This is a genomic window from Robertmurraya mesotrionivorans (genome assembly GCF_050971805.1).
In the GTDB taxonomy this organism is placed as follows: domain Bacteria; phylum Bacillota; class Bacilli; order Bacillales; family Cytobacillaceae; genus Robertmurraya_A.
The window spans coordinates 186,629-244,299 of the sequence record NZ_JBPCCH010000001.1; the positions used below are offsets into that span (position 1 = coordinate 186,629).

51 protein-coding genes, 1 tRNA gene, 1 pseudogene, 1 riboswitch and 2 other annotated features (1 of these 56 cut by a window edge) are annotated in these 57,671 nt (G+C 38.8%); of the genes and pseudogenes, 49 read left to right on the forward strand and 4 right to left on the reverse strand.

Annotated elements, in window-relative coordinates; all coding sequences use genetic code 11:
* A pseudogene (locus tag ACRX5O_RS00935) lies at positions 1-310 on the forward strand (peptidase M28); the annotation flags it as partial.
* A gap of 164 nt (positions 311-474) precedes the next feature.
* Here ACRX5O_RS00935 and sspI read toward each other — a convergent pair.
* Positions 475-681 carry a small acid-soluble spore protein SspI gene (sspI, locus tag ACRX5O_RS00940; RefSeq protein ID WP_160546665.1) on the reverse strand — a complete coding sequence of 69 codons (207 nt, stop codon included), beginning with the start codon at positions 679-681 and terminating at the stop codon, positions 475-477.
* Between the two features lie 116 nt (positions 682-797).
* Between sspI and ACRX5O_RS00945 the strand changes: the two genes are divergently transcribed.
* The 3 genes from ACRX5O_RS00945 (at position 798) to pheT (ending at position 5,382) form a co-directional block, all read left to right on the forward strand.
* Positions 798-1,544, forward strand: a complete 747-nt coding sequence (locus ACRX5O_RS00945; RefSeq protein WP_433904233.1) for a TrmH family RNA methyltransferase — start codon at positions 798-800, stop codon at positions 1,542-1,544.
* Between the two features lie 76 nt (positions 1,545-1,620).
* Positions 1,621-1,867, forward strand: a binding site (T-box leader).
* Between the two features lie 48 nt (positions 1,868-1,915).
* Positions 1,916-2,953 (forward strand): phenylalanine--tRNA ligase subunit alpha, encoded by a 1,038-nt coding sequence (gene pheS, locus ACRX5O_RS00950; RefSeq protein WP_433904234.1) that lies wholly within the window; start codon positions 1,916-1,918, stop codon positions 2,951-2,953.
* 14 nt (positions 2,954-2,967) lie between these two features.
* Positions 2,968-5,382, forward strand: a complete 2,415-nt coding sequence (pheT, locus tag ACRX5O_RS00955) for a phenylalanine--tRNA ligase subunit beta (protein WP_433904235.1) — start codon at positions 2,968-2,970, stop codon at positions 5,380-5,382.
* A 39-nt stretch (positions 5,383-5,421) separates the two neighbouring features.
* Here the strand turns inward: pheT and rnhC are convergent, their stop codons facing one another.
* Positions 5,422-6,357, reverse strand: a complete 936-nt coding sequence (gene rnhC / locus ACRX5O_RS00960) for a ribonuclease HIII (RefSeq protein WP_433904236.1) — start codon at positions 6,355-6,357, stop codon at positions 5,422-5,424.
* Positions 6,358-6,464: 107 nt separating this feature from the next.
* Between rnhC and zapA the strand changes: the two genes are divergently transcribed.
* The 13 genes from zapA (at position 6,465) to ACRX5O_RS01025 (ending at position 21,446) form a co-directional block, all read left to right on the forward strand.
* Positions 6,465-6,734 (forward strand): cell division protein ZapA, encoded by a 270-nt coding sequence (gene zapA / locus ACRX5O_RS00965; protein ID WP_433904237.1) that lies wholly within the window; start codon positions 6,465-6,467, stop codon positions 6,732-6,734.
* Positions 6,735-6,748: 14 nt separating this feature from the next.
* Complete coding sequence (locus ACRX5O_RS00970) at positions 6,749-7,276, forward strand: CvpA family protein (RefSeq protein ID WP_433904238.1); 528 nt, start codon at positions 6,749-6,751, stop codon at positions 7,274-7,276.
* Between the two features lie 187 nt (positions 7,277-7,463).
* Entirely contained in the window at positions 7,464-9,194 is a 1,731-nt protein-coding gene (polX, locus tag ACRX5O_RS00975; RefSeq protein WP_433904239.1) for a DNA polymerase/3'-5' exonuclease PolX, read from the forward strand.
* A 29-nt stretch (positions 9,195-9,223) separates the two neighbouring features.
* Entirely contained in the window at positions 9,224-11,578 is a 2,355-nt protein-coding gene (locus ACRX5O_RS00980) for an endonuclease MutS2 (RefSeq protein ID WP_433904240.1), read from the forward strand.
* A gap of 17 nt (positions 11,579-11,595) precedes the next feature.
* On the forward strand, positions 11,596-12,003 hold the full coding sequence (locus tag ACRX5O_RS00985) for a DUF350 domain-containing protein (RefSeq protein WP_119709329.1): 408 nt from the start codon (positions 11,596-11,598) through the stop codon (positions 12,001-12,003).
* 248 nt (positions 12,004-12,251) lie between these two features.
* Positions 12,252-13,955, forward strand: a complete 1,704-nt coding sequence (locus ACRX5O_RS00990) for a long-chain-fatty-acid--CoA ligase (protein ID WP_119709328.1) — start codon at positions 12,252-12,254, stop codon at positions 13,953-13,955.
* 192 nt (positions 13,956-14,147) lie between these two features.
* A complete protein-coding gene (gene fadR / locus ACRX5O_RS00995; protein WP_391557310.1) occupies positions 14,148-14,732 on the forward strand; it encodes a fatty acid metabolism transcriptional regulator FadR in 585 nt (194 codons plus the stop codon).
* Between the two features lie 30 nt (positions 14,733-14,762).
* Positions 14,763-15,536 (forward strand): enoyl-CoA hydratase, encoded by a 774-nt coding sequence (locus ACRX5O_RS01000; protein ID WP_433904241.1) that lies wholly within the window; start codon positions 14,763-14,765, stop codon positions 15,534-15,536.
* Positions 15,537-15,635: 99 nt separating this feature from the next.
* Positions 15,636-16,409 carry an electron transfer flavoprotein subunit beta/FixA family protein gene (locus ACRX5O_RS01005; RefSeq protein WP_433904242.1) on the forward strand — a complete coding sequence of 258 codons (774 nt, stop codon included), beginning with the start codon at positions 15,636-15,638 and terminating at the stop codon, positions 16,407-16,409.
* A 48-nt stretch (positions 16,410-16,457) separates the two neighbouring features.
* On the forward strand, positions 16,458-17,435 hold the full coding sequence (locus ACRX5O_RS01010; protein WP_433904243.1) for an electron transfer flavoprotein subunit alpha/FixB family protein: 978 nt from the start codon (positions 16,458-16,460) through the stop codon (positions 17,433-17,435).
* A 215-nt stretch (positions 17,436-17,650) separates the two neighbouring features.
* On the forward strand, positions 17,651-17,965 hold the full coding sequence (gene trxA, locus ACRX5O_RS01015; RefSeq protein ID WP_066050262.1) for a thioredoxin: 315 nt from the start codon (positions 17,651-17,653) through the stop codon (positions 17,963-17,965).
* Between the two features lie 118 nt (positions 17,966-18,083).
* A complete protein-coding gene (gene uvrC / locus ACRX5O_RS01020) occupies positions 18,084-19,856 on the forward strand; it encodes an excinuclease ABC subunit UvrC (protein WP_433904244.1) in 1,773 nt (590 codons plus the stop codon).
* Positions 19,857-19,920: 64 nt separating this feature from the next.
* A riboswitch (Lysine riboswitch) is annotated at positions 19,921-20,101 on the forward strand.
* Between the two features lie 115 nt (positions 20,102-20,216).
* On the forward strand, positions 20,217-21,446 hold the full coding sequence (locus ACRX5O_RS01025; RefSeq protein WP_433904245.1) for an aspartate kinase: 1,230 nt from the start codon (positions 20,217-20,219) through the stop codon (positions 21,444-21,446).
* A gap of 68 nt (positions 21,447-21,514) precedes the next feature.
* Here ACRX5O_RS01025 and ACRX5O_RS01030 read toward each other — a convergent pair whose 3' ends face one another.
* On the reverse strand, positions 21,515-21,967 hold the full coding sequence (locus ACRX5O_RS01030) for a YslB family protein (protein WP_433904246.1): 453 nt from the start codon (positions 21,965-21,967) through the stop codon (positions 21,515-21,517).
* Between the two features lie 328 nt (positions 21,968-22,295).
* Between ACRX5O_RS01030 and ACRX5O_RS01035 the strand changes: the two genes are divergently transcribed.
* The 31 genes from ACRX5O_RS01035 to yihA all read left to right on the forward strand — a co-directional run bounded on the left by ACRX5O_RS01035 (position 22,296) and on the right by yihA (position 56,140).
* Positions 22,296-22,904: a succinate dehydrogenase cytochrome b558 subunit gene (locus ACRX5O_RS01035; RefSeq protein ID WP_119709320.1), complete on the forward strand. Its 609-nt coding sequence runs from the start codon at positions 22,296-22,298 to the stop codon at positions 22,902-22,904.
* Between the two features lie 69 nt (positions 22,905-22,973).
* Positions 22,974-24,734: a succinate dehydrogenase flavoprotein subunit gene (gene sdhA, locus ACRX5O_RS01040; protein ID WP_119709319.1), complete on the forward strand. Its 1,761-nt coding sequence runs from the start codon at positions 22,974-22,976 to the stop codon at positions 24,732-24,734.
* A 2-nt stretch (positions 24,735-24,736) separates the two neighbouring features.
* The gene (gene sdhB, locus ACRX5O_RS01045) at positions 24,737-25,498 is read left to right on the forward strand and encodes a succinate dehydrogenase iron-sulfur subunit (RefSeq protein ID WP_119709318.1); all 762 of its coding nucleotides are present in this window, start codon (positions 24,737-24,739) and stop codon (positions 25,496-25,498) included.
* 121 nt (positions 25,499-25,619) lie between these two features.
* Positions 25,620-26,084: an acyl-CoA thioesterase gene (locus tag ACRX5O_RS01050; protein ID WP_433904247.1), complete on the forward strand. Its 465-nt coding sequence runs from the start codon at positions 25,620-25,622 to the stop codon at positions 26,082-26,084.
* A gap of 136 nt (positions 26,085-26,220) precedes the next feature.
* Positions 26,221-26,445: a spore germination transcription factor GerE gene (gerE, locus tag ACRX5O_RS01055; protein WP_009796032.1), complete on the forward strand. Its 225-nt coding sequence runs from the start codon at positions 26,221-26,223 to the stop codon at positions 26,443-26,445.
* Positions 26,446-26,624: 179 nt separating this feature from the next.
* Positions 26,625-27,074, forward strand: coding sequence for a MarR family winged helix-turn-helix transcriptional regulator (locus ACRX5O_RS01060; protein WP_119709316.1), 450 nt, complete (start codon positions 26,625-26,627; stop codon positions 27,072-27,074).
* Positions 27,075-27,084: 10 nt separating this feature from the next.
* Positions 27,085-27,882, forward strand: a complete 798-nt coding sequence (racE, locus tag ACRX5O_RS01065; protein ID WP_433904248.1) for a glutamate racemase — start codon at positions 27,085-27,087, stop codon at positions 27,880-27,882.
* Positions 27,883-27,989: 107 nt separating this feature from the next.
* A complete protein-coding gene (locus tag ACRX5O_RS01070; RefSeq protein WP_433904249.1) occupies positions 27,990-29,060 on the forward strand; it encodes a GerMN domain-containing protein in 1,071 nt (356 codons plus the stop codon).
* A gap of 109 nt (positions 29,061-29,169) precedes the next feature.
* Entirely contained in the window at positions 29,170-29,940 is a 771-nt protein-coding gene (gene rph / locus ACRX5O_RS01075; protein ID WP_433904250.1) for a ribonuclease PH, read from the forward strand.
* On the forward strand, positions 29,937-30,539 hold the full coding sequence (locus tag ACRX5O_RS01080; protein ID WP_433904251.1) for an XTP/dITP diphosphatase: 603 nt from the start codon (positions 29,937-29,939) through the stop codon (positions 30,537-30,539). Before rph ends, ACRX5O_RS01080 begins: the two co-directional genes overlap by 4 nt.
* 4 nt (positions 30,540-30,543) lie before the next feature.
* Positions 30,544-31,059: a metallophosphoesterase gene (locus ACRX5O_RS01085; protein WP_433904252.1), complete on the forward strand. Its 516-nt coding sequence runs from the start codon at positions 30,544-30,546 to the stop codon at positions 31,057-31,059.
* Positions 31,060-31,185: 126 nt separating this feature from the next.
* Positions 31,186-31,262, forward strand: a tRNA-Arg gene (locus ACRX5O_RS01090).
* Between the two features lie 320 nt (positions 31,263-31,582).
* On the forward strand, positions 31,583-32,560 hold the full coding sequence (locus tag ACRX5O_RS01095; protein ID WP_433904253.1) for an ABC transporter ATP-binding protein: 978 nt from the start codon (positions 31,583-31,585) through the stop codon (positions 32,558-32,560).
* Between the two features lie 14 nt (positions 32,561-32,574).
* Positions 32,575-33,585 carry an ABC transporter ATP-binding protein gene (locus ACRX5O_RS01100; RefSeq protein WP_433904254.1) on the forward strand — a complete coding sequence of 337 codons (1,011 nt, stop codon included), beginning with the start codon at positions 32,575-32,577 and terminating at the stop codon, positions 33,583-33,585.
* Between the two features lie 93 nt (positions 33,586-33,678).
* Positions 33,679-35,439 carry a peptide-binding protein gene (locus ACRX5O_RS01105; protein WP_433904255.1) on the forward strand — a complete coding sequence of 587 codons (1,761 nt, stop codon included), beginning with the start codon at positions 33,679-33,681 and terminating at the stop codon, positions 35,437-35,439.
* Between the two features lie 78 nt (positions 35,440-35,517).
* On the forward strand, positions 35,518-36,483 hold the full coding sequence (locus tag ACRX5O_RS01110; protein WP_433904256.1) for an ABC transporter permease: 966 nt from the start codon (positions 35,518-35,520) through the stop codon (positions 36,481-36,483).
* A gap of 10 nt (positions 36,484-36,493) precedes the next feature.
* Entirely contained in the window at positions 36,494-37,411 is a 918-nt protein-coding gene (opp4C, locus tag ACRX5O_RS01115; RefSeq protein WP_433904257.1) for an oligopeptide ABC transporter permease, read from the forward strand.
* A 344-nt stretch (positions 37,412-37,755) separates the two neighbouring features.
* Positions 37,756-38,661: a branched-chain-amino-acid transaminase gene (gene ilvE / locus ACRX5O_RS01120; RefSeq protein ID WP_119709305.1), complete on the forward strand. Its 906-nt coding sequence runs from the start codon at positions 37,756-37,758 to the stop codon at positions 38,659-38,661.
* Between the two features lie 8 nt (positions 38,662-38,669).
* Positions 38,670-38,915, forward strand: a binding site (T-box leader).
* A 98-nt stretch (positions 38,916-39,013) separates the two neighbouring features.
* Positions 39,014-40,729, forward strand: a complete 1,716-nt coding sequence (gene ilvB / locus ACRX5O_RS01125; protein ID WP_433904258.1) for an acetolactate synthase large subunit — start codon at positions 39,014-39,016, stop codon at positions 40,727-40,729.
* The gene (gene ilvN, locus ACRX5O_RS01130; RefSeq protein ID WP_119709303.1) at positions 40,726-41,244 is read left to right on the forward strand and encodes an acetolactate synthase small subunit; all 519 of its coding nucleotides are present in this window, start codon (positions 40,726-40,728) and stop codon (positions 41,242-41,244) included. Before ilvB ends, ilvN begins: the two co-directional genes overlap by 4 nt.
* A gap of 35 nt (positions 41,245-41,279) precedes the next feature.
* Positions 41,280-42,302 (forward strand): ketol-acid reductoisomerase, encoded by a 1,023-nt coding sequence (gene ilvC / locus ACRX5O_RS01135; RefSeq protein WP_433904259.1) that lies wholly within the window; start codon positions 41,280-41,282, stop codon positions 42,300-42,302.
* Entirely contained in the window at positions 42,289-43,812 is a 1,524-nt protein-coding gene (locus ACRX5O_RS01140; protein ID WP_433904260.1) for a 2-isopropylmalate synthase, read from the forward strand. The genes ilvC and ACRX5O_RS01140 overlap by 14 nt, the downstream gene beginning before the upstream one ends.
* 31 nt (positions 43,813-43,843) lie before the next feature.
* Positions 43,844-44,956 (forward strand): 3-isopropylmalate dehydrogenase, encoded by a 1,113-nt coding sequence (gene leuB / locus ACRX5O_RS01145; protein WP_433904261.1) that lies wholly within the window; start codon positions 43,844-43,846, stop codon positions 44,954-44,956.
* Between the two features lie 73 nt (positions 44,957-45,029).
* On the forward strand, positions 45,030-46,442 hold the full coding sequence (leuC, locus tag ACRX5O_RS01150; RefSeq protein ID WP_433904262.1) for a 3-isopropylmalate dehydratase large subunit: 1,413 nt from the start codon (positions 45,030-45,032) through the stop codon (positions 46,440-46,442).
* A 16-nt stretch (positions 46,443-46,458) separates the two neighbouring features.
* Positions 46,459-47,049 (forward strand): 3-isopropylmalate dehydratase small subunit, encoded by a 591-nt coding sequence (gene leuD / locus ACRX5O_RS01155; RefSeq protein WP_433904263.1) that lies wholly within the window; start codon positions 46,459-46,461, stop codon positions 47,047-47,049.
* 96 nt (positions 47,050-47,145) lie between these two features.
* Positions 47,146-48,186 (forward strand): tetratricopeptide repeat protein, encoded by a 1,041-nt coding sequence (locus ACRX5O_RS01160; RefSeq protein ID WP_433904264.1) that lies wholly within the window; start codon positions 47,146-47,148, stop codon positions 48,184-48,186.
* A 135-nt stretch (positions 48,187-48,321) separates the two neighbouring features.
* The gene (tig, locus tag ACRX5O_RS01165; RefSeq protein WP_433904265.1) at positions 48,322-49,605 is read left to right on the forward strand and encodes a trigger factor; all 1,284 of its coding nucleotides are present in this window, start codon (positions 48,322-48,324) and stop codon (positions 49,603-49,605) included.
* Positions 49,606-49,981: 376 nt separating this feature from the next.
* Positions 49,982-51,247 carry an ATP-dependent protease ATP-binding subunit ClpX gene (clpX, locus tag ACRX5O_RS01170; RefSeq protein ID WP_433904266.1) on the forward strand — a complete coding sequence of 422 codons (1,266 nt, stop codon included), beginning with the start codon at positions 49,982-49,984 and terminating at the stop codon, positions 51,245-51,247.
* A 137-nt stretch (positions 51,248-51,384) separates the two neighbouring features.
* Complete coding sequence (lonB, locus tag ACRX5O_RS01175; protein WP_433904267.1) at positions 51,385-53,052, forward strand: ATP-dependent protease LonB; 1,668 nt, start codon at positions 51,385-51,387, stop codon at positions 53,050-53,052.
* A 182-nt stretch (positions 53,053-53,234) separates the two neighbouring features.
* Positions 53,235-55,562 carry an endopeptidase La gene (lon, locus tag ACRX5O_RS01180; protein ID WP_433904268.1) on the forward strand — a complete coding sequence of 776 codons (2,328 nt, stop codon included), beginning with the start codon at positions 53,235-53,237 and terminating at the stop codon, positions 55,560-55,562.
* Positions 55,559-56,140, forward strand: coding sequence for a ribosome biogenesis GTP-binding protein YihA/YsxC (gene yihA, locus ACRX5O_RS01185; protein WP_119709293.1), 582 nt, complete (start codon positions 55,559-55,561; stop codon positions 56,138-56,140). Before lon ends, yihA begins: the two co-directional genes overlap by 4 nt.
* Positions 56,141-56,184: 44 nt before the next feature.
* Here the strand turns inward: yihA and ACRX5O_RS01190 are convergent, their stop codons facing one another.
* Positions 56,185-56,670, reverse strand: coding sequence for a LiaI-LiaF-like domain-containing protein (locus ACRX5O_RS01190; RefSeq protein WP_433904269.1), 486 nt, complete (start codon positions 56,668-56,670; stop codon positions 56,185-56,187).
* Positions 56,671-56,922: 252 nt separating this feature from the next.
* On the opposite strand from ACRX5O_RS01190, the gene hemA reads away from it, so the two are divergent.
* On the forward strand, positions 56,923-57,671 hold the 5' portion of the coding sequence (hemA, locus tag ACRX5O_RS01195) for a glutamyl-tRNA reductase (RefSeq protein WP_433904270.1). Its footprint extends 598 nt past the window's final position; only the first 749 of its 1,347 coding nucleotides appear in the window; the start codon lies at positions 56,923-56,925; its stop codon lies beyond the right edge, outside the window.

Consider the following 57,671-nt stretch of genomic DNA (forward strand, 5'->3'; position numbering starts at 1 on the left):
TCCACAAATCATTCTATATGACGCAAGTATGGTGTCTCACAAAGGATTAAGAGATTTAGTCACTGACACAGCGGATGAACTTGGAATTCCATATCAATTCGATGCTATCGCTGGCGGTGGCACGGATGCGGGGTCCATCCATATTTCTCATAAAGGAGTCCCTTCCTTAGCAATTACGATTGCAACTCGATACATCCATTCACATGCAGCTATGCTACACCGTGATGACTATGAGAACGCAGTAAAACTAATCGTTGAAGTCATCAAACGTCTAGATCGTGAAACAGTAGACCGCATCACACTTGAATAGAGACCAAAGAAAGACAGCATGCTAAGGCATGCTGTCTTTCTTTGGTCAACCGGGGAAAGAGTGTCCACCTCAGGCGGACAAAACCACCCCAACTGTCCACGGACGGTGTCTGTCACCTTCCGTGGACAAATCAAAGAATTTGTCCACGAGCGGTGACAGACACCCTATTTTAGGCCGTTTTCTAATGTTTGTAGCATTTCACTTTTTTCTTGGTCGGATGCATTTTTCCAGATGACTTCAAAAAGTACTCCTAAACCTGGAAGCATTTTTTCTTCGCCGTTTTGAATGGCATCAACGATTGTGTCGCGTAGCTCATCTTGTGTATTTCCTGATACATTATGAATAACTGCATTTCTTAAGTTAAGATTCATTTTTACCCACTCCTTCTTCATTTTCTTTAATATGTTTTCTAATTTTGTTATTATTATGTACTTAAGTTACGCTATAATAAGAAAACCCGAGAAAAAAGGAAAGAAGGGGTTTTACCTTGAAGCATATTCACTCGAGTAGTAACCCAAAGGTGAAGCAATGGAAGAAACTATTAACGAAAAAGGAAAGAGATAAAACAGGCCTATTTATAGTCGAAGGGTTCCATTTAGTGGAGGAAGCGCTAAAAGCAGGTCGTATAGAAGAAATCATTGTACAAGAAAACATGGATCTTCCTTCAAGCTTTGATTACGGAGCAACTCCTGTATCATCTGTCCCTGCTGATATCATTAAGCAATTGGCTGAAACAGATACACCACAAGGCATTTTTGCTGTATGTCATCAAGAAAAGCCATCGAGTACAGAAGGAACATCTTATCTTTTAATTGATGCTGTCCAAGACCCTGGAAATTTAGGAACGATGATTCGTACGGCGGATGCTGCTGGTGTGGACGTTGTGGTAATTGGCAATGGAAGCGTGGATATATATAATTCCAAAGTGCTTAGATCTGCCCAAGGAAGCCATTTTCATCTTCCTGTTATTAAAGGCGATATCTCTACTTGGGCAAGCGATCTTCTTGACCGAGGGATCCCTGTTTATGGAACAGCATTAGAGAATGCCGAACCGTTCCATCAAATACAATCAACTGGATCATACGCTTTAATCGTCGGAAATGAAGGGAACGGAGTAAGTAAAGAGCTATTAAGTAAAACGACAGCTAATCTATACATTCCGATTCATGGAAAAAGTGAGTCATTAAATGTTGCAGTAGCAACAGGAATTTTGTTATATTACTTACGTGCGTAATAAAGGCTTATCCTCAATCAAATTGGGTTTGAAATAAGCAGAAAAGTATAATATAATTAACAGCAAAAATTACATACAAAAAACGATGACGGAGAAAAGTAGTTTACTACCATCTATCTTAGGGAAAAAATGCCTTAGACTGAAAGCATTTTTATAGAAAAAGTAAACGAAGTTCACCTCCCGAGTTGGCATCGGGACCACTTCATTAGAAGTGTAAAGATGCACCGGTTTAAAGCCGTTATCAGCAATGAAGTGAATGTAGGAAGAAGGATGTCCTACATTAATTAAGGGTGGTACCGCGACTATTAAACCTCGTCCCTTTCTAGGGATGGGGTTTTTATTGTGTCTAAAAATCATAAGGAGGTAGTAACATGGAGCAACGCTTGGTAGAGCTTCAGCAAGAAGCGCTTGAAGGAATAAAGAAAGCGACTGATTTAAAGGAAATAAATGATATTCGTGTATCGTATCTAGGGAAAAAAGGTCCGATTACGGAAGTGTTAAAAGGAATGGGGAAACTTTCAGCTGAAGAACGTCCTAAAATGGGAGCTTTAGCAAACGAAGTAAGAGATGCGATTGCCAAAGCAATAGAAGAAAAACAAACGATCTTAGAAGAAGCAGCTGTTGCAAAAAAGCTTGCGTCTGAAACAATTGATGTCACACTCCCTGGACGCCAAGTAAAAACGGGGAATCATCATCCATTAACTAGAATTATTGAGGAAATTGAAGACCTGTTTATTGGAATGGGATACACAATTGCTGAGGGGCCAGAAGTTGAAAGTGACTACTATAATTTTGAGGCCTTAAATTTACCGAAGGGTCATCCAGCACGTGATATGCAGGACTCTTTTTACATTACAGAGGAGCTTCTACTGCGTACTCATACTTCACCAATGCAGGCTAGAACGATGGAAAAACAAAATGGAAAAGGACCTGTAAAAATTATATGCCCGGGTAAAGTGTACCGTCGTGATAATGATGATGCGACTCACTCACATCAGTTCATGCAAATTGAAGGGCTTGTTGTTGACGAAAATATTCAAATGAGTGACCTTAAGGGTACATTAGATGTATTTGCGAAGAAGATGTTTGGAGAAGATCGAGAGATCCGCTTACGTCCTAGCTTCTTCCCGTTTACAGAGCCCTCTGTAGAGATGGATATTTCTTGTAAGATTTGTAGTGGAAAAGGATGTAACGTATGTAAGGGAACCGGTTGGATTGAAGTCCTAGGTGCTGGTATGGTTCATCCGAATGTACTTGAAATGGCTGGTTACGATTCGAAGAAATATACGGGATTTGCGTTTGGAATTGGCTCTGAACGAATCGCAATGCTTAAATACGGCATCGATGATATTCGTCATTACTATACAAATGATGTTCGTTTCTTAAAGCAATTTTCGATACACGAATAGGAGGATAACAAGAGATGTTTGTTTCTTATAAATGGCTTCAAGAGTACGTGGACCTATCAGGTGTCACTGCTACTGAACTAGCGGATAAAATCACAAAAAGCGGGATTGAAGTGGAAGGCGTTGAAATCCTTAATGAAGGCATGAAGGGTCTTGTAGTTGGTCATGTGTTAGAACGTGAGCAGCATCCAAATGCCGATAAGTTAAATAAATGTCTAGTAGATGTTGGAGAAGGAGAGCCAGTTCAAATTATCTGTGGTGCTCCCAATGTCGACAAGGGTCAACATGTAATCGTTGCTAAGGTTGGAGCAGTTCTTCCAGGGAACTTTAAAATTAAGAAAGCAAAGCTGCGTGGTGAAGAGTCACACGGAATGATTTGTTCTTTACAGGAGCTAGGAGTGGAAAGCAAGTTTGTTGCCAAGGAATTCTCTGAAGGGATCTTCGTATTCCCAAATGAGGTAACTGTTGGGGACGACGCGCTGGAGTTATTAAATCGTGACGATCAAATATTAGAACTAGGGTTAACGCCAAATCGAGCAGATTGCTTAAGTATGTTAGGTGTGGCATACGAGGTTGCGGCGATTCTGGGCAGAGAAGTAAAGCTTCCAAAGCCAGAGGTTACATCAACTAGTGAAAAGGCTAGCGATTATATTTCTGTTACGGTGGATGCTCCGGAAGACAATCCATTATACGTCGCAAAGGTAATTAAAAACGTAAAGGTTGGTCCTTCTCCATTATGGATGCAAACACGCCTTATGGCAGCGGGTGTTCGTCCTCACAATAATGTAGTTGATATTACAAATTATATTTTAATGGAATATGGTCAACCGCTTCATGCCTTTGACTATGATCGTTTTGGTTCAAAAGAGATCCTCGTGCGTCGTGCTCATCAAGGTGAAAGCATGACAACACTTGATGATACAAAACGTACATTAACAACAGACCATCTCGTAATTACAAACGGGAAAGAACCAGTTGCATTAGCAGGAGTGATGGGTGGAGCGAATTCTGAGGTAGAAGCAGGGACGACAACCGTATTACTGGAGTCTGCATACTTTGTTGGAGCACCCATTCGTAAAGCTTCCAAGGATCATGGCTTGCGCAGTGAAGCGAGTGCTCGCTATGAAAAAGGTGTGGATCCAAATCGTGTTAGAGCTGCAGCAGAAAGAGCAGCTGAGCTATTAGCACTGTATGCGAACGGAGAAGTATTAGAAGGATCAGTCGAGGCGGATGCTCTAAAAGTAGAACCGGCCGTTGTTTCCATTACGTTAGAAAAAATCAATGGTGTACTTGGTACCGATATTTCTATGGATGAGGTTAAGGACATCTTTGCTCGTCTTCAATTTACGACATCCGTTGAAGGAAACGAAATTACTGTAACCGTACCTACTCGACGTGGTGATATTACGATTGAGGAAGACTTGGTGGAAGAAGTTGGAAGAATTTACGGTTATGACAACATCCCTAAAACTCTTCCGAAGGGTGCTTCTACGCCAGGGAAATTAAGTGATTATCAGAAGAAGCGTAGAATTGTTCGTCGTTACTTAGAAAGTGCTGGATTATACCAAGCGGTCACTTACTCCCTCACAAATGAGGCAAAAGCAACTCAATTCGCTCTAGATAACCGTGAACCTGTTAAGCTTGCGATGCCGATGAGTGAAGATCGAAGTGTACTACGTCTAAGTATTTTGCCACAGCTCTTAGAGGTCGTAAAATACAATTCTGCTCGTCAAAATGATAGTATTGCATTATATGAAACAGGTGCCGTGTTCCTTGCGACAGAACAAGATAAGCTTCCAGAAGAGAAGGAACATCTGGCGGCAGCAATTACTGGCTTATGGCATCAGCAACCATGGCAGGGTGAGAAGAAAGTCGTTGATTACTATGTTCTTAAAGGAGTGCTCGAAGGGTTACTCGCTCGTTTAGGCCTAACAGGAAGAGTGGAATTCCGTCAAGCGACGGTAGAAGGGATGCATCCAGGAAGAACAGCTGATCTTCTTTTAGATAATGAGAAAATTGGTTTTGTCGGACAAATTCATCCAAACGTTCAAAAAGAATTAGATTTGAAAGAAACGTATGTATTTGAACTCTCTTTGAAAGCCTTACTTGAGGCTGAGATAGCTCCATTACGATACGAATCCATTCCTCGTTATCCATCCATCACACGCGATATCGCATTGGTTGTCGACAAGGAAGTGGTTGCAGGTAAGATTTCTGACATTATTACAGAAGCTGGTGGCAACCTACTGAAGGATGTGTCTGTGTTTGATCTCTATGAAGGAGATCGCTTGGAAGAAGGAAAGAAATCCATTGCATTTTCTTTAAGATATTATGACCCAGAAAAAACACTAACTGATGAAGAAGTAACCAAAGCACATGAAAAAGTATTACATGCTGTGGAGGAACAGGCAGGAGCCGTATTAAGAGGATAAATAGAAAGGAGCATCCATTTTTTCAGGATGCTCCTTTTCTTATTTTTTTGTAATTAGTTTCCATGCTTTTTCTGTATTGGCAAAATGAAGCTTAACAAAATGTGGAAGGCTATCTTTTCCTTTTGTTTGTATTAATTTTGCGGCTGCCACATCTACTTGTGCACCAGCACCCTTTGGAATAACAAATCCAGCTTCCTTTGAAAGCTTTTCAAAATGTTGAACAAATGCATAACGTGCCAAAATAGAGGCCGCTGCCACAGCCAAGTGAACACTTTCTGCTTTTGTTGAAAAAAACACATTTTCTCTCTGGATTACTTTCTGACCCTTAAGATATTGATAATACACTTCTTCTTTAGCAAACTGATCAATTAAAATAGCTTCCGGTTTTTCTGGTGCGATTTTATTCAGTACATGGCCAATGGCTTTATTATGCAAAAGTGCTTTTAACTTCCCCTGTGACATTCCAGATTGCTGAAGCTGATTGTATTTCTCATTATGTAAAGTTAATAAGCTATAAGGAATGACATGCTTAATTTGATTAGCGATTGCTGTAATTTGATCATCCTTTAGTCCTTTTGAATCCTTTACACCAAGCTCTCGTAAAAGGGGAATATGCTCTCTTTTAACATAAGCAGCTACGACCGTAATTGGTCCAAAGTAATCACCAGTACCAACCTCATCCGAGCCAATTACAGAGAGGGTCTCGAACTGCTCTGGGAGCCGGTTTGTGTTTTTAGGAGCTTCTTTTTTCTTCGTGACTGGTAAAGCTTCAGCACTTCCCCATTTATTCGACTCAAACTCACATGAGGGACCTTGAAATAGCACTTTTCCTGATTTATATGCTGTAATGGAGCAACCGGAAACTTTTGCTGCAAACACCCCACCTGGTGGTATTTTAGGTAAAAGGCTTTGTTGGTAGTGATCCTGCATCTTTTTTATTTGTTCCCCAGACTGTTTTAATACGACTTGACTCATTTTACACTCTCCAATAAAATACATATTTTTCCTTGATTCGTGTGATTTTGACATTCTTAACTTCCCAGCCAAATAATATTCATGTTATGATATAGTGTAGGATTCTTATGAATGGGGGCAATGCTGTGTCTGAAGCAGAAAAAAAGCGCACAACGGTTGAAATATACGGGCAACAGTATGTAATTGTAGGTAACGAAAATGTTGAACATGTGCGATTGGTTGCCTCTTTGGTAAATAATAAAATGCGCGAAATTGGTCAGAAGAATCCCTCACTTGATAGTACAAAACTTGCAGTTCTTACAGCAGTGAATGCTGTAAATGATTATCTGAAAATAAAGGATCAACTTGAGCGCTTAGAAAGTGAACTAAAGAAGTAAAGGATTGAACGAATATGCTAAATCTTGCCATTGTCATTATGTTATTAATAGGATTACTTGTTGGGCTTCGTAGAGGGTTTATCCTTCAATTTATTCATCTTACTGGCTTCATTATTGCATTTATTGTAGCAAAGGTCTATTATTCCGAACTTGCACCAAAATTAACCCTTTGGATTCCATATCCAAGCTTCGGTGATGCATCAAATTTACAAATCATTTTCTCAGAAGGAAATATGGAGGATGCATATTACCGAGGAATTGCTTTTGTTGCTATTTTCTTTGCAGTAAAGATTGTTCTACAAATAATTGGAAGTATGCTAGATTTTGTTTCCAATCTACCAATTTTAAAGACTTTTAATCGTTGGGCCGGAGGAATACTTGGATTTTTAGAGGTATATTTACTTCTGTTTATTATTTTATACATAGCAGCACTTCTACCAATTGAAGCCGTGCAATCTCCTTTAGCTAGCTCTTCTTTGGCAAAGGGAATAGTTGAAAATACCCCATTTTTGTCTAATCTTGTGAAAGAGCTTTGGGGATAACATAAACAGGATGATTATATAACTACTTCTCTTTTTTAAGAGAAGTTTTATTTTGTTTTATTTTCAAAAACTTTTTTGGATTACAATACGTACATAATACATAATAGGGTTTCAAAACATACTAAATTATTGGTGAAATAGAAATGAATCATTCATAATGGGATATAGGTGAAAGTAGGTGGATAATGTGGCAATACAAAAAAAAGAAGTGATTCGTTTACTTGAGACGATTGCTACCTATATGGAATTAAAAGGTGAAAATACATTTAAAGTGTCTGCTTTTAGGAAAGCAGCAAATAGCCTTGAAATAAATGAGCAGGATTTATCACAAATCGATGATTTTACGACCATTTCAGGTATTGGCAAGGGGACAGCTGCTGTTATTACAGAATTTATCCAAGAGGGTCAATCCTCTGTACTAAAAGAGCTTCAGGAAGAGGTACCAAAGGGATTAATTCCCCTTCTACAACTGCCTGGCCTTGGTGGGAAAAAGATTGCCAAGCTATACAAAGAACTATCGATAACGAATGTACACGAGTTAAAGCAGGCATGCGTGGACAAAAAGGTGAGAGAACTTGCCGGTTTTGGAGGGAAGACAGAGGAGAAAATTCTTCAATCAATCAATGAATTTGGTTCCAAACCAGATCGACTACCTCTTGCCTATATGTTACCAGTTGCACGGAAGATTGAACTTGCTCTTTCCGAAATGAATGGAGTGATTCGCTTTTCAAGAGCAGGTAGTATAAGAAGAATGAAGGAAACGATCAAGGATTTAGACTTTATTATCTCAACGGCTGATCCTCAATTGGTGAAGGAGCAGCTGCTCTCCATGGAGCAAATAAAAGAAATTATCTCAAAAGGAGATACAAAGGTTTCTATAATCCTGGAATTGGATTTTGACGTTTCGATTGATTTTCGCCTTGTAAAGGATGAGGAATTTACCACGACTTTACACCATTTCACTGGCTCAAAGGACCATAATGTAAGAATGCGTCAATTAGCGAAGGAACGTGGTGAAAAAATAAGCGAATATGGTGTGGAACATATCGAAACAGGGGAAATTGTAACGTTTCATAGTGAAGAGGAGTTTTTTGCTCACTTTGGTTTGCCTTTTATTCCACCTGAAATGCGTGAGGATGGCACTGAAGTGGAACATTATACAGAAGAGCTTGAGATTGTTGCTCTTGACCATATAAAAGGTGATCTACACATGCACTCGACATGGAGCGATGGTTCGCATTCCATTGAGCAAATGGTAGAAGCTTGTCGTGCAAAAGGGTATGAATATATAGCGATTACTGACCACTCACAATATTTAAAAGTGGCAAATGGACTAACGGTCGAGCGCTTGGGGAAACAACGTCAAGAAATTGATGAATTGAATCGTAAATATGATGATATTACGGTTTTAGCAGGTATTGAAATGGATATTTTACCTGACGGCTCCCTTGACTATGAAGATGAAGTTCTAGAACAAATGGATTTTGTCATTGCATCTATTCATTCCTCTTTTTCACAGCCACAGGATAAGATTATGGAACGTCTTAAAACAGCTTTGAAAAATAAACATGTACATATGATTGCACATCCGACGGGGAGAAAGATTGGAAAGCGTGACGGTTATTCAGTAGATATCGAGCAATTGATTGAACTAGCAAAAGAAACAAATACTTGGTTAGAATTGAATGCGAATCCAAATCGACTTGACCTTTCTTCAGAGCACGTACGTATGGCCCAAGAAGCAGGTGTAAAACTTGTAATTAATACTGATGCTCATATGGTTGAAACATTAGCTCATATGGACACGGGTATCTCTGCAGCGAAAAAAGGATGGGTTCAAAAACAATCAGTTATCAATTCTTTGGCTAAGGAAGAATTTCTTGAACTATTAAAAAGGCGAAAAGAAGACAGAAGATAGACCTTATTTTGAAATGGGAGGCACACTCCATGCAAGAAAGAGTTTTAAAGGTATTGGAATTTACAAAAGTGAAAGAGCAGTTAATTGAACATGCTTCTTCAAGCTTAGGAAAAGACAAAGTAAAGGCACTTGTTCCTTCGACTGATTTCGAGGAGGTGGTGCGTAGCCAGGAAGAAACGGACGAAGCAGCAAAGGTTCTTCGATTAAAAGGCAATGTTCCTCTCACAGGAATTTATGATATCAGAATGCAAATAAGACGTTCCGTCATAGGTGGGGTGCTAAGTCCACTTGAACTTGTACAAGTAGCTAGTACGATTCATGCGAGCCGGATGATGCGTCGCTTTATAGAAGATATGGTAGAACAAGGAATAGAGATTCCTATTTTAAATGAATATGCAAGTAACATTATTGTGCTTGCTGAACTAGAAGAGCCCATTCGAATGGCAATCGATGAGAGTGGAGAAGTACTTGATACCGCTAGTGAAACATTACGCTCTCTTAGAAGTCAGCTCCGAACAAAAGAAGCAAGGGTTCGCGAAAAACTTGAATCAATGATCCGGTCTTCCAATGCGACTAAAATGCTTTCAGACGCAATTATCACGATTCGAAATGACCGGTTTGTTATTCCTGTTAAACAAGAATATCGTGGACATTATGGAGGAATTATTCACGATCAAAGTTCCTCAGGTCAAACCCTGTTCATCGAACCGCAAACAATCGTGCAGTTAAACAACGATGTGCAAGCGATTCGTGTCAAGGAGAAGCAGGAAATAGAACGTATTTTGGTTGAATTATCCGGAAAAGTTGGAATGTTTGAGAGCGAGTTAAGTACAATTGTTGGGGTATTAACAGACCTAGACTTTATGTTTGCGAAGGCAAGGTATAGTAAAAGAATAAAGGGTTCTAAACCGAAAATGAATAACGAAGGAATCATCTCCTTGTTTAAAGCAAGACATCCCTTGATTGCCATGGATGAAGTGGTTCCCAATGATATTTTACTCGGCAAGACTTATTCCACAATCGTAATAACTGGACCTAATACAGGAGGAAAGACGGTTACACTAAAGACCGTCGGTTTATGTACATTAATGGCTCAGGCTGGGTTACAAATACCTGCCCTTGATGGGTCAGAAATGGCTGTCTTTGGTCAAGTGTTTGCCGATATTGGTGATGAACAGTCGATTGAGCAAAGTCTAAGTACTTTTTCTTCTCATATGGTAAATATCGTTGACATATTAAATGATGTAAGCTTTGATAGTCTTGTTCTATTTGACGAGCTAGGTGCAGGTACAGACCCACAGGAAGGAGCTGCGCTTGCTATTTCCATATTAGACTCTGTCTATAAAACAGGGGCAAGAGTAGTTGCCACAACCCATTATCCGGAATTAAAGGCATATGGCTATAACCGGGAAGGGGTAATAAACGCAAGTGTTGAGTTTGATGTTGAAACATTAAGTCCAACGTATAAGCTTCTAATTGGGGTTCCAGGTCGAAGCAATGCGTTTGAAATTTCCAAACGCCTTGGGTTAAAGGAAAAAGTCATTGATATGGCACGATCACATGTTAGCTCGGAGAGTAACGAAGTCGATCAAATGATTGCAGCGCTTGAGGCAAGTAAAAAACAAGCCGAAAATGAGTTAGAAGAGGCACATGACACATTAAGGCAGGCTGAAAAGCTTCATAAGGATCTTCAAGAAGAGATTGTCTCCTATTATAAAGAAAAAGACATATTACGTGAAAAAGCCGAGCGTGAGGCGCAAGCAATTATTGAAAAGGCGAAACAAGAAGCGGAAGAAGTCATTCGAGAGCTCCGTCGAATGCGAATCGAGAAAAAAGCTGATATCAAAGAACATGAATTAATTGATGCCAAAAAGAGACTAAATGAAGCAGTACCTGTTTCGGAAAAATCATTGAATAATGAGGCACGAAAACAGAAACATAAATTCCATGTTGGTGATGAAGTAAAGGTATTAACATTTGACCAAAAGGGACATTTAGTTGAAAAGGTATCTGAAAATGAGTGGCAGGTTCAAATAGGTATTCTAAAAATGAAGGTCCAAGAAAAGGATTTGGAGTTTATCCAATCGGAAAAACCTAAGGTACAAAAGCATGTGACAACGATACAGGGAAGAGATTCAAACGTTTCCATAGAGCTAGATCTCAGAGGGGAACGCTATGAGGATGCTCTGTTTAGAGTAGAAAAATACATCGATGATGCTTTATTATCTAATTATCCAAGAGTGTCGATCATTCATGGAAAAGGCACTGGAGCATTAAGGCAGGGTGTACAAGAGTACTTGAAAAATCATCGGTCTGTGAAAAAGATTCGCTTTGGTGAGGCTGGAGAAGGCGGTTCTGGTGTAACAATCGTTGAGTTCAAGTAAGTAGGAGGAAGAGGAAGTTGAACGGTTTCTGGGAGAATGAATATGTTCATATAGCCGCATATTGCAGTGTTGTTATTTTATGTATGATCGTATTTCTTGCCATTTTTGAACTTGTTACGAAATACCGAAATTGGGAAGAAATTCAAAATGGAAATGTAGCCGTTGCAATGGCGACTGGTGGGAAAATTTTTGGAATCGCCAATATTTTTAGACATTCGATTGAGCAGCATGACTCACTCATAACCATGATTGGATGGGGAGTATTTGGTTTCTTTTTACTACTGGTAGCTTATTTTATTTTTGAGTTTTTAACACCAAAATTTAAAATTGATGAAGAAATTCAGAATGACAACCGAGCTGTGGGGTTAATTTCAATGGTTATATCAGTTGGATTATCGTATGTAATTGGGGCAGGCATATCTTAAAGGAGTACGTAAATGGAAAAGCTAGCAAAAATACTTCTAATCCTTTGTGGAATCTTTGTGTTTATAGGAATTTTTTATTTAGTCTTTTAAAATCGCCTTTTACAGGCGATTTTTTTGTAGTAGGACAACTTTTTACTTCCATACACATATAGGGGGAGAATTTAAATTGTCACATATTATTCACTATATTATAATTAAGATGAGTAATCAGAAATTTCTATACAATTTCTTTGTAGGAGGGATGGAGAATGAGTGAACATAGGCCGTGGCTCGCTAATTACCCAGAGGAAATACCGGCTACCTTAACGTATAAGTCAGAACCTGTTCAAACCTATTTGACGAACGCAGCAAAGGAGTTTCCGAATAAATCGGCTATTCATTTTATGGGCAAGGAAATGAGCTATGAAACATTACATGAACATGCCTGCAAGTTAGCTTCTTATTTACAAAAGCTCGGGTTAGAAAAAGGTGATCGAGTCGCAATGATGCTTCCAAATTGCCCTCAAGCTGTTGTTTCGTACTACGGAATTTTATTAGCCGGAGGAGTTGTGGTTCCGACCAACCCGTTGTACACAGAAAGAGAAATTGAATATCAAATGAAGGATTCTGGTGCAAAAGCCATTATCACACTAGATATTTTATTTCCGCGTGTCAGCAAAGTATTCACACAAACCAATTTGGAACATATAATTGTAACCGCTATCAAGGATTATCTACCCTTCCCAAAAAATCTCATTTATCCATTTATCCAAAAGAAACAATATGGAATTACCGTGTCTGTTAAGCATGAAGGATGTCATCACTTATTAACAGAAATTATTAAGCAGTCAAATAAAGAGATAAAAAGCTTCTCAGTCGATTTTGAAGAGGATCTTGCTATTATTCAATACACCGGTGGAACGACCGGAGCTCCTAAGGGGGTCATGCTTACCCATAGGAACCTTGTTTCGAATGCAGCGATGAGTAACGCCTGGTTATATAAATGTAAACGAGGGGAAGAAATCATTTTAGCCATTATTCCATTTTTCCACGTATATGGCATGACTGCTGTCATGATTCTTTCCGTAATGCAAGGACAAAAGATGGTATTGCTTCCGAAGTTTGATCCAGAACAAACATTAAAGACGATAGAGAAACAACGGCCAACTTTATTTCCAGGAGCTCCAACCATCTATATCGGTTTGTTAAATCACCCAGACCTTTCTAAATATGATCTTTCTTCCATCGATTCGTGTATCTCAGGCTCCGCGCCTCTTCCAGTGGAGGTACAGGAGAAATTTGAGGAAATAACTGGAGGGAAGTTAGTGGAAGGCTATGGGCTGACAGAATCCTCTCCAGTAACTCATTCAAATTTTTTATGGGATCGTCCAAGAATAAAAGGAAGTATTGGGGTGCCTTGGCCAGATACAGATGCGGTGATATTATCCTTTGAAACCGGAGAGCCATTACCACCTGGTGAAATTGGTGAGATTGCTGTAAAGGGACCACAAGTCATGAAGGGATACTGGAACAAGCCTGAAGAAACCGACCAGGTGTTAAGAGATGGCTGGCTTCTTACGGGGGATTTAGGGTATATGAATGAAGAAGGCTATTTCTTCGTTGTTGACCGTAAAAAGGATATGATTATCGCTGGCGGATTTAATATTTATCCAAGAGAAATTGAAGAAGTCATGTATGAGCATCCTAGTGTGCAAGAGGTTGTTGTTGCTGGAGTTCCCGACCCATATCGAGGGGAGACGGTAAAGGCATATATTGTGTTGAAGGAAAGTGCTACTACTACGGAAGAAGAGTTGAATTCTTTTGCGAGAAAACATCTTGCCTCCTATAAGGTTCCTAGAATGTATGAATTTCGATCAGAACTTCCAAAAACAGCAGTGGGGAAAATTTTGAGGAGAGCATTAGTTGAAGAAGAAAAAATGAAAAGAGATGACAATCAACAGAAACAGGCTTAACTCTTCATAGCCGATTCGTCGGCTGTTTATTTTTGCGAAAGCAGGCTTGTACAGCCCATGTAGTTATGGCATGATAGTAGTGTAAATAATACGTGAAATTCTTGACAGAATGTCGTGTACCAACTATTATAAATTTATGAATGATGATTCATTCATAAACGCAATGACCTTCTTGAAAGGAGGGGAATGATTTTGAAGAAAGACAAACCAAAGTATCGACAGATTATTGATGCGGCTGTCATTGTGATAGCAGAAAATGGGTATCACCAAGCTCAAGTTTCTAAAATTGCAAAACAAGCAGGCGTTGCTGATGGCACCATCTATTTGTATTTTAAAAACAAAGAAGATATCCTCATTTCTCTTTTCCAAGAAAAAATGGGGGCTTTTATAGAAAAGATTGAGGAGAAGATAGAGGGAAAGAAAAGCGCAGCAGAGAAATTATTACTTATGATTGAAATGCATTTTCAAATGTTATCAAAGGATCGTCATTTAGCTATCGTCACACAGCTAGAATTGCGACAATCAAATAAAGACCTTCGCTTAAAAATTAATGAAGTATTAAAAGGTTATTTACATGTTGTTGACAATATACTTATTGAGGGAAGAGATTCAGGTGAATTTTCACAAGATCTCGATATTCGCCTGGCAAGGCAGATGATCTTTGGAACAATGGATGAAACAGTTACAACTTGGGTCATGAATGAGCAAAAATATGATTTAACAGCACTTGCAGAACCGGTCCAGAAACTTTTAATTAATGGGTGTGGAAAGAGATAATCTTTATTATACGAATGAGGGGGAGAACTTATGGGCTTTTTGCATTGGTCTCATGAAGAGTTCATTGCAACAATTAAAATTGAACGTCCTCCAGCAAATGCGTTATCATCTCAGGTGTTAAAAGAACTATCGGATATTCTTGATGAAATCGAATTTCATCAAGATATCCGAGTCATCGTGTTGCGTGGTGAGGGAAGATTTTTCTCAGCAGGGGCAGATATTAAAGAGTTTACAACCATTTCAACAGGAGAGGATTTTGGCAGTCTTTCCACTCTTGGTCAAGATTTGTTTGAACGAATGGAGCGTTACCCAAAACCAATTATTGCTGTGATCCATGGGGCCGCTTTAGGCGGGGGACTTGAGCTGGCGATGGCCTGTCACTTCCGATTAGTTACAGAGAATGCAAAGCTGGGCTTACCGGAGCTTCAACTCGGATTAGTACCTGGTTTTGCGGGATCGCAACGATTACCAAAATACGTTGGAACAGCTAAAGCAGCAGAAATGTTATTTACAAGTGATCCTATCACGGGAGTGGAAGCGGTTCAATGCGGGCTAGCCAATCATGCCTTCATTGAGGAAGAGCTGCTAGAGAAATCCTATAAAATCGCAAAAAAGATTGCTAAGAAAAGTCCTATAGCACTTAGCGCAGCGATTGAACTCCTTAATTATGGAAAAACAAATGAGTTTTATTCAGGGGTTAAAAAAGAAGTTGAGCTATTTGAAAAAGTATTTCTGTCTAAAGACGGACAGGAAGGAATATCGGCGTTTCTCGAAAAAAGAGAGCCAAAGTTTACAGGGGAATGACGAAAACTCACAGCAGTTGCTAAGTGGGTTTCCTTTTTCAGATAAATTTTCTTAATCTTTAGAACCAAATAAATGTTTAGATATATAGGAGGGGAACTTATGAATATCTATGTATTGTTAAAGAGAACGTTTGATACGGAAGAGAAAATAACGATTGCTGGCGGAAAAATTAATGAGGACGGTGCTGAATTTATCATCAACCCGTATGATGAATATGCAGTTGAAGAAGCAATTCAAGTTCGTGATGCACATGGTGGTGAAGTAACAGTTATATCTGTCGGTAGTGAAGAATCTGAGAAACAGCTTCGCACAGCTTTAGCAATGGGAGCAGATAAAGCGGTACTAGTAAATATTGAAGATGATGTTGAAGCTTCTGACCAGTATACAACAGCCAAAATCATTGCCCAATACTTAAAAGATCAAGAAGTTGATTTAATTATCGCTGGAAATGTAGCTATTGATGGTGGTTCAGGTCAGGTCGGCCCGCGTGTAGCAGAATTACTTGAAATCCCTTATGTAACGACCATTACTAAGCTAGAGATACAGGGGACAAAAGCAACGGTTGTTCGCGATGTTGAAGGTGATTCAGAAGTCATTGAGACCTGTCTGCCACTACTAGTAACGGCACAACAAGGATTAAATGAACCAAGATATCCTTCTTTACCTGGAATCATGAAGGCAAAGAAAAAACCGTTAGAACAGTTAGAATTAGACGATCTTGACCTAGAGGAAGACGATGTTGAGGCTAAGACGAGGACAATTGAAATTTACCTACCACCTAAAAAAGAAGCTGGTAAGGTGTTAGCAGGTGACTTGAACGATCAAGTAAAAGAGCTTGTAACACTTCTTCATACAGAAGCAAAGGTAGTGTAATCATTCTTTTCATACGAGCGGAAATAAATTTTGCAGGAGGGGAACTTGATGGCTAGAAAAGTGTTAGTTTTAGGGGAAGTTAGAGACGGAGCATTACGTAATGTGTCTTTTGAAGCATTGTCTGCGGGGAAGACAATTGCTGAAGGTGGAGAAGTAGTTGGTGTTTTAGTTGGTGAAAATGTAAGCGCTTTAGGACAGGAATTAATACAGCATGGAGCTAGCCGTGTGGTGGTGATTGAACATGCCGAGCTTGCTCAATATACATCTGATGGTTATTCACAGGCATTATTGGCTGTGATTGAAGAAGAAAAGCCAGAGGGACTTGTGTTTGGACACACGGCACTAGGGAAGGATCTTTCTCCCAGAATTGCCGGGAAATTGAATTCTGGATTAATCTCCGATGCAACAGCTATTGAAGTAGCTGGTGGAAATGTTGTATTTACTAGACCAATCTATTCTGGTAAAGCTTTTGAAAAGAAGATAGTGACGGATGGAATTATTTTTGCGACAATCCGACCGAATAACATTCCTGCACTTCAAAAGGATGAATCACTTTCAGGGGAAGTCAATTCTTTAACTGTCGACATAAAAGATCTACGTACAATTATTAAAGAGGTTGTACGAAAAGCTAGTGAGGGTGTAGACCTATCTGAAGCAAAGGTTGTTATTGCCGGTGGGCGTGGTGTGAAGAGTGAAGAAGGCTTTGAGCCTTTAAAAGAACTTGCTACCGTACTTGGAGGAGCAGTAGGAGCTTCAAGGGGTGCATGTGATGCGGAGTACTGTGATTATTCCTTACAAATAGGTCAAACAGGAAAAGTTGTGACACCGGACCTTTATATTGCTTGTGGAATTTCTGGAGCTATTCAGCATTTAGCTGGAATGTCTAACTCAAAGGTCATTGTGGCTATAAATAAAGACCCAGAAGCAAATATTTTTAAAGTGGCTGACTATGGAATTGTCGGAGATTTGTTTGAAGTGGTTCCACTATTAACAGAGGAATTTAAAAAATTGAAAATCAATGCGTAACGGGCAAAGAGCGGTTTAAAAGAACCGCTCTTTCCGTTTTCATGCTGTCTCAACGAGAGAATATCGTTTCATAAAATGGGCAAATTACATAAGAAAACAACAGCGAGACATATTATTAGCATCGACTGAAAAACGGTGATATACTGACGTTAGTATTTTACTACTAAAAGCAATCGAGACATAATTCTCGAAGCAATACTTAAGGAGGCATGAAAATGGCTATTTCAAATGCTACAGATCAAAACTTTTCAACAGAAACTGGTACAGGCCTAGTACTTGCAGATTTTTGGGCTCCATGGTGTGGTCCATGTAAGATGATTGCTCCAGTTCTTCAAGAGCTTGATTCAGAAATGGGAGACAAAGTTAAAATCGTTAAAATCGATGTTGACGAAAACCAAGAAACTGCAGCAAAGTTTGGAGTTATGAGCATTCCAACACTTCTTATCATGAAAGATGGAGAAGTAATTGATAAAGTTGTCGGCTTCCAACCGAAAGAAGCTTTAGAAGAGCGCTTAAACTCTCATCTATAAAATGCGTAAACCACTCGTTTCTGAGTGGTTTTTTCTTTTCCAGTTGGCTCCTACTATATATCCCCTCAAAAAAACTTTATAATACAATCAGAGTGTTTTGTAGTTGGAGGTGTACCTTTTGAATGAGATGATAAAAAATAAACTTGCCTTATTAACTGATCAACCTGGATGTTATTTGATGAAGGATCGGCAAGGGACAATTATATATGTTGGTAAAGCGAAAGTATTAAAAAATCGTGTCAGGTCGTACTTTACTGGGTCTCACGATGGAAAAACGCAAAGGCTTGTTTCTGAAATAGAGGATTTCGAATATATCGTTACATCGTCCAATATTGAAGCACTAATTTTAGAGTTAAATTTAATAAAGAAACATGATCCTAAGTACAATGTGATGTTAAAGGACGATAAAACGTATCCTTTTATTAAGTTAACTGCAGAAAGGCATCCACGCCTGATTACAACCCGTAAGGTGAAAAAGGACAAAGGGAAATATTTTGGTCCGTACCCGAATGTGTCTGCTGCGAACGAAACCAAAAAGCTTTTGGATCGAATTTATCCTTTAAGAAAATGCTCAACATTGCCTGATAGAGTATGCTTATATTATCATCTTGGCCAATGTCTGGCTCCTTGTGTGAAGGAAGTAAAAGAATCGACCTACAAAGAACTTGTAGAAGAAATTACAAAGTTTTTAAATGGTGGTTACAAGGACATTAAAAAAGACCTTACACTTAAGATGCAAGCTGCTGCAGAAGAGCTTGATTTCGAAAGAGCAAAGGATTTCCGTGATAAAATAGCCCATATAGAAGCAACGATGGAAAAACAAAAAATGACAACAACAGATTTTACTGACCGAGATGTGTTCGGCTATTCGGTTGATAAAGGGTGGATGTGTGTTCAAGTATTTTTTGTTCGCCAAGGCAAGCTCATTGAGAGAGACATTTCCATGTTGCCTATTTACGGAGAAGCGGAAGAAGAGTTTTTAACGTTCTTAGGTCAATTTTACGATCAATCCAGTCATTTTAAACCAAAAGAGATTTTGTTACGTGATGAAGTAGACCTAGAATTGGCGGAACAACTCCTACAAACAAAGGTTTTGCAGCCTAAACGTGGACAGAAAAAGGACCTAGTAGAGTTAGCTACAAAAAATGCAAGCATTGCTTTAAAAGAAAAATTCTCACTCGTGGAGCGAGATGAAGAGAGAACGATAAAAGCAGTCGAGCAACTAGGAGAGCAGCTGGGAATCTATACCCCACACCGAATTGAAGCATTTGATAATTCAAATATCCAAGGAACAGACCCAGTATCGGCAATGGTTGTATTTATTGACGGAAAGCCAGCAAAAAGAGAGTATCGGAAATACAAGATTAAGTCTGTTAAGGGTCCTGATGATTATGAATCGATGAGGGAAGTCACAAGACGACGATATTCTCGTGTGCTTAAAGAAAATCTTCCACTTCCAGATCTGATTATGATAGACGGTGGAAAGGGCCATGTAGAAGCGGTAAGAGATATTTTGGAAAATGAACTTGGTCTAGACATTCCGATAACTGGACTAGTGAAAGATGATAAACATAGAACCTCACAGCTATTGTATGGGAAGCCATTAGCGGTCGTTCCGCTTGAACGGAATAGCCAGGAATTTTATTTGCTTCAAAGAATTCAAGACGAAGTACATCGATTTGCCATCACGTTTCACAGGCAACTTCGAGGAAAAACCGTGTTTCAGTCGATTTTGGATGACGTTCCGGGAATCGGTGAGAAAAGGAAGAAACAATTATTAAAAGCCTTTGGGTCGGTAAAAAAAATGAAGGAAGCAAACAAAGAGGACTTTTTATCTATTGGACTTCCACAAAATACAGTAGATCTGTTAATGAGAAAATTACAAGAATAGCATTGTCGTCACCAGAAGGCTGTGCTATAATTAGGAAAATTTTATATTAATCACTTAATTGTTAAGTGAAGGTAGAGGTGCGAGCACCAATAGTACCAGCTTTGAGAATGCTGAGATTCAATGAGAAGCTGAGAAAGGGGATGTTCGCCGAAGTGGATAGGTCTCTGAATTGCCATATCTGCTGGTCCTGTGTTGAATAAATACTGGATTGTCAAGACTGTATGTCTTGGAGAGCTATCTCACTGTGTATAAGTCCGTATTTATGTACGTTCATTCACGCAGCCATGAGATATCTCTCATGGCTTTTTTGTATTTTCAAAAATAGCCCATGAAAGAGATGAAAAGAAAGTAGGGGGAAATATGGGATTAGTTGTCCAAAAGTTTGGTGGTACTTCGGTAGGAAATGTAGATCGTATTAAGCATGTGGCCGATCGAGTAATTGAAGAAAAGATGCGTGGGAACGACGTAGTGGTCGTTGTGTCTGCGATGGGGAAAACAACAGACGAATTAGTGGGTCTAGCAAATCAAATCTCAAGTCGTCCAAATAAACGTGAAATGGATATGCTTCTTACGACAGGTGAGCAAGTGACCATCGCATTATTATCGATGGTGTTAATAGAAAAAGGCTATGAAGCAATATCCTTCACTGGTTGGCAAGCAGGAATTGAAACGGAGGCAGTTCATGGAAATGCCAGGATTCTACACATTAATACAACTAAAATCCAAACTGAGATACATAAAGGGAAAATAGTTGTCGTAGCCGGCTTTCAAGGAATTGCGATTGATGGAGCGGTGTCAACTCTTGGTAGAGGTGGATCCGATACAACAGCAGTGGCATTAGCAGCCGCACTGAAAGCTGATAAATGTGATATTTATACCGATGTAACAGGTGTATTTACAACAGATCCACGTTATGTGAAAGAGGCAAGAAAGCTTAAGGCTGTTTCTTACGATGAAATGTTAGAGTTAGCTAACTTAGGTGCGGGAGTGTTGCATCCAAGGGCCGTTGAATATGCAAAAAATTACGCAGTCCCACTTGAAGTACGGTCAAGTATGGAGCGAGAAAATGGAACGATAATTGAGGAGGAAGTATCAATGGAACAAAGCTTAGTTGTACGTGGGGTTGCCTTTGAAGATGAAATTACGAGAGTGAGTGTTTTAGGCCTACCAAATGGATTGACGAATCTGTCCACGATTTTCACCATCTTAGCAAAAAATCATTTGAACGTTGATATTATTATTCAAAGTATGACGAATGAATCAACGACAAATTTATCTTTTTCTATTAAAAGCACAGATTTGGAAGAAACCATGGCTGTTCTACAGGCTAATAAAGATTCCTTGAAATATGAAGGTATTGAAGCAGAGCCAAACCTTGCAAAAGTGTCGATTGTAGGTTCAGGGATGATTTCTAATCCTGGGGTTGCAGCAGAAATGTTTGAAGTGCTAGCCGCAGGGGGGATTCAGGTAAAGATGGTGAGTACCTCTGAAATTAAGGTTTCTACAGTAATAGAGGAAGCACAAATGCTGAAAGCAGTTGAAGCGCTTCACGAAGCATTTGAGTTGTCTGGAAAATCTGTTAAGGCATAAAACAATGACTTGAAGAAAAAAGATAAAACTAAAAAGCTTTCATAAAAAATATGAAAGCTTTTTACGTACTATTCAATAGAATCCTTTCTATCCCAACGTACAGTGAAGGAAACCTTAGCGAGCTTTTTCTTCGGGTGTTCATACGTTTCAGTAATTACTTGTTTTTGTTCTTCCATTTGTTGAGCCAAGAATCCTGCTTCCAATTGGAAGTGACAGTCTGGATACTCTTTAAAGCGATCTTTGATTAAATCACTCGATAATTCAAACTCAAGCTCATTCTTTTTTTCAGATTTAATTTGTAGTGTGCCCCAACCTGCCTGTTGGAAAAAAGTAATAATATCTTCGACCGACTGCAAAGGGTACTTTCTGGCTAAAGCCTTACCTGCCCAGTATAAAATAGAAGCTGTTTCTCTTCCAAGAATGTCTGGAAGAAGCACTTCTCTTAGTAATTCATATCCAAAGGCTGGAACAAGTGCAGGATCTGTGGCCGAAATAGGTTGTTCTAATTTCAATTCACTCAAAACATGTCCCCCACTTTCTATTATTCTATTATATACATTTTCCGGGGAAATACGCATGAAAACAAAAAAAACTGATTTAAAAAATTTTTACATTAATTGTTATATCAATATAAAAGAAAGCGCAGTAAAATGTTTATACATAAGCATCAAGAGTAATATCAATATATTAAAAATATTTTGTATATATAGAGCATTTTATGTATCCGTTTTCTTGACGCTCTTTCATGTTGGGAGTAAAATGAACATGTCACATAATTGTAAAAATTATTGTAAAAAAAACGGATATTATTTTAGTGATTCCGTTTAATTTTTAAGGGGGGTAAAGTTCATGGCAGGAAACCGAGAGTTTTTTTATCGAAGATTACACTCGCTGCTTGGAGTCATTCCAGTTGGTCTATTTCTTGTGCAGCACCTTGTAGTCAATCATTTTGCAACTGGGGGGGAAGAATCATTTAACAAAGCGTCTCATTTTATGGAGAGTTTGCCGTTTCGATATGTATTAGAAACGTTCGTGATTTTTTTACCTTTATTATTCCATGCAATTTACGGGCTTTATATTGCGTTTACAGCAAAAAATAATACGAGTAATTATGGGTTTTTCCGCAATTGGATGTTCATGCTTCAGCGTATATCCGGAGTAGTAACACTAGTATTCGTAACATGGCATGTGTGGGAAACAAGAATTGCAGCAGCATTTGGTGCAGAGGTTAACTTCAATATGATGGAAAGCATTCTTTCGAATCCATTTATGCTCTGGTTCTATATCATCGGTGTAATTTCAACCACCTTCCACTTTGCAAATGGACTATGGTCTTTCTTTGTAAGTTGGGGAATTACTGTTACACCACGTTCTCAACTTATTTCTACTTATGTTACATTAGGGGTTTTTATCGCCCTATCCATAGTTGGTGTGCGCGCTATTATTGCATTCATTTAATTTAATAGGTTCTAATTTTTATAGAAACGAACGGGATATACTTTGATATTAGTTAGGGAGTGACTCACGATGGGTAAAGGAAAGGTGATCGTAGTCGGCGGCGGTCTAGCTGGCTTAATGGCAACAATTAAAGTTGCGGAAGCAGGAAGTCCGGTCGAATTATTTTCATTAGTTCCAGTAAAACGTTCGCACTCTGTTTGTGCCCAAGGTGGTATTAACGGAGCGGTAAATACAAAAGGTGAAGGTGACTCTCCATGGGAGCACTTTGATGATACAGTATACGGCGGTGACTTTTTAGCGAATCAACCACCAGTTAAAGCGATGACAGAAGCTGCACCAGGAATTATTCATTTGCTTGATCGTATGGGCGTTATGTTCAACCGTACACCAGAAGGGCTTTTGGACTTCCGTCGTTTTGGTGGAACACAGCATCACCGTACCGCTTTTGCTGGTGCGACAACAGGGCAACAACTTTTATATGCACTAGATGAGCAAGTACGTCGCCACGAAGTAGCTGGTTTAGTTACTAAATATGAGGGATGGGAATTTCTCGGGTCTGTTATTGATGATGAAGGGGTTTGCCGAGGGATTGTTGCTCAGAATCTCACATCAATGGAGATTAAGTCATTTGCAGCAGACGCTGTAATTTTGGCTACGGGTGGTCCTGGGATTATCTTTGGTAAGTCAACAAACTCAGTAATTAACACGGGCTCAGCAGCGTCCATTGCATACCAACAAGGTGTGTACTATGCAAATGGAGAGTTCATTCAAATTCATCCAACTGCGATTCCTGGGGACGATAAATTGAGACTTATGAGTGAATCCGCTCGTGGGGAAGGTGGACGAGTTTGGACGTACAAGGATGGAAAGCCATGGTATTTCTTAGAAGAGAAGTATCCAGCTTACGGAAATCTTGTCCCACGTGATATCGCCACTCGTGAAATCTTTCACGTCTGTGTTGACTTGAAGCTTGGTATTAATGGGGAAAACATGGTTTATCTGGATCTTTCTCACAAAGATCCAAAGGAACTAGACATTAAGCTCGGTGGTATTATCGAAATCTATGAAAAATTTATGGGTGACGACCCACGAAAAGTTCCTATGAAGATCTTCCCTGCTGTCCACTATTCAATGGGTGGTCTTTGGGTAGATTATGATCAAATGACAAATATTCCTGGGTTATTTGCTGCTGGAGAGTGTGATTATTCTCAACATGGAGCAAATCGCCTCGGTGCGAACTCCCTATTATCAGCTATTTATGGAGGAATGGTAGCTGGTCCGAAGGCGTTAGATTATATTAGCGGGTTAAGCAAAAACGTTGATTCTATTTCTTCTTCCGTCTTTGATCGTTATGTAAAAGAAGAAGAACAAAAGTGGAATAAGATCATGACATTAGATGGTAATGAAAATGCTTATGTTCTTCATAAAGAGCTTGGTGAGTGGATGACAGACAATGTAACAGTTGTTCGCCACAACGATAAACTATTAAAAACAGACGAAAAAATCGTAGAGCTACTAGAGCGCTATGAAAAAATTAATATTAACGATACAGCTAAGTGGAGCAACCAAGGAGCAATCTTTACACGTCAGCTTCAAAATATGCTTCAGCTAGCAAGAGTCATTACAATTGGTGCATACAACCGTAACGAAAGCCGCGGTGCCCACTATAAACCGGAATTCCCAGAGCGTAACGATGAGGAGTTTTTAAAGACAACAATGGCTCGATTCGTGGATGCGAAATCAGCACCACACTTCCATTATGAAGAGGTTGACACTGGGTTAATTGCTCCACGAAAGAGAGACTACTCTAAGAAGAAAGGGGATAACTAAACATGTCTGAAAAAAGAACAGTCGTTTTTAAAATTACAAGACAGGATAGTCCTGACACGGCCCCTTACGAAGAAGAATTTGAGTTAGACTATCGTCCAAATATGAATGTAATTTCCGCATTAATGGAAATTCGTAGAAACCCAGTAAATAAGCAAGGGAAACATACTACTCCAATCACTTGGGATATGAACTGTTTAGAGGAAGTTTGTGGTGCATGTTCAATGGTGATTAATGGAAAGCCTAGACAATCATGTACAGCACTAATCGATCAGTTAGAACAACCGATTCGTTTAGAGCCAATGAGAACTTTCCCTGTTGTTCGTGACCTTCAGGTTGACCGCAGTCGTATGTTTGACTCTTTAAAGAAAGTGAAAGCTTGGATTCCGATTGATGGCACTTATGATCTTGGACCTGGTCCGCGTATGCCAGAAAGAAAACGTCAATGGGCATATGAGCTATCCAAATGTATGACATGTGGTGTTTGCTTAGAGGCTTGTCCGAATGTAAACAGTAAATCAAACTTCATCGGTCCTGCTCCACTTTCGCAAGTTCGATTATTTAATGCTCATCCTACAGGTGAGATGAATAAAGCAGAGCGTTTGGATGCAATCATGGGTGATGGTGGACTCGCGAATTGTGGAAATTCACAAAACTGTGTCCAGTCTTGTCCAAAGGGCATTCCTTTAACAACATCTATTGCTGCATTAAATAGAGATACTACGTTCCAAGCATTTAAAAACTTCTTTGGAAGCGATCAAGTATAAGAAGAGTTATCTTTAGCCCCTTTGTATGTCAAAGGGGTTTTTCATTTGTCAAAAGAGAGGGCCCCTTGTATAATTAAAGAATGAACATTCATTCATTTTTTGATTATATAAGGGGGATTATATGAAAAAGGTGAGCTATATCCACGATTTTGCTACTTGGGAACAAGGTTTCTCCTATTCTAACAAAATAAAAGTTCGCTTTTCAGAGACTGATATGTTTGGACATATGAACAATACGGTTCCATTTGCATATTTTGAAGAATCGCGAATTGAATTTTTTAAACATATTGGTCTTATGCAGGATTGGGTGCAAAAAGAAAGTGCAACGATCCCAATTGTTGCTGATCTACAGTGTGATTTTCTTAATCAGGTTTTTTTTGACGATATTCTTGATATTTTTGTGAAAATCGAATCGGTTGGAAACACATCTATTGACCTTCATTACTTAGGGAAAAAACAAAACGGGGATGTATGTTTTGTAGGTAGAGGAACGATGGTGCAAATGTGTAAGCATACTGGAAAGGGAGTTCCTTGGACTGAAGAAACGAGGGATCGATTTAGACAATCGAACAAAATTCTATCATAGTATTTTCTTAAAAATAAAAATGCTTTCTTTCAAGAATTATAGTCACTACAACCACCTGATGCACATAAGATATGGTGACTAAATATATACCCATCCCGCTGTTCATAGCTGGCGAAGGCAAGGAGGGTTACAATACTTGAAAGAGAATGAATATACTCATAAGCCGTTACTCACCAAACGTGAAAGAGAAGTGTTCGAACTGTTGGTACAAGACAAAACAACAAAAGAGATCGCGGGAGAACTTTTCATAAGTGAAAAAACGGTTCGTAACCACATTTCGAATGCCATGCAAAAGCTTGGTGTTAAGGGGCGATCACAAGCTGTTGTAGAGCTCCTTCGAATGGGAGAGCTAGAACTATAATTCTAGACCGGCTTTCATAATGGAAGCCGGTTTACAATTGTACCCAAATACATTCATAAAATACATTTCTATACTTCCTTCTTGAATTTTAGTGAGAAAAAGGTGAAAATAGTTTAAAAGGCTAGATGTGATTATAATATAGTCATGATCTGAACTCTCAAATAGGGGTTGTGTATTGTATGAAAGTAGAAGAAACAAAAGAGATAGAGATTTTTGCTGATATCGAAAAAGATTTGCGTTATATTGCTGGAATTATTAAGCAAAAGGGTAGAGAAATTTTAAGTAACTATACTATTACTCCACCTCAGTTTGTTGCTCTTCAGTGGTTATTTGAAGAAGGCGATATGACAATTGGTGAACTTTCAAATAAAATGTTTCTTGCGTGTAGCACGACAACAGACCTTGTTGACAGAATGGAAAAAAACAAACTGGTAATGCGTGTGAAGGATCCGAATGATCGCCGTGTGGTTCGTATTCACCTTTTAGAAGAAGGGGAACGAATTATTGACGAAGTGATTAAGAAAAGACAGGTATACTTACAGGAGGTTTTAGTTAACTTTTCTAGCGAAGAAGTGATTCTCTTGAAAAACAACTTAATGAAATTACATCAAGAAATGAAAGAAGAATGAGGCGAGATGTTTGAATCAACCGATCGGAGTTATTGACTCTGGAGTTGGCGGATTAACTGTTGCGAAGGAAATTATGCGCCAACTGCCAAATGAGCAGATCCTCTATGTAGGAGACACTGCAAGATGCCCGTACGGCCCTAGGAGCGGTGAAGAGGTAAAGAAATTCACATGGCAAATGACGAATTTCTTAGTAAATAAGGGAATTAAGATGTTAGTAATTGCATGTAACACAGCGACAGCCGTTGCCTTAGAGGAAATTCAAAATGAACTTTCCATCCCTGTTATAGGTGTAATTTATCCAGGTGCTAGAACGGCCATTAAGGTAACAAAAAACCACCAAATTGGGGTCATTGGGACTGTCGGAACGATAAAGAGTAATGCATATGAGAATGCTTTGAAATCCATTAATAAGAAATCTAAGGTTACTAGTCTTGCTTGTCCAAAGTTTGTTCCTCTCGTTGAAAGTGGAGAAGTGGATGGACCAATTGTGAAAAAAGTGGTAGCCGAAACGCTAGCACCGATTAAGAATAAGGGTCTCGATACGTTGATTTTAGGCTGTACACACTATCCATTGCTTGAAAAGATCATAAAGAAAACGATGGGCCCTACTGTGTCTGTTATTAGCTCTGGTGAAGAAACAGCACGTGAGGTAAGTACCATTCTTTTTTATAATGGATGGCTAACGCCGAATAGGGACGAGCCCGAGCATCAGTTTTATACGACCGGATCAAAGCCTATTTTTAAACGAATCGCTACTAGCTGGTTACACGCAGGTGAATTGTCTGTAGAAACCATTAAACTATCTTAAAGGAAGTCTCCATTTTTGGAGGCTTTTTTTATTTTTTTCTAGTAATCGGTCTATTTTTTTAAAAGGCTCGTATACATGTAGTACAAACTGTCTTGGAGGGATTATGGATGTCAAAGCATAAAAGTACGACAATTGTATCAGCAGTCATTGTTTCGTCCGTTTTATTATCTGGATGTGGTTTATTAGGAGGAGAAAAAAAGGAACAAATCGATCCTCCAAAAACAGTCACGTATACAGACGATAATGGAACAGCAAAAGTAGTTGAAACGGCAGCATCAGAAAAGAGTAGCGAAGAAGTTGCAGAAAAAGGCGTTATGACCGAATTATATTTAGTAGATAAAAATGGCTATGTTGTACCGCAAACAATCGATCTTCCAAAAACGGAGTCAGTGGCCAAGCAGGCTGTAGAGTATCTAGTGCAGAATGGTCCAGTCACAGAAATGCTACCTAATGGGTTTGCAGCAGTTATCCCAGCTGACACTGCAGTATCTGTGGATATAAAAGATAAAGTAGCAACAGTTAACTTCTCAAAAGAATTTAAGAATTATAAGCCAGAAGACGAAATGAAAATTGTTCAATCTATCACCTGGACGCTAACTCAATTCGATTCTATTGATAAAGTAAAACTAAAAATGAATGGTCATGAATTAACCGAGATGCCAGTGAATGGCCTGGCTCTATCTAAGAATGGTTTGACAAGAGATAGTGGGATCAACATGGATACTTCAGAAGTTGTCGATATTACCAACACGAAAGCATTAACTGTGTATTATTTAGGTGGCGAAGAGGGCTCATACTACTATGTGCCAGTTACAAAGCGTATTAGTAATGACAAAAGCGATAATATTACAGCGGTAGTAGAAGAACTTGCCAAAGGACCTACTTATTCATCTAATTTGTTAAGCGAGTTTGTTTCTGATGTTTCTCTTTTGGATAAGCCGGTTGTAGAGGACGGGAAAGTAACTCTAAACTTTAATGAATCTATTATAAATGGTGAGGAAGAGAAAATTGTTTCTGAACATATTTTAAATACACTTGTCCTTTCTTTAACCGAACAAAAGGGAATTGAAAGTGTAGCCGTGACGGTGAATGGCAAGGCGGAATTAGTAAATGATAAGGGTGAAAAGCTTTCAGAGCCTGTGACTCGCCCAGAAAATGTGAATACAGGTAGTTTTTAATAAAATGTTTTTTGATATACTATATAGTGACCAAGTTGAGGAGGCCGGTTATCCGCCTCTTCTTTATTTGGATTTTATCATAAAGTAGTCTTTCGAAGGAGGAAATATTGTGAGAACTGATGGTCGTAAGGCATCTGAGATACGCCCTATACATATTGACACTGAATATCTTATCCATCCAGAAGGGTCCGTACTAATTACTGTTGGTGATACGAAGGTAATATGTACGGCTAGTATAGAGGAGCGCGTCCCTCCTTTTATGAGAGGAGAGGGGAAAGGATGGATTACGGCTGAGTATTCCATGCTTCCAAGGGCTACACAAACAAGAAATATACGTGAGTCATCAAAAGGCAAGGTTTCAGGAAGAACAATGGAAATTCAGAGGCTGATTGGAAGAGCACTAAGAGCAGTCGTTGATCTTGAAGCAATTGGTGAAAGAACGGTATGGATCGACTGTGATGTCATTCAAGCAGACGGTGGTACTAGGACTGCTTCCATAACAGGAGCGTTTGTTGCAATGGCACACGCTTTGAATAAATTGCATAAAGATAGAAAACTTTCAAAGTATCCAGTGGTTGATTTCCTAGCAGCTACGAGTGTTGGAATACTTGAAAACAAAGAAATTGTACTTGATCTTAATTATATCGAAGACTCTGCGGCGCAAGTTGATATGAATGTTGTAATGACAGGGAATGGTGAATTTGTTGAGCTCCAAGGAACGGGTGAAGAATCAACATTCTCTTACAATGAACTTCAGGATTTGTTGAAAATTGCTCAAAGTGGAATTATGGAGCTATTCGAAGTACAAAAGAGTGTGTTAGGTGAAGCAGTTGTTGAGAAAATTGAGGAAGCAAGGGTTAAAAAAGGTGCGAAGAAATGAAAGAAGTAATCATAGCAACAAAGAATAGTGGAAAGGCCAAAGAGTTCGTAAGGATGTTTGAGCCTCTCGGGTTTCAAGTGAAAACACTCCTTGATTATGAGGAGATTGAAGATATAGAAGAGAACGGAACGACCTTTGAGGAAAATGCCATTATAAAGGCAGAAACGGTGTCAAAGCAATTGAATCGAGCCGTTATTGCTGATGATTCAGGACTAGTTATTGATGCACTAGAAGGGAAACCAGGTGTTTACTCTGCTCGTTATGCAGGAGAACAAAAGAGCGATGAGGACAATATGACGAAAGTGTTAAGGGAATTAAATGGAGTTGAGCCCTCAAAGCGCACGGCCCGCTTTTATTGCGCCTTAGCACTTGCTGTCCCAGGCGAGAAAACGATCACAGTACATGGTACTTGTGAGGGTGTGATTTTAGATGAGAAGCGGGGGACACATGGTTTTGGGTATGACCCTATATTTTTTGTAAAAGAAAGAAATAGAGCGATGGCAGAGCTTTTACCTGAGGAAAAAAGTAAGATAAGCCATCGTGCTGTAGCATTGAGTAATTTAGCAGAGCTACTACCAGAAGTGTTTAAGGGAGAGTAGTCCGATGCCAAAGATTCTTATTGTAAGTGATAGTCACGGATTAACGGAAGAATTGAATGAATTAAAGAATCAGCATAAGGATGTCGAAAAATTTATTCATTGTGGTGATTCAGAGCTTTCAAAAAATGATGAGGCCATTGACCAATTCGTTGTAGTAAGGGGAAATTGTGATTACGAGTCGGTGTTTCATCATGATGAGGTTATTGATTTTAAGGGAACGAAATTTCTAGTGACACATGGTCATTTATATAATGTGAAATCTACATTAATGAACTTAAAATATAAAGCAGAAGAAGTGGATGCTAATATCGTTTGCTTTGGCCATTCTCATCTATTAGGAATTGAAAAGATCGGTAATCGTTTGTTTATAAATCCTGGCAGCTTGCGGCTTCCAAGAGGGCGCAATGAGAGGACGTATGTGGTTTTAAACTTAACAGAACAAGAAGTCGATTTTCATGTGTATGATTTTGACCAAGGAGAAATAGTACAACTTCGACAAAGCTTTCAACTTCACAAATAATGACTTTCATCATATACTATTCGAAGGAGAGAAATCTCCTTTGAATAGTGAAATAATATTTTTCAATTAATGTGTTGACTTTTTATTATAAGCCTACTATAATAAAAAATGTCCTCAAGAAAACATGTCCCAGTAGCTCAGCAGGATAGAGCAACGGCCTTCTAAGCCGTCGGTCGGGAGTTCGAATCTCTCCTGGGACGCCATTTACACACCAATAAATACATATTACGCTATAGAAAGTGACAATGTCATTTCTATAGCGTTTTTTTCTATTTCTATATAATTTTAATTGCCAATGATTTTTGTTAATTAGACGGTTCCTTTGTTAGGAATTGTCTTTTTTTATGTAAAGCATTGATGTACTGAAGTGAATCTTTTGTCAGAAAATATCACAATATTTCTAACAATTAAAACTAATTTTAACATTCTATATATTGAAAAAATTTATACATAATAGTATACTTTCTTTCAAGAAGGACGGATACTCAGTCTATTTTTTCTAAGGCAATCGGGGGGTGTGTGGATGTCAGATATGAAATTGTTGGAGGTTAGTGGATTAAAAACTTATTTTTACTTAGAAAATAAAGCAGTCGCAAAAGCCGTTGATGGAGTAGATTTTTATATCAGGCCAGGGGAAACCGTTGCTCTCGTTGGGGAATCAGGGAGTGGTAAGAGTATTACATCCCTCTCCATTATGAAGTTAATTAATAAGCCGGGAAAAATTGAAGATGGTCGAATATTTTTCGGCGGTAAGGATCTGGTGGGGCTTAATGATAAGCAAATGACGAATGTTCGTGGAAAGGAAATCGGTATGATCTTTCAGGAACCGATGACCGCCCTAAATCCTGTTTTTACTATTGGAAATCAAATTATAGAGACTCTGATTCGCCATAAGAAAATGAACAAAAATGAAGCGAGACTACGAGCAATTGAGCTTCTAAAGGTCGTTGGTTTTCCGCGCGCTGAGGAAACCATGAAGGAATATCCACACCAACTATCGGGTGGAATGCGTCAGCGTGCTATGATTGCGATTGCTATATCTTGTGATCCGAAGCTATTAATAGCTGATGAGCCGACAACTGCTCTTGATGTTACCATTCAAGCTCAAATTTTAGACTTGATGGATGAAATGAAAAAGAAATTTAACATGGCTGTATTATTAATTACGCACGATTTAGGTGTAGTAGCTGAATATGCGGACCGAATCATGGTGATGTATGGCGGTCAAATCGTTGAAGAAACAACCATTGAAAAACTATTTCTGTCACCAAAACATCCGTATACTATGGGGCTACTTGCCAGCTTGCCAAGCTTAGAGAAGGAAGTTGATCGACTTGGGGCGATTAAAGGCACTGTTCCTCCAGCGCATCGCTTTCCTGTTGGCTGCAGGTTCTCAGATCGCTGTCCAAAGGTGATGAGCAAATGCCGGGATGTAAACCCGTCTATATATGAAACGGATGCAGAGGAAAGTCATCGTGTCCGATGTTACCTGTATGAATAAGGGGGAGTGTGAAATTGTCAGTCATCGAAACAGAAACAAGGATATATACAGATCAAGATTACATACTTCAGGCAAAAAATATTAAGAAGTACTTTCCCATCAAGGGTGGAATCTTAAAGCATACAATTGGACATGTCAAAGCGGTTGATGACGTTAGTCTTAGTGTATTAAGGGGAGAAACACTAGGCATCGTTGGTGAGTCAGGCTCTGGAAAATCAACACTAGGTAGAGTTTTGCTTCGCTTGATGGATCCGACTGATGGACAAATCGTTTTTGAGGATCAAGATATAACAAAAATGAAATACCGAAAGCTTCGACCAATTCGGAGAGATATGCAAATTGTTTTTCAGGATCCGTTCGCCTCTTTGAATCCAAAAATGAGCGTTTCCGAATTAATTGAGGAACCATTAATTGTTCAAACAAACTTAACAAAGGCAGAACGGAAAGAGAAGACGATCAGTCTTTTAGAAAAGGTTGGTCTTCGATCAGAGGATCGATTTAAGTATCCACACGAGTTTTCTGGTGGACAAAGACAGCGTATAAGCATTGCAAGAGCACTAACATTGAACCCGAAATTTGTTATTTGTGACGAGCCAGTCTCTGCGTTGGACGTTTCGATACAAGCCCAGGTACTAAACTTGATGGCCGACTTACAGGACGAATTTAACTTAACTTATTTATTTATCGCCCATGACTTAAGCGTAGTAAAACACATAAGCGACAGAGTGGCAGTAATGTACTTAGGTCGCATTGCAGAAATAGCGTCGAAGAAGAACCTCTACGAAACTCCATTACATCCATACACACAAGCACTTCTATCAGCAGTTCCATCCACAGACATACTACACAAAAAAGAAAAAATCATTTTAAAAGGAGACTTACCAAGTCCTTCAAATCCACCGTCAGGCTGTGCGTTCCGAACTCGTTGTCCGATGGCTCATGAGAAATGCTCTGAGGTGCGTCCGGAGCTAAATGAGGTGGGGAATGGCCATCTTGTAGCCTGCCACCTTTATACAGGCAAATAAGTGCATTTTGTTATGCGCTTAAGGAGGTGGTGTACGCATCTTAACTGGTTGATTTAGACAAAAATGTTAAAAATTATAAGAGGGGTGAATGGAATGAAGGCAAAGAAAAGTTGGTTGATCATGCTATTGCTTGCGCTAGTTTTTGGTGTACTGGCAGCATGCTCAGGAAACAACGAACCTGCTTCATCAGAGAATGAAGGATCGAGTGAAAAGGAGCCGGTAAGTGGAGGTACAGTAGTTGGGGCAATGGATACAGCTCCAACAGGTTTATTTAACCCTATTTTTTACACAGAGGCATATGAATCTAATATTTTATCATTTACACATGAAGGGCTACTTACGCAGGATAAGAACCTTGATTTTATTCCGAACCTAGCGAAAGAGTGGACATTCAATGATGATCAAACTGAAGTAACATTTAAATTAGATGAAAATGCAAAATGGCATGATGGGGAACCATTTACTGCTAACGACGTTGTATTTACTTATAAAACCATTGCGAGCCCAGGATATGTAGAAGCGGGCGGAGTTCGTACGCAATATGTTGAAAGATTGATAGGTTATGAGGACTTTTCAACAGGAAAAACAACTGATTTCCAAGGGGTTGTTGCTGTTGATGATCATACGGTTACGTTTAAGTTTGCTCAACCAAACGTGTTGGCGCTATCTGATGCTAGCTTTAGTATTATTCCAGAACATATTTTCAAAGATATTCCTGTTGCGGAAATTCCGGAAGCTGGTGCTTCACGTAATCCTGGTGAAGTAATTGGTACTGGGCCATTCCAATTTAGTGAAATGGTGCAAGGAGAGCAATATGTACTTAAGAAATTTGCTGATTATTGGCAAGGAGAGCCTAAGCTTGATAGCGTCATCTGGAAGGTAGTTGACCAAGCTGTTATCTTAGGTTTACTTGAAAACGGTGAAATTGATTTTGTTGCCGATCCAAACGGTTTCCAAGCTGCTGACTATGAAACAGTTGATGCCCTTGAAAATGTTGAAATTATTGAGCAACCTGACTTTGGATACCAGACGATGGGGATGATGCATAATCATCGTTCTAAGGAAGAATCAGAAGCTGGCACAATTAATCCAGCTAACTGGACAGTTAACGAAAAGCTTAAAGACCAAAAAGTCCGTCAAGCGATTGCATATGCAATTAACCGTCAAGGTTTAGTAGATGGTTTATTGTATGGACGCGGAATTGTTCAAAACTCACCAATGGCAACTCAATTCTGGGCTTATGACGATACAACACCAAATCAATATGAGTTTGACCCTGAAAAGGCGAAAGCTCTACTTGATGAGGCTGGTTACAAGGATGTAAACGGAGATGGTTTCCGCGAGGATCCGAACGGCAAGGAATGGGTGCTTAACTTGAATTATCCACTAGGAAACCAAATTCGTGAGCGTTCTGCTCCGATTATTGAAGAGTTCCTAGAAGAGGTAGGAATCAGCATCGACCTTCGCCAGCCGAAGGAAGCGGCAGCCTACTTTGAAGATTTAGAAAAGAATAGCCAAGACTGGGATTTATACTTAATTGGTTGGAGCTTAGATAGTACAGATCCAGATCCAAGTGGATTATGGTCATCTACGGCAGGTTACAACTATTCTCGCTGGAATAATCCTGAAGCAGATCAATTGCTAAAGGATGCATTCACTCCTCCAGATGCATTTGAACAAGATTATCGTAAACAAAAGTATAGTGAGTGGCAAGTTGAGTTCGGTGAAGATCTACCAAGCTTGATCCTATATGCTGCAAATAGCTTATGGGCTCATAACAAACGTCTTCAAGGAATCGATGTACTTCCATACTCGTTCTTAAACGATACTCATCTCTGGTACGTAACGGAATAACAATTGTTGAATAGAGGGAAGAGTGATCGGCAATTATGCCGCGCTCTTTTCTTATTCTGTAAGAATGGAGGGGGAACGGTGTATAAATACCTAATAAGAAGGGTACTCATATTCATTCCGATGCTTTTAGCTTTAACAATTATTGTTTTTGCTTTGATACAGGCGGCTCCAGGTGATCCAATCTCGGGCAAGATTTTTGATCCAAATATTGATCCAAAAGTATTTGAGAAGCAAAAGGAAGCTCTTGGCCTAAATGATCCAATTCATGTTCAATATTGGAACTGGTTGAAAGATGTTTTGCAGGGAGACTTTGGAAAGTCATTTATTTTTAAGGGTAGAGACGTATCTGATCTTATTGCTGAAAGAATAGGAAACACGTTTTATCTAGGAATTTTTACACTTTTTATTACGATTATTGTTTCGATTCCAATTGGAATATACTCTGCAAGAAAACCATATTCGATTCTAGATTATGGTGCAACAACGTTCGGCTTTTTCGGATTAGCTGTACCAAATTTCTTTTTCGGCTTAGTAGCTATCTATGTTTTTTCTATTCAATTAGGGTGGTTGCCTTCACAGGGATCTGTTTCGAGCCCTGGGCTTACAGGGATTGAGCTATTTTTTAATAAACTTCAACATTTAATATTGCCAGGTTTAACGCTCGGATTAGCTGGTACAGCCTCCTACATGAGATTCATGCGTTCTGAAGTATTGGACGTGCTTGGAAGTGATTACATACGGACGGCACGAGCAAAAGGAATGACTGATCGTAATGTCTTGTACAAACATACCTTGCGCAATGCATTAATTCCAATTATTACACTGTTAGGGTTTGAAATTGGGGCATTATTGAGTGGTGCAGTTATAACTGAAGGGGTATTTCAATATCCGGGAATTGGAACATTGTTCTTAAGTTCTATTGGGAATCGTGATTATCCTGTCATCATGGCCATTAATCTAATGTTAGGATTTTTCATTCTCCTCGGGAATTTATTAGCTGATATTTTCTACAGTATTGTTGACCCACGAATCCGCTACGATTGAGGTGAGTAATATGGAACTAAAACAGCAGGAAGCGATGGATACAAACATAGAGGTACCTGTTAAACCAGAGAAAGGAAATAGTCCTTTTCGAATCGCATTAAAACGATTCTTGAAAAATAAGCTCGCAGTCATGGGAGTCTTTGTGTTACTAGCGATCATTTTAGCTGTCACCTTTGCCCCATTGTTAACGGAGCACAGTCCTACTAAGTCAAATCTCTTATTAATTGAACGTCCGCCGAGTGAAGATCATCCATTAGGAAACGATAGTTCAGGGCGTGATAATCTATCAAGACTCCTGTATGGAGGAAGAATTTCACTTATTGTTGGTTTTAGTGCGATGATATTTACTCTCATCATTGGAGTAACACTTGGTTCTATTGCTGGGTATTATGGTGGTAAGATTGATGCGATCATCATGCGTGCAGCAGATATGATGCTTGTATTACCTTTCCTTGTTCTTTGTTTAACCATTGTAGCCATACTGGAAAGAGTGAACGTTGGAATATTTGTAGCTATCATTGCGATCACTTCATGGCCAAACTTAACAAGAATTATTAGAGGTACATATTTATCGCTTCGAGAACAGGAATTTGTTCTTGGTGCGAAAGCGATTGGTGCAAGTGATTTTAGAATAATATTTAAACATTTTATTCCGAATGCAATTGGTCCAATCGTGGTTAATGCGACATTAATGATGGCCACGTATATCATTATTGAATCGGGTCTTAGCTTTATTGGATTTGGAATTCCTCAGCCTACGCCAACTTGGGGAAATATGATTTCAGAGGCTCAAAGTTTACGTATTTTACGAAATAGTCCGGAAGCATGGATACCGCCAGGGCTAGCAATCTTAACGACAGTTTTATGTATTAACTTTATAGGAGATGGTCTAAGAGACGCGTTTGATCCTAAAAGTAATAGAAGGTGAAATAAAGAGCCGACTGAATCATTCAGTAGGCTTCTTTCATTTTTTACTAGAGATGAAAAAGAAATGTGAAGTATTTTTTAAAATTTTTTTAAAATTAGAAATTGTTATTATATCAACATTGTAAGCGGATACAACTAAATTGACTAATCTAAATTATCAAACAATTCGAAAAAATGGGGTTGACGAGTAAATAAAATGGGGGTAAGATAGTCCTCAAATATACAAATCATTTGTAATATTCAAAAGAAAAACAAAGGGTAAAAAGAGTTATTTTCCGAAAAAAAATTTTGTAATTATTTTATTCATTTAAAGCGGTTTAACTTAAATGCAAAGAGGTGTATTTCGTGTCTGAACAATGGATTTTTTTAAATGGCGAATATGTAACTAAAGAGAACGCCAAGATTTCAGTATACGATCATGGGTTTTTATACGGAGACGGTATTTTTGAAGGAATTCGAGTATACAGCGGTAACGTTTTCCGAATGAAGGAACATATGGACCGACTGTACCGTTCAGCAAAGTCAATTATGCTGAATGTACCATACTCACAAGATGAATTCACAGATATTATTGTCGCTACTGTTGAGAAAAATAAAATTGAAGATGCTTATATTCGCGTCGTAGTTTCTAGAGGTGTTGGTGACCTCGGACTCGATCCAAATAAATGTGCTAAAGCGAACGTGGTTGTTATAGTGGAGCCACTTTCTATTTTCCCGAAAGAATTGTATGAAACAGGATTAGAAATTGTGACTGTTGCAACAAGAAGAAACAGACCTGATGTACTTAGTCCAAAAGTAAAATCACTAAATTATTTAAATAACGTGTTAGTTAGAATTGAAGCACATCTTGCTGGTGTTAGTGAAGCATTAATGCTTAATGACCAAGGGTATGTTGCTGAAGGATCTGCTGATAATGTGTTTATTATCCGCGATGGTTGTTTCTATACACCACCAGGATATATTGGAGCACTTGAGGGAATTACAAGAAACGCCGTTATCGATATTGTAAAAGAGTTAGGCTATGAACTTAAAGAAGAACCATTTACAAGACATGATGTTTACACAGCTGATGAAGTGTTTCTAACAGGAACAGCTGCAGAAGTCATTGCGGTAATTAAGGTAGATGGCAGAGTCATTGGCGATGGTACTCCAGGTGCACTTACGAAGGAGTTATTAGTGAAATTTAGAGAACGTGTTGTTTCTGAAGGTGTGAAAGTGTACTCCAAGGAAGCAACACCACATGTAAGCTAAGTAAATAGGGAAAAGCGTTGATAAGGAAAAGTAGTTTCATGAAACATTCCTACAGAGAGCCGGGGTAGCTGGAAGCCGGTGGAAATGACATGAAATGAACTCACCTTTGAGCACTGTCTTGAAAATCTATAGTAAAGGCAGTCGAGTGTCAGACACTCGTTATCAAAACGATCCAATTGTGATCATGAGCGCACGCATTTGCGTGAACAAGGGTGGTACCGTGGATAGGTTTCTCAAGCCTTTCCATCCCTTTAGCCTAGGGTGTAGTAGGCAAAGTAGGGGATGGGGAGGCTTTTTATAATGTTAATTTGTTAGATTATCTAACAAGATTTGAAATAGGGAGGGTCAACAAATGTTGCAAGAAACTGCCTTTACGAAAATGAAGGCTGAAAACGAACCGATTAGTGGTGCAGAATTAATGCTTGAAGCACTAAAGAAGGAGCAGGTAGAGGTAATATTTGGATATCCTGGAGGGGCAGTTCTCCCAATATACGATAAGCTCTATGATTCTAAGATTCTACACATACTCCCTCGCCATGAACAAGGTGGAATTCATGCAGCAGAAGGTTATTCTCGAGTAACAGGAAAACCGGGTGTTGTAATCGCAACATCAGGACCAGGTGCAACTAACATTATTACTGGATTAGCTGATGCGATGATGGACTCCTTACCGTTAGTTGTCTTTACAGGTCAGGTGGCAACAGGAGTGATTGGTACAGATGCTTTCCAAGAGGCGGATATATTGGGAATTACGACTCCCATAACAAAATATAATTATCAGGTTCGTAGTATTGAAGATATTCCTAGAATTGTGAAAGAAGCATTCTACGTTGCTACAAGCGGACGTCCAGGGCCAGTATTAATAGATATTCCTAAAGATATCGCAGCTGGTATAGCAAATGTTCCAGAGGAGCAAGAAATTGTTCTACCAGGTTATCAACCAACTGTTCAACCAAATTATCTTCAGATTAGAAAGCTAACAGAAGCTGTCAGTAGAGCGAAGAAGCCAGTTATTTTAGCTGGTGCAGGAATTCTCTTTGCAGAAGGTTACGAAGAGTTGAAGCAATACGCTGAGCAACAAAATCTTCCGGTCGTGCACACACTGTTAGGACTTGGAGGCTTCCCTGCTGAACATCCTTTATTCGCTGGACTCGCAGGTATGCATGGGTGCTATACCGCAAATATGGCACTGTATGAATGTGATTTACTCATCAATATTGGAGCTAGATTTGATGACCGCCTAACAGGAAACCTGCAACATTTTGCTCCAAACGCTACCGTTGCTCATATTGATATTGATCCTGCTGAAATCGGTAAAAATGTTCAAACGCAAATCCCGGTTGTAGCGGATGCAAAAGAAGCATTAAAGCAGCTAATCGCTCAAGAAGGGAAGCCTCCGGTTCACCAAGAATGGTTGGACACGCTAAATGCTTGGAAGAAAGAGTACCCTTATTCTTATAAAGAAGATGGTCGCTTAAAGCCACAAAAAGTGATGGAAATGCTTTATGAAAAAACAAAAGGTGAAGCGATTGTCGTAACAGACGTTGGTCAACACCAGATGTGGGCTGCTCAATACTATAAGTTTTCAAAGGCGAACCGTTGGGTAACTTCAGGTGGACTTGGAACAATGGGCTTCGGATTACCTGCAAGTATCGGTGCACAATTGGCCTCACCAGATTCGATTGTGTTATCGATCTCAGGTGATGGTGGATTCCAAATGTGTACTCAAGAATTGGCTGTTATAAGAGAACAAAATCTTCCTATTAAAATTATCATCCTTAACAACTCTTCGTTAGGAATGGTAAGACAGTGGCAAGAGATATTCTATGAATCTCGTTTCTCACACAGTAAATTCTCTGGCCAACCTGATTTCGTAAAATTGGCTGATGCCTTTGGAATCAAAGGGTATCTCATTGAAGATGTGGCACAAGCTGAAACGATTTTCAATGAAGTACTAACAAACAATGAGCCAGTATTATTAGATATTCGCATTGATCCAGACGAAAATGTCTATCCAATGATAGCTCCTGGTAAAGGACATCATGAAATGGTAGGTGTGAAACCATGAAAAGAATTATAACTCTAACTGTAATGAATCGCCCAGGTGTGTTAAATCGTATTACGAATCTCTTTTCAAAAAGAAATTATAATATCGAAAGCATTTCTGTAGGTTATTCTGAGCAGGAAGGAATATCTCGCATCACATGTGTTGTTCATGTTGATAATGATGGTGTGCTTGAACAAATAACGAAACAGTTAAATAAGCAAATCGACGTAATCAAGGTCATGGATATCACAGAGCAATCAATTGTCGCAAGAGAGCTAGCATTAATTAAAGTGGTATCAAACTCTTCGACGAGAAATGAGATTTATTCCTTAATACAGCCGTTTCGAGCATCAGTCATTGACGTAAGCAAGGACAGCTTGGTTATTCAGCTTACTGGTGAATCAGATAAAGTCGAAGCGTTTATCGAATTAATTAAGCCATATGGAATTAAAGAATTGGCAAGAACAGGGACAACCGCTTTCCTAAGAGGGACACAAAAACCTTCTCAAGCGATAAAACCATATTCAATCGTCTAAACTAAAAAACTTACTAATGAGAGGAAGAAATAAAAATGGCAAAAATGTATTATAACGGAGACGCAAATCAATCATATCTAAACGGGAAAAAGGTAGCAGTTATCGGATACGGTTCACAAGGTCATGCTCATGCACAAAACATGAGAGAGAGCGGTGTTGATGTTGTTATTGGATTAAGACAAGGAAAATCATGGGAAAAGGCTGAAAAAGATGGTTTCAATGTATATCCAGTAGGAGAAGCAACAGCACAAGCAGATGTAGTTATGATTTTATTACCAGACGAAATGCAACCAAAGGTATATAAGGAAGAAATCGAACCTAACCTATCAAGCCAAGCATTAATGTTTGCTCACGGTTTCAATGTTCACTTTAGCCAAATCGTACCACCAGCTACAAGCGATGTACTATTAGTAGCTCCTAAAGGCCCAGGACACCTTGTAAGAAGAACATACGAGCAAGAAGCTGGCGTACCTGCATTATTTGCTATCTATCAAGATGTAACAGGTAAAGCGAAAGAGCTTGCTTTAGCATATGCTTGGGCGATTGGATCACTAAGAGCTGGAGCTTTAGAAACAACATTCAAAGAAGAAACAGAAACAGACTTATTCGGAGAGCAAGCAGTTCTTTGTGGAGGTTTAACTTCATTAGTTAAGGCTGGTTTTGAAACATTGGTTGAAGCAGGTTACCAACCTGAGCTTGCTTACTTCGAGTGCTTACACGAATTGAAGCTAATCGTTGACTTAATGTACGAAGGTGGAATGGAAAATATGCGTTATTCCATCTCTGATACTGCACAATGGGGAGACTTCGTAAGTGGACCAAGAGTAGTTGACGCTCGCGTAAAAGAATCAATGAAAGAGGTTCTAAAAGACATTCAGGAAGGTAAATTCGCTAAAGGCTGGATCCTTGAAAACCAAGCGAATCGTCCAGAATTCAACGCAATCGTTCAAAGAGAAAATAGTCATTTAATCGAAAAAGTTGGTCGCGAGTTACGTGCTATGATGCCTTTTGTCAATAAGGACAAAAAGAAAGAAGTGGTCGTTAGTGCGACGAATTAAAATATTTGATACAACATTGAGGGATGGGGAGCAATCTGCGGGAGTAAATTTAAACCAAACAGAAAAGCTCGAAATTGCTAGACAGCTGGAAAAACTTCATGTCGATATTATCGAAGCAGGTTTTCCAGCTGCTTCTAAAGGTGATTTTACTTCAGTACAGCAAATTGCGGATACAATTAAAGACTGTTCTGTGACGGGGTTAGCAAGAGCAGTTACTTCAGATATTGATGCAGCATGGGAGGCATTGAAGAACGGGGTAGAACCAAGACTACACGTCTTCATTGCTACATCTCCCATTCATAGACAATATAAATTGAAGTTAAGTCAAGATGAGGTTGTTGAGAGAGCCGTTCAAATGGTGAAATACGCTGCACAGAAGTTTCCTATTATTCAGTGGTCAGCAGAGGATGCTTGTCGTACTGAGTTGCCTTTCTTAGCTCGAATTATTGAAGAAGTGATCCAAGCAGGTGCGAATGTCATTAACATTCCTGATACGGTTGGTTACATTACACCTAAAGAGTATGGGGAAATTTTTCAATATTTACACAACAATGTTCCTTCTATCCATAAAGTCTCGTTATCGGCTCACTGTCATGATGATTTAGGAATGGCCATTGCTAATTCATTAGCTGCAGTTGAAAACGGAGCGACACAAATCGAGGGAACGATCAATGGAATTGGTGAAAGAGCTGGGAATGCAGCACTAGAAGAATTAGCAGTAGCTCTTCATATACGCAAAGATTATTATGATGCGGACACAAGACTACAATTGAAAGAAATCAGCCGTACAAGTAGTTTAATTAGCAAGCTAACCGGTATGGTTGTACCTGCTAATAAAGCAGTTGTTGGTAGAAATGCCTATGCTCATGAATCTGGAATTCATCAGGATGGCGTTCTAAAGGAAAAGTCAACGTATGAGATTATTTCTCCAGAACTTGTTGGGTTCCAATCTAACACATTAGTTCTTGGAAAGCACTCAGGAAGACACGCTTTTAGAAATCGATTAGATGAACTTGGGTTAACAGTTGCAGATGAGGATGTCACTCAATTATTTACTGTATTTAAAGAATTGGCTGATAGAAAAAAAGAGATGACAGACGAAGACCTTGCAGCGATTGTACTCGAACAAAAGTTATCTAAGGATGAGCGTTTTTACGAACTACTGGCGATCCAAGTACAATATGGAACGAATCAAATACCTACAGCTACCGTTACGTTGTCAGGAAATCAAAATGAGATCATCCAAGAGGCATGTACGGGAAGTGGCAGCATTGAAGCGTTATATAATACGTTGGAAAAATGCGTGAATGGTAGTGTCCATTTACTAGACTACCGAATCCAGTCTGTTGGAGCGGGTAGAGATGCATTGGCCCAAGTGTTTGTAAAGCTTAAGTTTAATGGAGAAGAAACAAGCGGTCGAGGATTGGCTCAAGATGTTCTTGAAGCATCAGCCAAAGCATACTTAAATGCGGTGAATCGTGTGATATACATGGCTGCAGTGACTGTTTAATAAATGTACATTTTAATGGAGGGGAAACAAGATGAAGAAGCAGATTGCAGTGCTACCCGGAGACGGAATTGGCAAAGAAGTAACTAAAGGTGCGGTGGATGTACTGCAGGCTATTGGTGATAGATTTGGTCATCAATTTGAATTTACGTATGGACATATTGGTGGAGTAGCTTATGAAGTAACAGGGAGTCCACTTCCAGATGAGACAGTTGAACTGTGTAAGCAAAGTGATGCTGTGCTTTTAGGTGCGGTCGGGGGGCCAAAGTACGATGCTTTGCCTGTACATCTCCGTCCAGAGAGAGGATTACTTAAGATTCGTAAAGAACTTGACCTTTATGCAAACTTGCGCCCAACTACTTTTTATGCGAGTCTAGCTGATTCATCACCCCTTCGCAAAGAAATTATTCAAGATGTGGATATGTTAATGGTTCGTGAGTTAACAGGTGGATTATATTTTGGTAAGCCGAGTGAGCGTCGAACAGTGGATGAGAAAGAGGCAGTGGTTGATACTCTTTTTTATAAGCGTGAAGAAATGGTTAGGGTTATTGAATTAGCCTTCCAACTAGCGGACAAACGAGGGAAGAAGGTTACATCTGTTGATAAAGCGAATGTATTAGAATCAAGCAGAATGTGGAGAGAAGTAGCCGAGGAAGTGGCAAAACGCTATCCAACGGTAAAACTTGAGCATATGCTTGTAGATAATGCAGCGATGCAATTAATTAAAAATCCAAAGAGTTTTGATGTTGTTGTTACTGAGAATTTATTTGGGGACATTTTAAGCGATGAAGCTTCTGTATTAACGGGATCTTTAGGAATGCTTCCATCCGCTAGTTTATCTGAAAATGGTCCGTACTTATATGAACCAATTCATGGGTCTGCTCCTGATATTGAAGGGAAAAATATTGCGAATCCTTTAGCGGCTATTCTTTCAGCGGCAATGATGCTTAGAGTTTCGTTTGGTCTAGAAGAAGAAGCAGCTGCTGTTGAAAAAGCGGTTGATGAAGTATTAAATGCTGGATTGCGAACAAAAGATATTTTATCAGAAGGAAAAAGAGCGGTGTCTACGTCAGAAATGGTAGCTGAAGTAAAGGCATGTATTTTAGGCCATGAAACAATTTCAAGTATTATGGGTGCATACGCATAAATTCTGGCTAACAATGAATATCTAAACGACACGGCCTATCGCGCCGTGTCTCTTTTAAAAAGGAGGTAAAATGATGGGGAAATCAATAATTGAAAAGATTTGGGATTACCATGTTGTACAAAAAGAAGAAGGGAAACCAGACTTACTCTACATTGATTTACATTTAGTTCATGAAGTTACTTCTCCACAAGCATTTTCAGGACTAAGAATGAAAAATAGAAAGGTTCGTCGACCGGATCGAACTTTTGCTACAATGGATCATAATGTGCCAACTGTAAATAGAAAGCAAATCAACGATGTGGTGGCAAAGAATCAAATGACGACACTTGAAAAAAATTGTCATGAGTTTGGTGTTCCTTTAGCTGATTTAGATAGCCCTGACCAAGGGATCGTACATGTTATCGGTCCAGAGCTAGGGTTAACTCAGCCTGGGATGACAATTGTTTGTGGAGATAGTCATACTTCCACACATGGTGCATTTGGTGCATTAGCATTCGGAATTGGTACAAGCGAAGTGGAGCATGTTCTTGCCACACAAACTCTTTGGCAATCAAAGCCGAAAACTTTAAGGCTAGAAATTAACGGAAAACTTTCAAGTGGAGTTACAGCGAAGGATGTTATTCTTTATGTCCTCTCAAAATATGGAGTTCAGTTTGGAACAGGTTACGTTATTGAGTATTGTGGAGAAGTAATTGAAAGCCTCTCAATGGAAGAAAGAATGACCATTTGTAATATGTCAATTGAAGGTGGAGCTAGAGCAGGGTTAGTAGCTCCGGATGAAACGACATTCTCTTATCTAAAAGGTAGAAAATTTGCTCCGTCAAAAGAAGAGTTTGATAGATACGTAGAGCATTGGAGTGCTTTTACATCTGATAAGGATGCAAAGTATGATCGAGAAATTGTAATAGATGGTTCTGATATTTCACCAATGGTTAGCTGGGGTACAAATCCAGCAATGACAGCTAAAATAGAAGACTCTATTCCAACAGTTGCAGATTACGAGACAGAAATTGAAAAGAGCTCACTTGAAAGAGCATTACAGTATATGGGCTTAAATCAAGGGCAAAAAATCGAAGATATTAAAATTCAGCATGTCTTTATTGGGTCTTGTACAAATTCAAGAATTGAAGATATCCGTAAAGCAGCAGAAGTTGTAAAGGGACAAAAGGTACATCCTAGTGTACGTGCACTATTGGTTCCTGGATCTCAAGGGGTCAAGCAACGAGCTGAAGAGGAAGGTTTACATCAAATCTTTATTGAGGCTGGGTTTGAGTGGAGAGAATCAGGTTGTAGTATGTGCTTGAGCATGAACGATGACGTTGTTCCTCCGGGAGAGCACTGCGCATCTACTTCTAATCGTAACTTTGAAGGTAGACAAGGGGCAGGAGCTCGAACGCACCTAGTTAGTCCAGCAATGGCTGCAGCAGCTGCGTTACACGGTCATTTTGTTGATATTAGAAAATTAACTCCTGCAGAAGTACGATAAGGAGGGAGGAAAAATAATGTTTACTATTTTTGAAGGCGAAGCCGTTGCACTTGATCGTGCACATGTAGATACGGATCAAATTATCCCAAAACAATTTTTAAAAAGAATTGAGAAAACAGGATTTGGAAAATATTTATTTTTTGACTGGAGATATAACAGTGATGGCTCCGATAATCCTGAGTTTGAATTAAATCACCCGTCAAAGAAAAATGCTTCCATTCTAATTGCGAATGAGAACTTTGGATGTGGCTCATCAAGGGAGCATGCTCCATGGGCTTTATTAGATTATGGTTTTAAAGTAGTTATCGCACCATCGTTTGCCGATATCTTCCACCAAAATTGCTTGAAAAACGGTATGCTTCCAATTGCATTAGAGGAAGAAAAAGTGAAGGTATTATTAGAAAAAGGGAAAAACCCAGACTATAAATTAAAAATTGATTTAGAAAACCAAACAATAAGTGATTCTGAAGGTCTATCAGAAGCATTCGAGATTTCTTCTTATTGGAAAAAGATGCTGATCAATGGCTGGGATGAGATTGAAATTACCCTTCAATTAGACGAGCAAATTAATACCTATGAAAAGAATAGAGCATTGTTAACAAAGTAAATAAATGGCCACAGCACTAGCTGTGGCCATTTATTATTTTGTTTTTATAAAAGATTCTGCTAAACTTACCTCAGGTTAAGATAAGGGGTATGGTAGATGAAAAAAAGGGAACGGGCTCGTAAGGACGGAAACGTAGTGTTTTTCCCCAATTTAGAAAAGAGGCTTTTCGAAAAAGGGTTAGACCATATTCAAAAAAAGCAATTTAGAGACGCATTACCTTATTTTGAAGAAGCAAAAGAGCATGATCCGGAAAACAGTGATATTTGGTTTGCCTTAGTTCTGGCTTATTATGAATCCGGGGTATATGAAAAAGCAAAAGAATATACAGAAGAAATGCTAAGGGTAGGAATTGGAGAGTATTTTCAAACGGTTGATATGCATATTATGGTTCTTGTACAGCTAAAAGAATACAACCGTGTTGTACATACCATAGAGGTACTGTTAGAGGAGCATGAAGTTCCAGTTGAGAAATACGAGCATTTTAAAAGACTGCTGGATTTTAGTAGAAGAATGGTTGATGCAGTAGAAGAAGAACAGCCGATAGAACCTGAATATGAAAAGGAAATCAGGCAAGTCGCTCCCAAATCGCTAAATTTATTCGATCCAAAGGACGAGAAGGAGCTATTGTTACAAGTGGCTAACCTTGCATATCAAAATATTCAACCTGTCTTAGAGGAAATACGTAACTACCTGCAGTCTAGTGAAGGCCAACCTTTTATTAAAACGATGCTCTTACATGTACTTAAAGAACATCAATATCATGAGCAAGTGATGGTGTCTAAGCTAAGTTCTTCAATGGAGGTAACCCCTAAGGAGCTTTACGATTTGAGGGATCATCAACAAAAAATAGAGGCCTCAAAGATTTTATCGGAACAACTTGAACAAGAGAATCCCACGTTACTAGAACAAGCAATTAGTTTAATAGACCGTCATATTTTTATATTGTATCCATTTCCTTACCCCACGAGTGATATGAGAGCACTTGCTGCCGCGTATCATATATTAGTTTTGATGTTTTTCGCACAGGACTATTCGATTGAGGAAATGAGTGATGTTTATCAATCATCTGAACAAGACATTGAAACATTATTACGATATATACAAGAAATTGAAGAATTTTCTTATCCTATTATTTAGTCTAGGATGTTGAAACGATTGCAACCTATGTTATAATGTAGTGGTTGTAATAACTGTATATTAAAAACAAGCTTACATATTCATCTAAATTAGTAACGAATGAAAATGTAAATAGATTTTGGAGGGAAAGTTCGTATGTCTGTGAAGTTTGAAAAACTAGAAGGGAACCAAGGGGTTCTTACAGTTGAAGTAGATGCAGCAAAGGTTAATGAAGGATTAGACGCTGCATTCAAAAAAGTAGTAACAAAGGTAAATGTACCTGGTTTCCGTAAAGGAAAAATGCCTCGTGCAATGTTTGAAAAGCGTTTTGGAGTTGAGTCTTTATATCAAGATGCAATTGATATTCTTCTTCCAGAAGCTTATGCAAACGCAGTTGAAGAATCTGGTATTGATCCAGTTGATCGTCCTGAAATCGATGTAGAGCAAATTGAAAAAGGCAAAAGTTTTATCTTTAAGGCAACTGTTACAGTTAAGCCGGAAGTAAAGCTTGGTGAGTACAAAGGACTTGAAGTAGAAAAAGTTGAAACAGAAGTTACTGACGAGGACGTTGCTAACGAGTTAAAAACTCTTCAAGAGCGTCAAGCTGAGCTTGTAGTAAAAGAAGAAGGCAAAGCTGAAAATGGAGATACAGTAGTAATGGACTTTGAAGGTTTCGTTGATGGTGAAGCTTTTGAAGGTGGAAAAGCTGAGAACTACTCACTTGAGTTAGGTTCAGGTCAATTTATTCCTGGTTTCGAAGAACAATTAGTTGGTCTAGCTGCTGGAGAAGAAAAAGATGTAGAAGTTTCTTTCCCAGAAGAATACCATGCTACTGAACTAGCTGGTAAGCCTGCAGTATTCAAAGTGAAAATTCATGAAGTAAAAGGAAAAGAACTTCCTGAGCTTGATGATGAGTTCGCAAAAGATGTGGATGAAGAAGTTGAAACACTTGATGCGTTAAAAGAAAAGATTAAGAATCGTTTAGTAGATTCTAAAAAGCATGAAGCAGAGCATCACGTACGTGATTCAGTTGTTGACAAGGCAGCTGCAAATGCTGAGGTTGACCTTCCAGCTGTAATGATCGATACGGAAGTTGATCGCATGATGCAAGAATTCGAACAACGTTTACAAATGCAAGGTATGAACCTTGAATTATACTTCCAGTTCTCAGGCCAAGATGAAAATGCTCTACGTGAGCAAATGAAAGAAGAAGGCGAAAAGCGTGTACGTGTTAGCCTAACTCTTGAAGCAATCGCGGCTGCAGAAAATCTTGAAGTTTCTGAAGAAGATGTAGATGCAGAATTAAATAAAATGGCTGAAATGTATAATATGACTGTTGATAACATTAAAGCTGCTTTAGGAAATGTAGATGGAATTAAGGGTGACCTTAAAGTAAGAAAAGCTGTTGAATTCTTAGTTGAAAACAGCAAAACGGTTTAAAATATATCATAAAAAATGAACAAGGCGCGATTGAATCGTGCCTTGTTTTATACAATTTACATACTTATAAAATCAATTAGCATGACATATACATAACTAATACAGAAAAAGAAGTTTTTAAAGATTTAGTAAAAACTTCCGATTTAACTTTAGAATTTATGGTTAAGATTAACTAGTACATATTTATTTACTTTTGCAGATATGAAAATGTTTTCCTTTTCAAGAGTTATCATTTCCTGTCCACCTAGTAAATGTGATACAATGCAATACATAACTATTGATAACAATTGAATAAAGAATACTGTACGTAAAGATAAAAAACAATTATATCTGCAGCAATTTATGTGTTTTAGACGCTTTTCAAGGGGTGAAGAAATTGTTTAAATTTAATGATGAAAAAGGACAATTAAAGTGTTCCTTCTGTGGTAAAACACAAGACCAAGTTCGAAAACTAGTTGCAGGTCCAGGTGTGTATATATGTGACGAGTGTATCGAGTTATGTACTGAAATTGTGGAAGAAGAACTTGGAACCGAAGAAGAAGTAGAATTTAAGGATGTTCCGAAGCCAAAGGAAATCCGCGAAATTTTAGATGAGTATGTAATTGGTCAGGATCAAGCAAAGAAGAACTTATCGGTTGCTGTTTACAATCATTATAAGCGCATCAATTCAAACAGCAAAATTGATGAAGTTGAGCTTTCAAAAAGTAATATAGCAATGATCGGACCTACAGGTAGCGGAAAAACGCTTCTTGCACAAACATTAGCAAGAATTTTAAATGTTCCTTTCGCTATTGCTGATGCAACATCACTTACTGAAGCTGGTTACGTAGGTGAAGATGTTGAAAATATCCTACTAAAGCTTATTCAAGCAGCTGACTATGATGTTGAGAAGGCTGAAAAAGGAATTATCTATATTGATGAGATCGATAAAATTGCTCGCAAATCTGAAAATCCATCAATTACTAGAGATGTATCTGGTGAAGGAGTTCAGCAAGCTCTACTAAAAATCCTTGAAGGAACGGTGGCAAGTGTACCACCTCAAGGCGGAAGAAAGCATCCACATCAAGAGTTCATACAAATTGATACTACTAACATTTTATTTATTTGTGGTGGAGCATTTGATGGCATCGAACCAATTATTAAAAGACGTTTAGGTCAAAAGGTAATCGGTTTTGGATCAGATGTGAAAAAGAAAGAAGTAGAAGATAAAGATCTTCTTTCTAAGGTATTACCAGAAGACCTTTTACGCTTCGGATTAATTCCTGAATTTATTGGACGCCTTCCAGTTATTGCAAGCCTAGCGCCGTTAGATGAAGACGCATTAATCGAAATTTTAACGAAGCCGAAAAATGCTCTCGTGAAACAATACCAAAAAATGCTTGAACTAGACGATGTAGAGCTAGACTTCGAAGAAGATGCTCTTAAGGAAATCGCGAAAAAAGCAATTGAACGTAAAACGGGTGCTCGTGGACTTCGTTCTATCATTGAAGGAATTATGCTTGACGTAATGTTTGATCTTCCTTCAAGAGAAGATATTACCAAGTGTATCATTACGAAAGAAACCGTAGTTGATAACGGTGTACCAAAATTAATCCTTAAAGATGGAAGTATTCTTGAAGAAGAACGCAAAACATCTGCATAAAATATATTAGAACCGTAGCTAATGACTACGGTTCTTTTTTTGCTCTCAAAAGTAAAATACTTCAATCTTTGTTTATTCCCCTCTGCAGAGGGAGATACTAGCTTATAACTACTACGAAAAGTGCAGGAGGGAATGCAATGAGTTGGACGGGTATTGCCTTATTTATTCAGTTGTTTTTTGGCATCGTTATCGGACTCTATTTTTGGAACTTATTAAGAAGTCAACGGACACAAAAGGTGTCCATTGATAGGGAATCAAAAAAAGAAATGGACCAATTAAGAAAAATGAGATCCATTTCATTATCCGAGCCACTTTCAGAGCGTGTAAGACCGAGTACTTTTGACGATATTGTTGGTCAAGAAGACGGAATCAAATCGTTAAAAGCTGCACTATGTGGTCCAAATCCTCAACATGTGATCATTTATGGACCACCTGGAGTAGGAAAAACGGCAGCTGCTCGACTCGTTTTAGAGGAAGCAAAGAAAAATACGAAATCTCCATTCCAATCTTCTTCTGTGTTTATTGAGTTAGATGCAACGACAGCTAGGTTTGATGAGAGAGGGATTGCTGATCCTCTTATCGGATCTGTCCATGACCCTATTTATCAAGGTGCAGGAGCAATGGGACAAGCTGGAATTCCGCAACCAAAGCAAGGTGCAGTAACCAATGCGCATGGTGGTGTATTATTCATTGATGAAATCGGAGAACTTCATTCGATTCAAATGAACAAGCTTTTAAAAGTACTAGAGGATCGTAAAGTATTTTTAGAGAGTGCTTATTATAGTGAGGAGAATACACAAATACCAACGCATATTCATGATATATTTAAAAATGGATTACCAGCAGATTTTCGTTTAATTGGTGCTACAACAAGAACGCCAAGTGAGATTCCTCCAGCAATTCGCTCTAGATGTATGGAGGTGTTCTTCAGGGAGCTAAGTAGGGAAGAAATCTCTTCCATTGCAGAAAAGGCAGCGGAAAAAGTAAAGTTGAAAATCGGTGAAAAAGGTATAGAAACATTAGCATCTTATGCTAGAAATGGTCGAGAGGCAGTAAATATGATCCAAATATCTGCTGGTCTTGCGATTACTGAGGATAGAGATTTTATAAAGGATGAAGACATTGAGTGGGTGATTCAATCCAGTCAGTTAACACCAAGAATGGAACAAAAAATTATGTCCTCTTCTACTATTGGACTCGTAAATGGATTAGCTGTTCATGGACCAAACTCTGGAGCATTGCTTGAAATTGAAGTAACGGTTATTCCTACAAAAGAAAAAGGTTCCATAAACATAACAGGCATAGTTGAAGAAGAAAGCATAGGTGGTCAAGGAAAATCGATAAGAAGAAAAAGTATGGCAAAAGGTTCAATTGAGAATGTTATAACTGTACTTCGTTCGATGGGAGTCCCAGCTGATGAATTTGATATTCACGTCAACTTTCCAGGTGGAGTTCCGATTGATGGACCGTCTGCAGGGATTGCGATGGCAACAGGTATTTACTCAGCTATATACAAGCACCCAATTGACCATACGGTTGCTATGACGGGTGAAATCAGTATTCATGGAAATGTAAAGCCAATTGGCGGAGTATATCCAAAGGTAAAAGCTGCGAAAAAGGCTGGAGCTAGTAAAGTAATTATTCCTAAAGAGAATATCCAATCGATGCTTTACGAGATTAAGGATATTGAGATCATCCCAGTCAGCCATTTGTCTGAGGTGTTCGAACATGCACTATTAAAGGAATACGCAAATGAAGAAGTAATCACAGCATCCATGCAAATATCGAAAAAAGAAAGTATTTAGTGGAATGAAAAATAGAACTTCGGTTTGCAGTTTTGAGGAGCCGGAGTTTTTTGTTGGAAGCTAACGTTTTCGTGATAATTATGATAATTGCTTGTAATTAGACACTACAGGTTAAATACGATAGAATTGTACAAAGAATTCCTTTATAAAAGAGGGAAAGTTGCATTTGGAGGTGCAAGGTAATGGCGAAAAAGACAGAAATCATTGTCCCCCTCCTGCCACTTCGAGGTTTACTTGTTTATCCGACAATGGTTTTACACTTGGATGTCGGAAGAGAAAAATCAGTTCAAGCTCTCGAGAAGGCAATGGTAGATGACAGTTTAATCTTTTTAACAACACAGAAGGAGGTTTCGATTGACGAACCTCTTGAAGATGACTTGTATAAGATGGGAACACTTACGAAAGTCAAGCAAATGCTCAAGCTTCCAAACGGTACAATACGAGTACTTGTTGAAGGCTTAAAGCGAGCGGAGATTGTTACTTTTTTTGATGAAGACGATCACTATTCTGTTGAAATAAAAACATATGAGGACCCAGTTGAAAAAGATGCAGAATCACAAGCATTAATGCGAACGATGCTTGATTATTTTGAGCAGTACATAAAGATGTCTAAGAAAATCTCGGCAGAAACCTTCTCTACTGTCACGGATATTGAGGAACCGGGTAGAATGGCTGACATCATTTCCTCGCATCTTCCTTTAAAACTAAAGGAAAAGCAGGAGATTCTAGAAACAATCAATGTGAAGGAAAGAATTCAAAAGATCGTAGACATCATTCACAATGAAAAAGAAGTATTGAACCTAGAGAAAAAAATTGGCCAAAGAGTAAAAAAATCTATGGAGCGTACACAAAAGGAATATTACTTGCGCGAACAGATGAAGGCCATTCAAAAAGAACTAGGTGATAAAGAAGGTAAGACGGGAGAAGTGAGCGATCTTACTGAAAAAATCGAACAAGCTGGCATGCCGGAGCATGTAAAAGTAACAGCCATGAAGGAGCTAGAAAGATATGAAAAAGTTCCTTCGAGCTCTGCAGAAAGTGCCGTTATTCGTAACTATATCGAATGGCTTTTAGCGATTCCTTGGTCGAAGGCAACGGAAGATGACCTGGATATTCATAAGGCGGAAAAAGTATTAAATACTGACCACTACGGTCTAGAGAAAGTGAAGGAAAGGGTTCTTGAGTACTTAGCTGTTCAGCAAATGACTAACTCATTGAAAGGGCCAATTCTTTGTTTGGCAGGGCCTCCAGGGGTTGGGAAAACAAGCTTAGCCCGTTCGATTGCGACGTCATTAAATAGAAATTTTGTGAGAATTTCTCTTGGTGGAGTAAGAGATGAGTCTGAAATTAGAGGTCACAGACGTACGTATGTAGGGGCAATGCCTGGTAGAATCATCCAAGGGATGAAAAAAGCAGGAACGATCAACCCTGTCTTCCTACTCGATGAAATCGATAAGATGTCAAGTGATTTCCGTGGTGATCCATCGGCAGCCATGCTTGAGGTACTTGATCCAGAACAGAATCATAACTTCAGTGACCACTATATCGAGGAAACATATGACTTATCCAAAGTAATGTTTATTGCTACTGCAAATAATTTGTCAACCATTCCTGGTCCGCTTAGAGATCGGATGGAAATTATTACGATAGCTGGGTACACAGAGCTTGAAAAGATCCATATCGCAAAGGATCACTTGCTTCCAAAGCAAACAAAGGAGCATGGTTTAACGAAAGCTCAGTTGCAAATTCGAGAAGATGGCATTCAAAAAATCGTTCGTTACTACACTAGAGAAGCAGGAGTAAGAAGTCTAGAACGACAGTTAGCGACAATTTGCAGAAAAACAGCTAAGATTATTGTTTCAGGTGAAAAGAAAAAAGTCATCGTTTCTGAAAAAAATGTGGACGAATTTTTAGGAAAGCCAACTTTCCGTTATGGTCAAGCAGAACTTGAGGATCAAGTAGGCGTGGCTACTGGTCTTGCTTATACAACTGTCGGTGGAGATACCCTTCAAATTGAAGTGTCGTTGTCTCCGGGAAAAGGGAAGCTCATACTTACAGGGAAGCTTGGCGATGTCATGAAGGAATCCGCTCAAGCAGCATTTAGTTATATTCGTTCAAAAGCAGAGGAACTTGGAATTGATTCAGACTTTCATGAGAAAAATGATATCCATATCCATGTTCCAGAAGGAGCGGTTCCGAAGGATGGGCCTTCCGCCGGAATTACAATGGCAACGGCATTGGTCTCAGCTCTCACAGGGCGTGCCATCCGTAAAGAAGTTGGTATGACAGGTGAAATTACGTTGCGTGGTCGAGTACTACCAATTGGGGGCTTAAAGGAGAAATCTTTAAGTGCTCATCGAGCGGGTTTAACTAAAATCATTTGTCCAAAGGATAATGAAAGAGATATTGATGATATTCCTGAAAGTGTTCGTGAAGAATTACAGTTTGTTCTCGTGTCACATCTTGACCAAGTGTTAGAACATGCTTTGACTGGCGGTGCCGATAGATGAAAGTAACAAGCTCTGAAATCGTCATTAGTGCAGTTAAGCCAGATCAGTACCCAGTTGAACCAATTCCTGAATTTGCCTTAGCTGGTCGCTCCAATGTAGGGAAATCATCATTTATTAACAAAATGCTCAATCGAAAAGGATTAGCAAGAATTTCTTCAAAGCCTGGTAAAACACAAACACTGAACTTTTATATCGTTAATGAAGTCCTTCATTTTGTAGATGTACCAGGATATGGATATGCAAAGGTTTCAAAAAAGGAACGGGAAGCATGGGGGAAAATGCTTGAAACGTATTTAACGATGAGAGAGCAGCTTAAGGCCGTGTTATTAATTGTTGATTTACGTCACCCTCCAACGGCAGATGATATTATGATGTATGATTTCTTAAAGCATTACGAAATTCCATGCATCGTGATTGCCACAAAGGCTGATAAAATTTCTAAAACAAAAAGAGCACAGCATTTGAAAATCACAAAAGAAAAGCTCGAATTACACCCGCATGATACGATTATTCAGTTTTCTTCTGAAACAGGAGAAGGAAAAGATAAAGCGTGGGCAACCATTGAAAGCTATATGTAGAGTAAAACCGTCAGAACAAAGTGTCTGACGGTTTTTTGTGGTAGTTATTTTTTTCGGATAAAGAGTAAGTAAAAGCCAATTATCACCAACACTACCGGCCAAGACTTCCAAGCAATCGAAACCGTGTTTTCGAGGATACCAAGCCATGCGGTGATTTTATCGTAAAATAAAAGCAATAGTGCGAGTACAAGAAATAATATCCCTTGGAAGAGTCCCGATCGGACCTTTTGGTAACGTAGTAAGAATCCAAGGGCAATAATGAGGATAAACGTTCCAATATGATTTGGCCATAATTGAAAATGGTTGATGATATGGAAATGAAGACCAAAGCCTGTAAGAATGACACCAGGCAGGATGGCTTCGTAATCTTTTCCCCCATACCCTTGAGAGAGAAAGGAGATTCCAACGATGACCAGCAATGTTGGCCATGTGTAAAATTGTTGAAAAAGAGCGATGTTCGCCTGTTGTAAAAAGAAATAAACACCAAAACCAATAAGGATGATTCCAGGAAAGATTCGTTGATTTTTCATTAGCACCACTTCCAGTAAGGATTACTTGATAATCATTCTAATTTTTGTTACTGTACATATGGAGGCTTGTCGTAATATGACGAGCAAGCATTGATTACCAATTAATTATAATAGCATATTTGCATCACAGTTGATTAATTTTTGTTCACATTTTATTCAAATATGGTCATATTTCATTTAAATCTACAAAAATGGAACATGGTATAATTACTACTAACAAACATGCAAATATTCTGGGGGGTGTATTTCTGTATGCATATATTAGTGATCGGTCTTAATTATAAAACTGCCCCTGTTGAAATTCGTGAGCGTTTGACATTTAACCCTTCGCAGTTAGGGGAAGCAATGAACGCTCTTAAAGAAAAAAAGAGTGTGTTAGAGAATGTGATTGTCTCTACTTGTAACCGAACAGAAATCTATGCGGTTGTTGATCAACTACACACAGGCAGATATTATATAAAAGAATTTCTTTCAGAATGGTTTTCGATTGAGCAAAGCGAATTTTCACCATATTTATTTATATACGAACATGACGGTGCTATGGAACACTTATTTAGTGTAACATGCGGTTTGAACTCAATGGTATTAGGCGAGACACAAATTCTTGGTCAAGTTCGTACAAGCTTTTTATTAGCTCAGGAAAATGCAGCAGTTGGTACGGTTTTTAACCAGCTTTTCAAGCAAGCAGTAACCTTAGCTAAAAAAGCACATTCAGAGACAGATATTGGTGCGAATGCGGTATCAGTAAGTTATGCAGCGGTTGAACTAGCGAAGAAAATCTTTGGTTCCTTAAATAAAAAACATGTGTTAATTCTTGGTGCAGGTAAGATGGGAGAACTTGCCATACAGCATCTACATGCAAATGGAGCTAGCAAGGTAACTGTTATTAATCGCACGTATGAAAAGGCTCAGAATTTAGCTGAACGTTTCGAAGGTGAAGCTAAAACACTAGAAGAGCTTCAGTGTTCTTTAATTGATGCAGATATTTTAATAAGTTCAAC

What these genes read in the sequence shown, in the direction of transcription:
- ACRX5O_RS01080 (WP_433904251.1), top strand. Translation starts at nt 29,937, where the DNA reads ATGAAAGAAGTAATCATAGCAACAAAGAATAGTGGAAAGGCCAAAGAG.
- ACRX5O_RS01160 (WP_433904264.1), top strand. Translation starts at nt 47,146, where the DNA reads ATGAAAAAAAGGGAACGGGCTCGTAAGGACGGAAACGTAGTGTTTTTC.
- ACRX5O_RS01010 (WP_433904243.1), top strand. Translation starts at nt 16,458, where the DNA reads ATGGCTAGAAAAGTGTTAGTTTTAGGGGAAGTTAGAGACGGAGCATTA.
- sdhB (WP_119709318.1), top strand. Translation starts at nt 24,737, where the DNA reads ATGTCTGAAAAAAGAACAGTCGTTTTTAAAATTACAAGACAGGATAGT.
- ACRX5O_RS01005 (WP_433904242.1), top strand. Translation starts at nt 15,636, where the DNA reads ATGAATATCTATGTATTGTTAAAGAGAACGTTTGATACGGAAGAGAAA.
- ACRX5O_RS01060 (WP_119709316.1), top strand. Translation starts at nt 26,625, where the DNA reads ATGAAAGTAGAAGAAACAAAAGAGATAGAGATTTTTGCTGATATCGAA.
- ACRX5O_RS01070 (WP_433904249.1), top strand. Translation starts at nt 27,990, where the DNA reads ATGTCAAAGCATAAAAGTACGACAATTGTATCAGCAGTCATTGTTTCG.
- ACRX5O_RS00990 (WP_119709328.1), top strand. Translation starts at nt 12,252, where the DNA reads ATGAGTGAACATAGGCCGTGGCTCGCTAATTACCCAGAGGAAATACCG.
- ACRX5O_RS01190 (WP_433904269.1), bottom strand. Translation starts at nt 56,670, where the DNA reads ATGAAAAATCAACGAATCTTTCCTGGAATCATCCTTATTGGTTTTGGT.
- ACRX5O_RS01050 (WP_433904247.1), top strand. Translation starts at nt 25,620, where the DNA reads ATGAAAAAGGTGAGCTATATCCACGATTTTGCTACTTGGGAACAAGGT.
- zapA (WP_433904237.1), top strand. Translation starts at nt 6,465, where the DNA reads ATGAATGGGGGCAATGCTGTGTCTGAAGCAGAAAAAAAGCGCACAACG.
- opp4C (WP_433904257.1), top strand. Translation starts at nt 36,494, where the DNA reads ATGGAACTAAAACAGCAGGAAGCGATGGATACAAACATAGAGGTACCT.
- pheT (WP_433904235.1), top strand. Translation starts at nt 2,968, where the DNA reads ATGTTTGTTTCTTATAAATGGCTTCAAGAGTACGTGGACCTATCAGGT.
- ilvB (WP_433904258.1), top strand. Translation starts at nt 39,014, where the DNA reads ATGTTGCAAGAAACTGCCTTTACGAAAATGAAGGCTGAAAACGAACCG.
- ilvC (WP_433904259.1), top strand. Translation starts at nt 41,280, where the DNA reads ATGGCAAAAATGTATTATAACGGAGACGCAAATCAATCATATCTAAAC.
- ACRX5O_RS01085 (WP_433904252.1), top strand. Translation starts at nt 30,544, where the DNA reads ATGCCAAAGATTCTTATTGTAAGTGATAGTCACGGATTAACGGAAGAA.
- tig (WP_433904265.1), top strand. Translation starts at nt 48,322, where the DNA reads ATGTCTGTGAAGTTTGAAAAACTAGAAGGGAACCAAGGGGTTCTTACA.
- leuB (WP_433904261.1), top strand. Translation starts at nt 43,844, where the DNA reads ATGAAGAAGCAGATTGCAGTGCTACCCGGAGACGGAATTGGCAAAGAA.
- ACRX5O_RS01105 (WP_433904255.1), top strand. Translation starts at nt 33,679, where the DNA reads ATGAAGGCAAAGAAAAGTTGGTTGATCATGCTATTGCTTGCGCTAGTT.
- ACRX5O_RS00980 (WP_433904240.1), top strand. Translation starts at nt 9,224, where the DNA reads ATGCAAGAAAGAGTTTTAAAGGTATTGGAATTTACAAAAGTGAAAGAG.
- lon (WP_433904268.1), top strand. Translation starts at nt 53,235, where the DNA reads ATGGCGAAAAAGACAGAAATCATTGTCCCCCTCCTGCCACTTCGAGGT.
- ACRX5O_RS01000 (WP_433904241.1), top strand. Translation starts at nt 14,763, where the DNA reads ATGGGCTTTTTGCATTGGTCTCATGAAGAGTTCATTGCAACAATTAAA.
- ACRX5O_RS00970 (WP_433904238.1), top strand. Translation starts at nt 6,749, where the DNA reads ATGCTAAATCTTGCCATTGTCATTATGTTATTAATAGGATTACTTGTT.
- trxA (WP_066050262.1), top strand. Translation starts at nt 17,651, where the DNA reads ATGGCTATTTCAAATGCTACAGATCAAAACTTTTCAACAGAAACTGGT.
- rnhC (WP_433904236.1), bottom strand. Translation starts at nt 6,357, where the DNA reads ATGAGTCAAGTCGTATTAAAACAGTCTGGGGAACAAATAAAAAAGATG.
- lonB (WP_433904267.1), top strand. Translation starts at nt 51,385, where the DNA reads ATGAGTTGGACGGGTATTGCCTTATTTATTCAGTTGTTTTTTGGCATC.
- ACRX5O_RS01035 (WP_119709320.1), top strand. Translation starts at nt 22,296, where the DNA reads ATGGCAGGAAACCGAGAGTTTTTTTATCGAAGATTACACTCGCTGCTT.
- pheS (WP_433904234.1), top strand. Translation starts at nt 1,916, where the DNA reads ATGGAGCAACGCTTGGTAGAGCTTCAGCAAGAAGCGCTTGAAGGAATA.
- leuC (WP_433904262.1), top strand. Translation starts at nt 45,030, where the DNA reads ATGGGGAAATCAATAATTGAAAAGATTTGGGATTACCATGTTGTACAA.
- sspI (WP_160546665.1), bottom strand. Translation starts at nt 681, where the DNA reads ATGAATCTTAACTTAAGAAATGCAGTTATTCATAATGTATCAGGAAAT.
- yihA (WP_119709293.1), top strand. Translation starts at nt 55,559, where the DNA reads ATGAAAGTAACAAGCTCTGAAATCGTCATTAGTGCAGTTAAGCCAGAT.
- ACRX5O_RS01025 (WP_433904245.1), top strand. Translation starts at nt 20,217, where the DNA reads ATGGGATTAGTTGTCCAAAAGTTTGGTGGTACTTCGGTAGGAAATGTA.
- ilvN (WP_119709303.1), top strand. Translation starts at nt 40,726, where the DNA reads ATGAAAAGAATTATAACTCTAACTGTAATGAATCGCCCAGGTGTGTTA.
- ACRX5O_RS01095 (WP_433904253.1), top strand. Translation starts at nt 31,583, where the DNA reads ATGTCAGATATGAAATTGTTGGAGGTTAGTGGATTAAAAACTTATTTT.
- sdhA (WP_119709319.1), top strand. Translation starts at nt 22,974, where the DNA reads ATGGGTAAAGGAAAGGTGATCGTAGTCGGCGGCGGTCTAGCTGGCTTA.
- leuD (WP_433904263.1), top strand. Translation starts at nt 46,459, where the DNA reads ATGTTTACTATTTTTGAAGGCGAAGCCGTTGCACTTGATCGTGCACAT.